This window comes from Paenarthrobacter sp. YIM B13468 (genome assembly GCF_042788025.1).
In the GTDB taxonomy this organism is placed as follows: Bacteria; Actinomycetota; Actinomycetes; order Actinomycetales; family Micrococcaceae; genus Arthrobacter; species Arthrobacter aromaticivorans.
Window position 1 is genome coordinate 1 of the sequence record NZ_JBHZPI010000008.1, and the last position, 57,671, is coordinate 57,671.

47 protein-coding genes and 1 pseudogene (1 of these 48 running past the window's edge) are annotated in these 57,671 nt (G+C 62.5%); 19 read left to right on the forward strand and 29 right to left on the reverse strand.

The window, feature by feature from the left end; all coding sequences use genetic code 11:
• Window positions 1-678: 678 nt before the first annotated feature.
• The 5 genes from ACFX4T_RS09335 to ACFX4T_RS09355 form a co-directional block, all read right to left on the reverse strand.
• The gene (locus ACFX4T_RS09335; RefSeq protein ID WP_377651562.1) at window positions 679-2,508 is read right to left on the reverse strand and encodes an ABC-F family ATP-binding cassette domain-containing protein; all 1,830 of its coding nucleotides are present in this window, start codon (window positions 2,506-2,508) and stop codon (window positions 679-681) included.
• A gap of 36 nt (window positions 2,509-2,544) precedes the next feature.
• Complete coding sequence (locus ACFX4T_RS09340) at window positions 2,545-3,537, reverse strand: 4-(cytidine 5'-diphospho)-2-C-methyl-D-erythritol kinase (RefSeq protein ID WP_377651563.1); 993 nt, start codon at window positions 3,535-3,537, stop codon at window positions 2,545-2,547.
• A complete protein-coding gene (rsmA, locus tag ACFX4T_RS09345; RefSeq protein ID WP_377651565.1) occupies window positions 3,534-4,415 on the reverse strand; it encodes a 16S rRNA (adenine(1518)-N(6)/adenine(1519)-N(6))-dimethyltransferase RsmA in 882 nt (293 codons plus the stop codon). The genes ACFX4T_RS09340 and rsmA overlap by 4 nt, the downstream gene beginning before the upstream one ends.
• A 26-nt stretch (window positions 4,416-4,441) precedes the next feature.
• Complete coding sequence (locus ACFX4T_RS09350) at window positions 4,442-5,584, reverse strand: transglycosylase family protein (RefSeq protein WP_377651566.1); 1,143 nt, start codon at window positions 5,582-5,584, stop codon at window positions 4,442-4,444.
• Window positions 5,585-5,877: 293 nt separating this feature from the next.
• Window positions 5,878-6,774, reverse strand: a complete 897-nt coding sequence (locus tag ACFX4T_RS09355; RefSeq protein WP_223948409.1) for a TatD family hydrolase — start codon at window positions 6,772-6,774, stop codon at window positions 5,878-5,880.
• 158 nt (window positions 6,775-6,932) lie between these two features.
• On the opposite strand from ACFX4T_RS09355, the gene ACFX4T_RS09360 reads away from it, so the two are divergent.
• Genes ACFX4T_RS09360 through ACFX4T_RS09370 form a run of 3 tightly spaced genes read left to right on the forward strand, consistent with a single transcriptional unit; the run spans window position 6,933 to window position 12,067 of the window.
• Entirely contained in the window at window positions 6,933-8,021 is a 1,089-nt protein-coding gene (locus tag ACFX4T_RS09360) for a MoxR family ATPase (protein ID WP_223948408.1), read from the forward strand.
• A gap of 12 nt (window positions 8,022-8,033) precedes the next feature.
• Window positions 8,034-9,572: a DUF58 domain-containing protein gene (locus tag ACFX4T_RS09365; protein ID WP_377651568.1), complete on the forward strand. Its 1,539-nt coding sequence runs from the start codon at window positions 8,034-8,036 to the stop codon at window positions 9,570-9,572.
• The gene (locus tag ACFX4T_RS09370) at window positions 9,569-12,067 is read left to right on the forward strand and encodes a DUF3488 and DUF4129 domain-containing transglutaminase family protein (RefSeq protein ID WP_377651570.1); all 2,499 of its coding nucleotides are present in this window, start codon (window positions 9,569-9,571) and stop codon (window positions 12,065-12,067) included. The genes ACFX4T_RS09365 and ACFX4T_RS09370 overlap by 4 nt, the downstream gene beginning before the upstream one ends.
• Before the next feature lie 136 nt (window positions 12,068-12,203).
• Here ACFX4T_RS09370 and ACFX4T_RS09375 read toward each other — a convergent pair whose 3' ends face one another.
• Complete coding sequence (locus ACFX4T_RS09375) at window positions 12,204-13,685, reverse strand: NAD-dependent succinate-semialdehyde dehydrogenase (RefSeq protein WP_223936356.1); 1,482 nt, start codon at window positions 13,683-13,685, stop codon at window positions 12,204-12,206.
• A 160-nt stretch (window positions 13,686-13,845) separates the two neighbouring features.
• Window positions 13,846-14,676, reverse strand: a complete 831-nt coding sequence (rsmI, locus tag ACFX4T_RS09380; RefSeq protein WP_377651693.1) for a 16S rRNA (cytidine(1402)-2'-O)-methyltransferase — start codon at window positions 14,674-14,676, stop codon at window positions 13,846-13,848.
• A 361-nt stretch (window positions 14,677-15,037) separates the two neighbouring features.
• Between rsmI and ACFX4T_RS09385 the strand changes: the two genes are divergently transcribed.
• Together ACFX4T_RS09385 and ACFX4T_RS09390 are read left to right on the forward strand one after the other, a co-directional pair.
• A complete protein-coding gene (locus ACFX4T_RS09385) occupies window positions 15,038-16,681 on the forward strand; it encodes a dolichyl-phosphate-mannose--protein mannosyltransferase (protein WP_377651695.1) in 1,644 nt (547 codons plus the stop codon).
• Window positions 16,682-16,691: 10 nt separating this feature from the next.
• A complete protein-coding gene (locus ACFX4T_RS09390) occupies window positions 16,692-18,524 on the forward strand; it encodes an AMP-dependent synthetase/ligase (RefSeq protein WP_377651572.1) in 1,833 nt (610 codons plus the stop codon).
• An 11-nt stretch (window positions 18,525-18,535) separates the two neighbouring features.
• Here the strand turns inward: ACFX4T_RS09390 and ACFX4T_RS09395 are convergent, their stop codons facing one another.
• Together ACFX4T_RS09395 and ACFX4T_RS09400 are read right to left on the reverse strand one after the other, a co-directional pair.
• Entirely contained in the window at window positions 18,536-19,639 is a 1,104-nt protein-coding gene (locus tag ACFX4T_RS09395) for a TIGR01906 family membrane protein (protein ID WP_377651573.1), read from the reverse strand.
• Window positions 19,640-19,793: 154 nt separating this feature from the next.
• Entirely contained in the window at window positions 19,794-20,789 is a 996-nt protein-coding gene (locus ACFX4T_RS09400; RefSeq protein ID WP_377651574.1) for a stage II sporulation protein M, read from the reverse strand.
• Between the two features lie 128 nt (window positions 20,790-20,917).
• On the opposite strand from ACFX4T_RS09400, the gene ACFX4T_RS09405 reads away from it, so the two are divergent.
• The gene (locus ACFX4T_RS09405) at window positions 20,918-21,721 is read left to right on the forward strand and encodes an RDD family protein (RefSeq protein WP_377651575.1); all 804 of its coding nucleotides are present in this window, start codon (window positions 20,918-20,920) and stop codon (window positions 21,719-21,721) included.
• 62 nt (window positions 21,722-21,783) lie between these two features.
• Here ACFX4T_RS09405 and ACFX4T_RS09410 read toward each other — a convergent pair whose 3' ends face one another.
• From ACFX4T_RS09410 to ACFX4T_RS09430, 5 genes are all read right to left on the reverse strand, one after another.
• Window positions 21,784-22,608, reverse strand: coding sequence for a pentapeptide repeat-containing protein (locus ACFX4T_RS09410; RefSeq protein WP_377651577.1), 825 nt, complete (start codon window positions 22,606-22,608; stop codon window positions 21,784-21,786).
• A gap of 209 nt (window positions 22,609-22,817) precedes the next feature.
• Window positions 22,818-24,038, reverse strand: a complete 1,221-nt coding sequence (locus ACFX4T_RS09415) for an Ig-like domain-containing protein (protein ID WP_377651578.1) — start codon at window positions 24,036-24,038, stop codon at window positions 22,818-22,820.
• A 161-nt stretch (window positions 24,039-24,199) separates the two neighbouring features.
• Window positions 24,200-25,678 carry an adenosylhomocysteinase gene (gene ahcY / locus ACFX4T_RS09420; protein ID WP_377651579.1) on the reverse strand — a complete coding sequence of 493 codons (1,479 nt, stop codon included), beginning with the start codon at window positions 25,676-25,678 and terminating at the stop codon, window positions 24,200-24,202.
• A 46-nt stretch (window positions 25,679-25,724) separates the two neighbouring features.
• Window positions 25,725-25,943: a Trm112 family protein gene (locus ACFX4T_RS09425; protein ID WP_216924947.1), complete on the reverse strand. Its 219-nt coding sequence runs from the start codon at window positions 25,941-25,943 to the stop codon at window positions 25,725-25,727.
• Between the two features lie 141 nt (window positions 25,944-26,084).
• Window positions 26,085-26,462, reverse strand: coding sequence for a DUF3499 domain-containing protein (locus tag ACFX4T_RS09430; RefSeq protein WP_216924946.1), 378 nt, complete (start codon window positions 26,460-26,462; stop codon window positions 26,085-26,087).
• Window positions 26,463-26,603: 141 nt separating this feature from the next.
• Between ACFX4T_RS09430 and ACFX4T_RS09435 the strand changes: the two genes are divergently transcribed.
• Window positions 26,604-27,122: a metallopeptidase family protein gene (locus ACFX4T_RS09435; RefSeq protein ID WP_377651580.1), complete on the forward strand. Its 519-nt coding sequence runs from the start codon at window positions 26,604-26,606 to the stop codon at window positions 27,120-27,122.
• 34 nt (window positions 27,123-27,156) lie between these two features.
• Here ACFX4T_RS09435 and ACFX4T_RS09440 read toward each other — a convergent pair whose 3' ends face one another.
• Genes ACFX4T_RS09440 through ACFX4T_RS09450 form a run of 3 tightly spaced genes read right to left on the reverse strand, consistent with a single transcriptional unit; the run spans window position 27,157 to window position 32,790 of the window.
• On the reverse strand, window positions 27,157-28,833 hold the full coding sequence (locus ACFX4T_RS09440) for a DUF5719 family protein (protein WP_223948396.1): 1,677 nt from the start codon (window positions 28,831-28,833) through the stop codon (window positions 27,157-27,159).
• Window positions 28,826-32,215 carry a glycosyltransferase gene (locus tag ACFX4T_RS09445; RefSeq protein ID WP_377651581.1) on the reverse strand — a complete coding sequence of 1,130 codons (3,390 nt, stop codon included), beginning with the start codon at window positions 32,213-32,215 and terminating at the stop codon, window positions 28,826-28,828. The genes ACFX4T_RS09440 and ACFX4T_RS09445 overlap by 8 nt, the downstream gene beginning before the upstream one ends.
• Window positions 32,216-32,244: 29 nt before the next feature.
• A complete protein-coding gene (locus tag ACFX4T_RS09450) occupies window positions 32,245-32,790 on the reverse strand; it encodes a WhiB family transcriptional regulator (protein ID WP_377651582.1) in 546 nt (181 codons plus the stop codon).
• 366 nt (window positions 32,791-33,156) lie between these two features.
• Here ACFX4T_RS09450 and ACFX4T_RS09455 point away from each other — a divergent pair, with 366 nt between their 5' ends.
• Window positions 33,157-33,852 (forward strand): TIGR03089 family protein, encoded by a 696-nt coding sequence (locus tag ACFX4T_RS09455; RefSeq protein ID WP_377651583.1) that lies wholly within the window; start codon window positions 33,157-33,159, stop codon window positions 33,850-33,852.
• Window positions 33,853-33,854: 2 nt separating this feature from the next.
• Here ACFX4T_RS09455 and ACFX4T_RS09460 read toward each other — a convergent pair whose 3' ends face one another.
• A complete protein-coding gene (locus tag ACFX4T_RS09460; RefSeq protein ID WP_223948393.1) occupies window positions 33,855-34,421 on the reverse strand; it encodes a GtrA family protein in 567 nt (188 codons plus the stop codon).
• 224 nt (window positions 34,422-34,645) lie between these two features.
• On the opposite strand from ACFX4T_RS09460, the gene ACFX4T_RS09465 reads away from it, so the two are divergent.
• Genes ACFX4T_RS09465 through ACFX4T_RS09485 form a run of 5 tightly spaced genes read left to right on the forward strand, consistent with a single transcriptional unit; the run spans window position 34,646 to window position 40,304 of the window.
• A complete protein-coding gene (locus ACFX4T_RS09465; protein WP_223948392.1) occupies window positions 34,646-35,833 on the forward strand; it encodes a 5-(carboxyamino)imidazole ribonucleotide synthase in 1,188 nt (395 codons plus the stop codon).
• Complete coding sequence (purE, locus tag ACFX4T_RS09470; protein WP_223948391.1) at window positions 35,830-36,393, forward strand: 5-(carboxyamino)imidazole ribonucleotide mutase; 564 nt, start codon at window positions 35,830-35,832, stop codon at window positions 36,391-36,393. Before ACFX4T_RS09465 ends, purE begins: the two co-directional genes overlap by 4 nt.
• Window positions 36,394-36,404: 11 nt before the next feature.
• Window positions 36,405-38,063 carry an LCP family protein gene (locus tag ACFX4T_RS09475; RefSeq protein WP_377651584.1) on the forward strand — a complete coding sequence of 553 codons (1,659 nt, stop codon included), beginning with the start codon at window positions 36,405-36,407 and terminating at the stop codon, window positions 38,061-38,063.
• Between the two features lie 52 nt (window positions 38,064-38,115).
• On the forward strand, window positions 38,116-39,366 hold the full coding sequence (gene manA, locus ACFX4T_RS09480; RefSeq protein ID WP_377651585.1) for a mannose-6-phosphate isomerase, class I: 1,251 nt from the start codon (window positions 38,116-38,118) through the stop codon (window positions 39,364-39,366).
• Window positions 39,367-39,368: 2 nt separating this feature from the next.
• Window positions 39,369-40,304, forward strand: coding sequence for a lipid II:glycine glycyltransferase FemX (locus tag ACFX4T_RS09485; protein ID WP_377651586.1), 936 nt, complete (start codon window positions 39,369-39,371; stop codon window positions 40,302-40,304).
• Between the two features lie 161 nt (window positions 40,305-40,465).
• Here ACFX4T_RS09485 and glpX read toward each other — a convergent pair whose 3' ends face one another.
• On the reverse strand, window positions 40,466-41,488 hold the full coding sequence (glpX, locus tag ACFX4T_RS09490) for a class II fructose-bisphosphatase (protein WP_216924934.1): 1,023 nt from the start codon (window positions 41,486-41,488) through the stop codon (window positions 40,466-40,468).
• 200 nt (window positions 41,489-41,688) lie between these two features.
• On the opposite strand from glpX, the gene ACFX4T_RS09495 reads away from it, so the two are divergent.
• The 3 genes from ACFX4T_RS09495 (at window position 41,689) to ACFX4T_RS09505 (ending at window position 44,575) form a co-directional block, all read left to right on the forward strand.
• Window positions 41,689-42,372 carry a DUF4245 domain-containing protein gene (locus ACFX4T_RS09495; protein WP_308169339.1) on the forward strand — a complete coding sequence of 228 codons (684 nt, stop codon included), beginning with the start codon at window positions 41,689-41,691 and terminating at the stop codon, window positions 42,370-42,372.
• A 73-nt stretch (window positions 42,373-42,445) separates the two neighbouring features.
• Window positions 42,446-43,060: a carbonic anhydrase gene (locus tag ACFX4T_RS09500; RefSeq protein WP_216924933.1), complete on the forward strand. Its 615-nt coding sequence runs from the start codon at window positions 42,446-42,448 to the stop codon at window positions 43,058-43,060.
• 87 nt (window positions 43,061-43,147) lie between these two features.
• Window positions 43,148-44,575 (forward strand): class II fumarate hydratase, encoded by a 1,428-nt coding sequence (locus tag ACFX4T_RS09505; protein WP_377651587.1) that lies wholly within the window; start codon window positions 43,148-43,150, stop codon window positions 44,573-44,575.
• Between the two features lie 191 nt (window positions 44,576-44,766).
• On the opposite strand, the pseudogene ACFX4T_RS09510 reads toward ACFX4T_RS09505, so the two are convergent.
• From ACFX4T_RS09510 to ACFX4T_RS09520, 3 genes and pseudogenes are all read right to left on the reverse strand, one after another.
• Window positions 44,767-45,243, reverse strand: a pseudogene (locus ACFX4T_RS09510) (NUDIX domain-containing protein).
• Window positions 45,244-45,248: 5 nt separating this feature from the next.
• Window positions 45,249-45,401: a hypothetical protein gene (locus ACFX4T_RS09515; RefSeq protein ID WP_377651588.1), complete on the reverse strand. Its 153-nt coding sequence runs from the start codon at window positions 45,399-45,401 to the stop codon at window positions 45,249-45,251.
• A gap of 133 nt (window positions 45,402-45,534) precedes the next feature.
• A complete protein-coding gene (locus ACFX4T_RS09520) occupies window positions 45,535-46,080 on the reverse strand; it encodes an A24 family peptidase (protein WP_223948381.1) in 546 nt (181 codons plus the stop codon).
• Between the two features lie 62 nt (window positions 46,081-46,142).
• Between ACFX4T_RS09520 and ACFX4T_RS09525 the strand changes: the two genes are divergently transcribed.
• Together ACFX4T_RS09525 and ACFX4T_RS09530 are read left to right on the forward strand one after the other, a co-directional pair.
• Entirely contained in the window at window positions 46,143-46,961 is an 819-nt protein-coding gene (locus tag ACFX4T_RS09525; RefSeq protein WP_377651589.1) for a hypothetical protein, read from the forward strand.
• Between the two features lie 137 nt (window positions 46,962-47,098).
• The gene (locus ACFX4T_RS09530) at window positions 47,099-47,743 is read left to right on the forward strand and encodes a GNAT family N-acetyltransferase (protein ID WP_377651591.1); all 645 of its coding nucleotides are present in this window, start codon (window positions 47,099-47,101) and stop codon (window positions 47,741-47,743) included.
• A gap of 180 nt (window positions 47,744-47,923) precedes the next feature.
• Here ACFX4T_RS09530 and ACFX4T_RS09535 read toward each other — a convergent pair whose 3' ends face one another.
• Entirely contained in the window at window positions 47,924-49,285 is a 1,362-nt protein-coding gene (locus ACFX4T_RS09535; protein ID WP_254186370.1) for a PhoH family protein, read from the reverse strand.
• Between the two features lie 264 nt (window positions 49,286-49,549).
• Complete coding sequence (locus ACFX4T_RS09540) at window positions 49,550-50,356, reverse strand: isoprenyl transferase (RefSeq protein WP_223948379.1); 807 nt, start codon at window positions 50,354-50,356, stop codon at window positions 49,550-49,552.
• Window positions 50,357-50,464: 108 nt separating this feature from the next.
• Here ACFX4T_RS09540 and ACFX4T_RS09545 point away from each other — a divergent pair, with 108 nt between their 5' ends.
• A complete protein-coding gene (locus tag ACFX4T_RS09545; RefSeq protein WP_223948378.1) occupies window positions 50,465-51,106 on the forward strand; it encodes a hemolysin III family protein in 642 nt (213 codons plus the stop codon).
• Here ACFX4T_RS09545 and ACFX4T_RS09550 read toward each other — a convergent pair.
• The 5 genes from ACFX4T_RS09550 to ACFX4T_RS09570 all read right to left on the reverse strand — a co-directional run.
• Entirely contained in the window at window positions 51,099-53,216 is a 2,118-nt protein-coding gene (locus tag ACFX4T_RS09550) for a thioredoxin domain-containing protein (protein WP_377651696.1), read from the reverse strand. The genes ACFX4T_RS09545 and ACFX4T_RS09550 overlap by 8 nt on opposite strands.
• Before the next feature lie 74 nt (window positions 53,217-53,290).
• Window positions 53,291-54,544: an amidohydrolase family protein gene (locus tag ACFX4T_RS09555; RefSeq protein ID WP_223948376.1), complete on the reverse strand. Its 1,254-nt coding sequence runs from the start codon at window positions 54,542-54,544 to the stop codon at window positions 53,291-53,293.
• Between the two features lie 66 nt (window positions 54,545-54,610).
• Window positions 54,611-55,066, reverse strand: coding sequence for a GAF domain-containing protein (locus ACFX4T_RS09560; protein ID WP_216924923.1), 456 nt, complete (start codon window positions 55,064-55,066; stop codon window positions 54,611-54,613).
• 46 nt (window positions 55,067-55,112) lie between these two features.
• The gene (locus ACFX4T_RS09565; RefSeq protein WP_216924922.1) at window positions 55,113-56,786 is read right to left on the reverse strand and encodes a hydantoinase B/oxoprolinase family protein; all 1,674 of its coding nucleotides are present in this window, start codon (window positions 56,784-56,786) and stop codon (window positions 55,113-55,115) included.
• Between the two features lie 10 nt (window positions 56,787-56,796).
• On the reverse strand, window positions 56,797-57,671 hold the end of the coding sequence (locus ACFX4T_RS09570; protein WP_216924921.1) for a hydantoinase/oxoprolinase family protein. Its footprint extends 1,177 nt past the window's final position; only the last 875 of its 2,052 coding nucleotides appear in the window; its start codon lies beyond the right edge, outside the window; it ends in the stop codon at window positions 56,797-56,799.

Here is a 57,671-nt window from a genome sequence, read left to right on the forward strand (position 1 = left end):
CCTCTCGGGCCAACAGTCATGGCTACTCCTGCTCTCGTCACACACCACCTGACTCACAACCAGCCTGACGCAGAGGGGCTTTCGGGCGTTCCTCTCTCACATCCGAACGCCTCCCCCAACCGTTGCGGTCGGACACTGCTCGCTGACCAGTGGGGTACACCACGGAATCGCATTGCGACTCCAGGGTCTTGGCAGAAGCAAGCCGCCGCGAGCGGGAAATGAAAGAGCATCCGCCAAAAATTGGCAGGATGTGAGAGAACATCCGGGTCCTTGAATCAGCCCCCGACCGAAACTTCTGCTGAAGCGCTGAAATGCACGCTGCCGGATGCCCGCCACAACGTTGCTTTCACATCCCGAGTGACCAAGCGACCCGGGCCGCTTTCGACATCGAAGCAACAAATCCACGCCAAATCAGGCTCCACCGCCAAGGGGATACTCGCCCGAACGACGGCCAAAACCCTGTGGGACGTGAGAGAACGTTCCGCAAATACCCGTTGGACCTGAGAGAACGTCCGGAAAAAACCCGCGGGATGTGAGAGAGGGTTTGCAGCAGCGGCTGGCATCCGGAAGCGTGCGTCAAAGGCGAGGAACGAGCAGCACGCGGAGGATGCGCGCCGCTGCGCCGCCGGCTGCCACTCGCCAGCTGTTACTCGCGACGGCAACACCGCTGGCCGCGCCCTACTCGCCGAGGATTTCGGCGGCCGCCAGCCACTCGAGTTCCAGGCCCTCTTTCTCATCGAGCAACTCCTGCAGCTTCGCGTTGAGCTCACCCAGGGCATCGAAGTCGCCGGATTCGGACTTCGCGGCCATTTGGGTGTGGAGCTTTTCTTCCTGCTGGGCTATCTTGCCGAGCTGGCGGTCGATCCTGTTGAGGTCCTTGCGGGCTTCACGCTTTTCGGCCTCGCTGGCGCCGGAAGCAGCACCAGACGCGGATGAACCGCTGGCGGCAGTCGGCGCACCGGATCCGCCGCCAACAGCACCGGAGGCAAGTGCCGCTTCACGCAGTTCAAGGTATTGGTCCACTCCGCCAGGCAGGCCACGGAGTTTGCCATCGCCCAGAAGTGCCATCTGGTTGTCCGTAACACGCTCCAGCAGGTACCTGTCGTGGCTCACCACAACCAGCGTCCCGGGCCAACCGTCCAGGACATCTTCGACGGCGGCCAAGGTGTCGGTATCGAGGTCGTTGGTGGGCTCGTCGAGCATCAGTACATTGGGCTCCCCTACCAGCAGGCGCAGGAGTTGGAGCCGCCGGCGCTCACCACCGGAGAGGTCCGAAACGGGTGTCCACTGCTTTTCCTTGGTGAACCCGAGTTGTTCCACGAGTTGGCCGGCGGTGAATTCCTTGCCGCCCACGCTGAAGGAGCGCTTTTCGCGTTCGATGACCTCAATGACGCGAAGGTCCGAGACGTCGTCAAGCTCCTTCACGTCCTGCGTGAGCACGGCGGTGACTACGGTTTTTCCGCGCTTCACCTTGCCGGAACTCGGCTGGATTTCGCCGTTGAGGAGCTTGAGCAGCGTGGACTTGCCGGCCCCGTTGACGCCCACCAAACCAAGTCGTTCGCCAGGTGCGAGCCGCAGGGTGATGTTGTCGAAGAGTTTCTGCCCATCGGCCCCGTCGAGGAAGTCCAGGCTCACGTTCTCAAGGTCCAGCACGTCTTTGCCCAGGCGGGCGGTGGCCATCTTGCTGAGGGCCACGGAGTCCCGGGGATCGGGCACGTCAGCAATGAGGTCGTTGGCTGCTTCGATCCGGAACTTCGGTTTTGCGGTTCTGGCGGGGGCACCGCGGCGAAGCCACGCCAGTTCCTTTTTGACGAGCTGCTGGCGCTTGTTTTCGACGACCGCAGCCATCCGGTCCCGCTCGGCGCGCGCCAAAACGTAGGCGGCGTATCCGCCGTCGAACATGTCCACCATGGCGTCGTGGACTTCCCAGGTGTAGTTACAGACTTCATCAAGGAACCAGCGATCGTGCGTGACCACCAGGAAAGCGCCTTGGTTGGCGCGCCAGCGCGTCTTGAGGTGCTTTGCCAGCCAGGCCACGCCTTCGACGTCGAGGTGGTTGGTAGGTTCGTCCAGCATGATGACGTCGTGGTCTTCGATGAGGAGCTTGGCCAGCGCGACACGGCGCTTTTGCCCGCCGGAGAGTGCGTGCACGTTGGCGTGCCAGTCGACGTCCCCAACCAGCCCGCCCATGACTTCGCGGATCTTGGGATTAGCAGCCCATTCGTGGTCAGCGCGGTCGCCAACGATCGCAGCGCCCACTGTCAGGTCGCCGTCGAGCACATCGCCTTGGTCGAGGTAGCCGACATTGACGTCCCCGCGTTTGGTGACGCGGCCGGAGTCGGGCGTCGAGCGCAAGGCGAGCAAACGCATGAGGGTTGATTTTCCGTCACCGTTGCGGCCGACCATGCCGATGCGGTCGCCATCCTCCAAACCGAGGGTGACGCCGTCGAGGACAGTGCGGGTCGCGAACGAAACGGTGAGGTTTTCGCCGCCAAGCAGGTGGGCCAATGGGTACTACTTTCTACTGCTGGAATGCGGGAGCTACTAAAGGAGGGTATCGGAGATGATCCGGGCGCCGGGCACAGGTCCGTGGACGGCAACTGCAGTGTGGCCTCGATGGGTCAGCTCTTCAGCAAGGACGCTGGCGGACACCGAGTCCCTGGCAAGCAGCGCGATGGTGGGCCCGGAGCCGGACACCATCCCTGCCAACGCGCCCCGGGCTTCACCCAAGCCGATGGTGTCCCTTAGCTGTGGGGCAAGCGCGATGGAAGCCCGCTGGAGATCATTGATCAGCACCCGGCTGAGGGCCTCGGGATCGCCGTGGCGCAGGGCTTGGAGGATGGTGGGGTCAACGTCAACGGGCTCCGGGATTTCTACTCCTTCGGAGTCGCGGAGGCCGTCCAGTGTGTGGAAGACGTCAGGTGTGGAGAGTCCGTAGTCGGCGAATACCAGCACCCAGTCCATTTGTGCCTTCGCCAGTGCGGGCGACAATTTGTCGCCAACACCGAGTCCGACGGCGGTCCCGCCCAGGAGCGAGAAAGGAACGTCTGCGCCCAGTTCGGCTGCCAGGTGAGCGAGTTCTTCGCGGGAAAGCCCGCTGTTCCACAGGGCATCGCACGCAAGCAAGGTAGCGGCGGCGTCGGCGGAGCCCCCACCCATCCCTCCGGCAACCGGCACGCGCTTGGTGATTTCAAGGTGGACGCCGGTTGGTTTCTCGGAGAGCTCAGCCATGATGGCTGCCGCCTTGTAGGCCAGGTTGCTTTCGTCCAGGGGAATTTCGACGCCGTCCAGGTCCAGCGTGCTGTTGGGGCTGATGCTGACGGTAATTCCTTCAGCCCCGGTGCTGGTGGCCGCCACTTCCTCGTACAAGGAAACGGCCAGGTAGACGCTCGCCACGGAGTGGTAACCATCGGGGCGCAAAGGACCGACGCTCAGGGAAACGTTGATCTTCCCGGGCGCTTTGACCCGGACAGTCCGGGCATGGAAGCGATCGCCCACGTATGGCAGGCCGCTGGGTTTGCGGGTGTTCGGACTCATGCGTCCGCTGGGTGGCGGGCTTCGGCAATCCGGACGTAGGCAGAAATGTCCAGGACCTCGCCCCGGGCTGTGGGATCAACACCTGCGGCAACAAGGCATCGTTCGGCCTCTGCCGCGCTGCCTGCCCATCCAGCCAACGCTGCACGGAGGGTCTTTCGACGCTGGGCAAAAGCGGCGTCAATGACAGCAAACACCTGCTCCCGGGTGGCGTGCGTGGCGGGTGGGTCATGGCGCGTAAAGGCAACGAGTCCTGAGTGGATCTTCGGAGCAGGCCAAAACACGTTCATGCCGATCACGCCGGCCTTGCGCATGTGCCCGTACCAGGCGGCCTTGACCGAGGGAACGCCGTAGATCTTGCTGCCGGGAGTTGCTGCCAGGCGGTCTGCGACTTCGTCCTGCACCATGACCAGCCCGTGCTGCAGGCTCGGGAAGTGTTGCAGCAGGTGAAGCACCACGGGGACGGCCACGTTATACGGGAGGTTGGCCACGAGTGCTGTCGGCTGAACTGGCAGTTCCGTGACCCTCATGGCGTCCGAAAGGACCAGGTGGAAGTTCTCTTCTGCCTCTGGCCTCCATGCACGAACGGTTTCGGGGAGCTTCCTGGCGAGCACGGGATCAATTTCAACGGCCACAACAGTCTTGGCCGCATCAAGCAGCCCAAGAGTCAGGGAGCCAAGGCCCGGGCCCACCTCCAGCACGGTTTCCCCGGCGTCGATGTTGGCGGCCGAGACAATCCTGCGGATCGTATTACCGTCAATGACAAAGTTCTGGCCCAACGTCTTGGTGGGGCGGACACCGATTTCCTCGGCTAACCGTCGGATGTCTGTGGCGCCCATCAAAGGCACGACGGCGGAGGGTTCGGAATTCGGTTCAGTCACCTAGGTATCGTATCGCCTGTGCGGGGTCACGCTGCGTACGCGCAGCCCCAGTCGCTGAGGCCGTTCCTGGCGTAGAGGCGGTTGGCGATATCGATCTGCTGTGCTTTGGTGGCAAGGTTGGCGGTGGGGGCGTAGGCGCCGCCGCCATTGGCCAACCAGGTGGGGCTGGAGAACTGCAGACCGCCGTAGTAACCGTTGCCGGAGTTGATGGACCAGTTTCCACCGGACTCACACTGGGCGATCCTGTCCCACATAGCTTCGTTCGGTGCGCCGGTGGGACCACTGGAAGTGGCAGCCTTGGCAGCGACGGGGCGTGCCTTCGTTCCGACCGCAATCTTTTCGGTAACGGGCTGGGTGGTGACATTGCTGGATACAAGGGTGCGGGAAGCTTCACGGCCATCCACCAGGACCAGCTTGAAGGTCTTCACAACGGAACCTGCGACACCCTTTTGGGTCACTTTCTCGTCGCCCTTGAAGAGTTCGGCACTTTCGGTGCTGACGCTGTCGAACGGCACTTCCTCAGTGGCTTCGGCGGTCTTGCTGGTGTCCACGCGGGAGACCTTGATCACCATGTCCTGGATGACCGGTGCGTTTCCGGGCTGGGAGACGCGATCGCTGGCGCCCAGGGTGACTCCGGCATCCTTCAGGACGCTGGCGACGTCCGTCGCCGTCGTGGTGGTGCTGGTGTCCTTGCCGTCAGCTACCAAGCTGATCGTCTTGGGTGTGGAGATGGAAACGAAGGAGCCCGTGACAGCCAGCGAAGCGTCCTTCGGCTGGGAGATTTCGGAGGAGCTCGCAACTCCCAGTTCACTCACCAGGCCGGCAACATCCGGTGCGTTGGTGTTGACGGTCTTGCGGGCGCCGTCCAATTCTATGGAGACGGCCTTGGCGAGATTGATGTTGACTACCGAACCGTTTTCCACCTGGGTACCAAGATCCGGTGAAACACGGTCTGCGTCCTTCAGCTCGACCTTGGCTGCTTTGACCACTTGGTCAACCGTGCCGCCGAAGGTCTGGATGGAACTCACCTTGCCATCAACGTTCAGGGTGATTGTCTTGTTGTTGCCGACGAAGGCGACAACACCGACCACCAGCGCTGCAACAACCAGCAACTGGGCACCGACTCTGAGAAAGCTGAACTTGCCATCCGTTGTGAAGAACTTGATCACGATTGCCCATAACTCTCAGACCATCCGGGCACGGGGAAAAGCGCAAAAAATAATGCCAGCCGCAAAACTGAGGGGCCAGGCAAAAAAGCCTGGTCCCACCTCTGCTGCCGGCACCTGCGCCGCCAAATACATTCAACTAAAGAGCCCGGACGGATCCGGACCAGTTTTCCGAAGGCCTTCCCCGACCCCGGCTACTTGTTGTACACAGTAACCGATCTGTTATAAACGGACCAAGAATTCTGCATACCGGGTATTCAAACGAGTTCACATCCGAAGGGCTCCAAGGCTGACGATCAGCCCCAGGATCCGTAGGCATTTACCGTATTTTCAGCCAGCCTGGCGCAAAGTTCCGAAAGGTCATTTTCTGTCACTTCCGCCATCGAGCGAACTGTGTACGGCACCATGTAGCTCGCATTTGGCCGGCCACGGTACGGGTGTGGCGTGAGGAATGGCGAATCTGTTTCCACCAGGATCCGGCTGGGCTCCGCAATAGACAACGCTGCCCTAAGGTTGCCGGCATTCTTGAATGTCATTGTCCCCGCAAAGGACATGTACCAGCCATTGTCATTGCAGGTGCGGGCGAGTTCCTCGCCACCGGAGAAGCAGTGGAAAACTACCCGCTCGGGGGCGCCTTCCTCGTTCAGCACCTGCACTACGTCATCGTGGGCGTCGCGGTCGTGGATCTGCAGCGTGAGGCCAAGCCGCTTGGCGATGTCGATGTGCCTTCGGAAGGAATATCGCTGATGTGCCAGGCCCTCGCCGTGGGTTCGGAAGAAGTCCAATCCTGTCTCGCCGATGGCACGGATCCGCGGATGGGCGGCCAGTTCTTCGATCTCTGCCAGCGCCGATTCCAGTTCCCCCCGCCCGGCGTAGATAGGTGCGTCGTTGGGGTGGATGGCAACGGCTCCCAGCAACCGGTCATCGGCCTGTACAGCTTGCACCGTGAAGCGCGACGATTCCAGGTCGCAACCAACTTGGATCGCCCCTTGGACACCAACCGCTTCGGCGGCATCCATGGCGTCCGCAGCGCCGACTTCGATCAAACCGTGCCGGAAGTCCAAGTGGGTGTGGTTGTCCATTACCGGGACGGGAAGCGGTTCCGGGGCTGGCGGGTACTCTTTGCGGGAATCCGATGCTTCTGTTGCACCGGAGGACGCGCGGTAGGGAGCGGGGGCGAGGGAATTGCACATGTTCCCACCTTAATCGGACCGCGGTCCCCTGCGCTTCGAGACAAATTCCAGTTGGCACATAAATTCGCGGAGCACTATGTCAGGGACGGCCAAAGTCTGGGTAGTCTGGAACGGACAGACGGCCGACACCGGCGTTGGCCACGGCTGAAGGGCAATCCATGGAGTCCAAGCGACAAGTCACCGTTGAACCTTCCCCACTTCAGGGCGAGGCGTACAGTGCGCTGCCCCGGGATGCCGCCTTGCTCAATGGACACAAGCCGCAGGTCATGGACGCCGAACGATTCCACGATGCCAGCGAGCGCATCCTGGCATCCATTGGCAAGGTCATCGACGGCAAGGCGGACGCTGCAAAGCTGGCCTTGACAGTCCTCCTGGCCCAGGGCCATCTCCTGCTGGAGGATGTGCCCGGTGTTGGCAAGACCCTGTTGGCGAAGACACTGGCCCGGACCGTGGACTGCACGGTGTCCCGTATCCAGTTCACCCCGGATTTGTTGCCATCGGATGTGACGGGCGTGTCCATCTACAACCAGTCTTCGCGGCAGTTCGAGTTCCGGCCTGGTGCCGTGTTCGCGAACATCGTGATAGGCGACGAAATCAACCGGGCCTCGGCCAAGACCCAATCCGCGCTCCTGGAGTGCATGGAAGAGCACCAGGTGACGGTTGACGGCCATTCGTACCAGCTGGGATTGCCGTTCATGGTGGTGGCAACGCAGAATCCCATCGAAATGGAGGGCACTTATCCGCTGCCCGAAGCCCAGCGCGACCGCTTCATGGCCAGGATTTCCATGGGCTATCCGGACACCGATGCCGAGATCGAGATGTTGGAAACGCATCAGGCAGCCTCTCCCCTCATCAACGTAACCCCAGTGGTCACAGCGGCCGACGTGGCAGCGATGATTGCAGCCGTCCAGCAGGTCTACGTGTCCACGGCCATCAAGGAATACACGGTGGCGATTGGCCGGGCCACGCGTGAAAGTGCCCGCCTTCGACTCGGCGCAAGCCCGCGGTCCTTGCTGCAGTTGCTGCGCGCCGCGAAGGCCACGGCAGCTTTGGATGGACGCGATTTTGTCCTTCCCGACGACGTCGTGGACGTCGCCGAATCGGTGCTGGCCCACCGCATCATCCTGGACCGCAAGGCCGCGAGTTCCGGCGATACGCCCCAAACCGTCCTGCGGGGCATCCTCGCTTCCCTCCCGGTTGCCCAGGAACCGCCTGGCGCGTGGCGCAGGGACAAGCAAAGCGCATAGGAGACAGCGGGCATGGCACTCGTGGATCGGCTCCCCAAGCATTTGTTCACCAGCCGCGGATGGGGATTGCTCGCCGCCGGTGTGGTCTCGCTGGTCTGCGCTTACATTATGGGCAGACGTGATCTCCTGACTCTGGCCGTCTTCTTGTTCATCCTGCCACTGGTTGCCCTGGCCGGTGTGCGGGTGTTGAAACCCAAGTTCCAGGTGTACCGGGAATTCAATCCCTCCACCGTGGAAACGTCCACGGCCACCACTGTTCGCCTGGCGGTTGCCCGCTCCACGTTCTCCACCGGTCACGTGATCATGGAGGAACAACTTCCTCCACGGTTCGGTGATCCGCCCGCTTTCCGCTTCCCGGCCCGGTCTGCAACCGGCGGCACCAGCCGCTACGAATACCATCTGCGATCCGGCAAGCGGGGACAGTTCCGGATAGGTCCAGTCACTGCAGAGTTCAGCGACCCCTTCGGCTTGTCACTGCGGCGCCATGCGATCGACGACGGCGACCTCCTCACCGTGACGCCGGCCGCCGTCGAACTTCCCGTAACGGGACTCGCCGGGGCGCGTGGGAACGATGGCGTCACAGCTACCCGTATCAGGGCGAACCCCAGCGACGACGACATCATGACCCGCGAATACCGGCATGGGGATCCGATGCGCCGTGTCCACTGGCCCGCCACGGCGCGGCACGGACAGCTCATGGTGCGTCAGGAGGAATCGGTCACCACTCCGGAAGCCACCATCATCCTTGACCAACGATTCGCGGCCTTTGCATCCGGCAGTGGCTCGGTTTTCAGCTCTCACGACGACGACTCCGACCTCGTGACCAGCCCGAATTTTGAGTGGGTTGTGACAGCCGCAATGTCCATCAGCGCGCACTTGGCCGAACGGAACTATTCGCTGCGCGTCCTGGACGCCTTCGGCAGCCCGGCCTTCATCCGCTCGCCGTCGGCACCGGACCCGGGCGTGGAAGAGTTCAGTGGCGTCGCTGGCCTTCATGCCATTGCCGAAGGTTTGGCCGCCATTGAGTTGAGCGGACCAAAGCACCACTGGGTTGACCACCACAGGGCGGGTGAAAACAGTCCGGAACATTCCCGGCGCACCCCTGAACCCAGCGGTTCCATGCCTAACCGCTTTAGCGGGGCATCGGAGGTATACGGCCAGGAAAACGTTGATTCCGTCTTCGACGACCGCCTCATGGACAAGCTCGCTGCACATCGTTTGCGCGGCCCGCTCCTTGCCTTGCTTGGCAATCTGACCCTGGCCGAGGCCAAGGCGCTTGCTCCGGCGGCCGGCTATGGCGCCAACGCCTTCGCAATAGTAGTAACGGATCCTCAAAGCAGCACCGAGTCCCGCAACCATGACTTCCGCAACCCGGACTCCCGAAATAAGGACGATGTCCTGGAAACCTTGAGGCAAGGCGGCTGGAAGGCTGTCTCCGTCACGTCCAAGACACCACTGACAGCGGCCTGGTCAGCCTTCGACGAAGGCGGCCTGCTGGTTGCTGCGAGTGCGGCAATGGACGTACGGCGCGGAGCGGCGGTGCCGCGATGACCGCCACGTCCCATCGTGGGTCCCCCACGACGTACCGGGGAGGCCCGTCCCAGCAGGTTCCAAGCGGAGAAGCGCCCGGCCCCACTCCACCTCCACGCCCGCAGGCTCCCGGCCTCTACCCCTGGATCATGGCTGGTTCCGTGGCCGTCGCCGTTCTCGGTGCGGCCCTCTCCCTGAACGGAGTCTTCAGGGGCTGGGCCTGGTTCATGCCCCTGATCACCACCGTTGTAGCGGTGGCCCTGACGCTTGCCATCCTGCGGACCCTCCGGATCCAGCCCTTGGTTACCACGCTGGGTGCCTTGGCAGCGTTGGCCGGGATACTCAGTTTCACGTTCTGCCGGCAGGACAGCTTCCTTGGCTTTATTCCCACCACCGGGACCTTTGCCGCGGTAGGCCGGCTCATCAAGCGGGCCGCCGAGACGGTTGTGTCAGAGAGCGCTCCGGTAGCCCCAAACGCGGGGATTGTCTTCATCACTTGTGCCTGCCTGGGTCTACTGGTGATCCTGATCGATGCTTTGGCCGTCCCGCTATCGATGCCGGCAGCCAGTGGAGTCGGGCTCATTGCGGTCATGGTGGTTCCTGCAACCATCAAGCCGCAAAGCGTAGGTGTCGCAGGATTCGTTGGGGCCACAGTGGGATATCTGCTCATTCTTGGTTGCAGCCATTGGTTCGCCCCTGACGCCAGGCTGCAGTCCGGAGCACCACGAAGTTCCGGCCAGATCAGGCGCTCCCTGGCGACGGGGGCACTGGCCCTGGGTTTGGCATTGGTTGTTCCGCTGGCCATTCCGGGGTTTGAAACCGGCACCTTCCCGCAGGGTTCACGGCTGAGCCCATGGGGTACCTCGAACGGCCTCAATCCGATGATCACATTGGGTAACAGCCTCCGGAGTCCCACGGGGGCAGGACGCATCACGTACTCCACCAGTTCCAGTGCAGCCACCTACCTGAGGTCCGTCACTGTTGACCACTTCGACGGCGAAACCTGGGCACCGGATGACCGCTCCGCCACACGGCGGGCCGGGGTGGACCGGATAGAGCCGGGTTACTCCATCCAAGGTGAAGTCGTGAACGCGGTGACGTCCATCAACGCGGGCTTGTTCACCAGCCCGTACTTACCGGCACCGTTTGCCCCGGTGTCAGTAAATGGGCTGAACGGCCGTTGGACCTGGGATCCGGCCACCCTCAGCATCATGAGCACGGAATCGAGCACACTGGCCCAACGGTATGTGGTGTTCTCGGCCGCACCCAAGATCACTGCACAGGCCCTGTCCCAAGCCACGGGTAAGCCAAAGTCCATTTCGGACGACTTCCTCCGCGTTCCAGGGAACCTGCCAAGCATTGTGCGCCAGACTGCGGAGCAAGTCACGTCTTCGGCAGGCAACAACTACGCCAAGGCACTGGCCATCCAGAAATACTTGCGCTCCAGTGAATTCACGTATTCCCTTCAGGCTCCGGTGCAAAACGGGTATGACGGTAACGGGTTGTCCGTGCTGGCGGACTTCCTGGCGGTCAAGAGCGGCTATTGCGTCCATTTCTCCTCCGCCATGGCGGTGATGGCCCGCGTGGAGGGCATCCCCAGCCGCATCGCGGTGGGGTACGCACCCGGCCGGCTGACGGGCGAGACCGTGGCTTTGGTTGGCCAGGGATCGTTCCCTGAGTACGAGGTAGACGCCCGTGATGCCCACGCGTGGCCCGAGCTCTACTTCGAAGGACTGGGATGGGTGCCCTTTGAGCCGACTCCGTCGCGTGGCGTTGTTCCGGAATATGCCACCGAGTCCTCGGTCCCGGGCAGCCTGAGCACCAATGCTGACGAGAAGGACGTTCCAGGCACCGCAGTGACGCCTCCCCCGAGCACCGTTCCGCTGCCGGGAGGTGACGCGCAAACTGCTGGCTCTGCGCCAAGCGACCCTCTGCCAACGGTTGTTGGCACGATTGCGGCAGTGCTGTTGCTGGCTGCTTTCCTTGGCTCGCCGAGGTTGAGCAGGGTAGTCCTGCGACGGCGCCGGCTAAACCCCAAGGAACCAGCGGATCGTGGATCACCGGGGCACCAAGACTCCGCAGCTCTCGCATGGGCAGAGTTGCAGGACCTCGCCACGGACTATGGCGTACCGTCCACGCCCAGTGAAACGCCAAGGCACTTTTCTTCCCGGCTGCGTTCAAGTTCAATCCTGGGTGAGGCCGGGGGTCTCGACGACGCCGCCCATGCCGCCGTCGCTTCACTCACCGCGGACTTCGAACGGCAACGTTATGGTCGCCCCATGGAGGCTGCCTCCCCGGCGGCGGCCAGGATCGGCGTCGTTCGTGAATCGTTGCGGAACAATACCAGCTGGCTGGTCCGCTTCCGCGCCACCTGGTTGCCGCCGTCGCTCATGCGCCGCTGGTTCCACGCACTCGGTGCCCCCTTCCGTGCTGTGGGGTCCCTGTTCCGGCGGACCGGGCAAGGGATTGCCAGATCGTGGCGCGCGCTCAGGGGACTTCTTCCGCAACGCCGCTAAGGCCGCAATCCCATCGTGGGAACAGCAAAGGGCCCGACTCCGGAACTTATGTCTCCGGAGCCGGGCCCTTTGCTCGTCTCTACCGTTCTTGTTGCGAGAGCGATGGACGGGACAGGACCTGGTTTTTGTACAGGACCTAGTCGGCGTAAGGGTCGGCGATACCTACGTACTGGGTGTAGAGGTACTCTTCGATGCCTTCGGAGCCGCCTTCGCGGCCCAGGCCGGACTGCTTGACGCCACCGAACGGCGCAGCGGCGTTGGAGATAACGCCGGCGTTGAGGCCGAGCATGCCGGTCTCAAGCTTCTCGCTGACCCGGAGGCCACGGTTGAGGTCCTTGGTGAAGACGTAGGCAACCAGGCCGTATTCGGTGTTGTTGGCCAGGCGGATGGCATCGTCTTCAGTGGAGAACGTGACGATCGGGGCCACAGGTCCGAAGATTTCTTCCTGGAGGATGCGGGAGTCTGCGGCGACGTTCTTCAGAACGGTGGGCTGGTAGAAGTAACCCGGACCGTCGACGGCGGCACCACCCGTGACTGCCGTGGCACCTCCTGCTACGGCTTCGGTGACGAGGGCGTGAACGCCATCGCGGGCCTTGCCGTCGATCAGCGGACCAACCTTGGACTCCGGCTCAGTACCGCGTGCCGTGGTGAGGGAGCCGATCTTCGCAGCGAACTTCTCGGCAAAGGAGTCAGCGATGGACTCGTGCACGATGAAGCGGTTTGCTGCGGTGCAGGCCTCGCCCATGTTGCGCATCTTCGCGGCGATGGCGCCTTCAACGGCCTTGTCCAGGTCGGCATCCTCGAAGACGACGAACGGTGCATTGCCCCCGAGCTCCATGGAGGTACGCAGGACCTTGTCCGCGGCTTCGCGGATCAGGGCCTGGCCTACCGGGGTGGAGCCGGTAAATGAGATCTTGCGCAGTCGGTCATCCTTGATCAGCGGTCCGGTGACAGCACCGGCGGTGGAGGTCTGGATGACGTTCAGGACACCTGCCGGAAGGCCGGCTTCCTGCATCACCTGCGCGAAGAGCAGGCTGGTCAGCGGCGTCAGGTTCGCGGGCTTGAGCACCATGGTGCAGCCAGCGGCTACAGCCGGGGCTACCTTGCGGGTGGCCATGGCCAGCGGAAAGTTCCACGGGGTGATGAGCAGGCAGGGTCCAACCGGCTTCTTCTGCACTAGCAGGCGGTTCTTGCCATCCGGTGCTGCGGAGTAGCGGCCGGACACGCGCACGGCTTCCTCGGAGAACCACCGCAGGAACTCAGCCCCGTAGGTTACCTCGCCGCGGGCTTCTGCCAGCGGCTTGCCCATTTCCAAGGTCATGAGCAGGGCGAAGTCCTCGGCGCGCTCAGTCACGAGCTCGAAGGCACGGCGCAGGATCTCGCCGCGTTCGCGCGGAGCGGTGCGGGCCCAGTCAGCCTGGGCGGCAGCGGCGGCGTCCAGGGCGGCGGCACCGTCTTCAGCACCGGCGTCGGAGATGCTGAGCAGGACCTTGCCCGTAGCCGGGTCCTCAACATCAAAAGTCTTTCCGGATCCCGCCGGACGCCACTGACCGTTGATCAGCAGGCCGGTGGGGACGGAAGCCAGCAGTTCGCTTTCGCGTTCAACCGTGACAGTCATGGCGACTCCTTCGTCTTGGGTGCATTGGAGGGTTGCACCACTAGGGTTCCTTGCCAGAATTGGCTTGAATTACTGCCACGGTACTGCCATGCAAGAAGCAGTGTCTACGCCTTCACGCACTGCCATACGCCCGCCAAATTGTGCAGCTGCACAGGGACGATCAGCGCGCCGCCAGCACCGCCGAATACAGCTCCCGCTTGCTGACGCGGGCATCATCCGCCACGGCGGCAACGGCTTCCTTCAGCCGAATTCCTTGGGAGATGAGCTCATTCACGGCAGCTACATGGTCTTCCGGTTTGCCGGGAGCCTGCTCGGGAGCGCCACCCACAACCACGGCAATTTCACCGCGGACTTCATTGTTTTCTGCCCACTCCAGGAGCTCGCGCAGAGTTCCGCGGATGACCTCTTCGTAGGTCTTGGTCAGTTCACGGCAAACAGCCACCCGGCGTTCCGGGCCAAAACGCTCGTGCAGTGCCCGAAGCATCACTTCAAGCCGGTGCGGAGCCTCGAAGAACACCATGGTACGGCGCTCGTCAGCCAAGTCCGCCAAGCGGGAATTCCGCTCGCCCGACTTCCGTGGCAGGAAGCCCTCGAAGCAAAATCGGTCTGTCGGGAGTCCGGAAAGCGCCAGGGCCGTCAGCACAGCGGAAGGTCCCGGTACGGCAGTCACAGTCAGGCCAGCGGCGACAGCTCCCTCCACGAGACGGAAGCCAGGGTCCGAAACTGCCGGCATTCCGGCGTCGCTGACCATGAGGATGGTTTTGCCGGCCCGCACATGCTCCAGCAGTTCACCTGTCTTGGCTACCTCGTTGTGTTCGTGATAGCTGATGACGCGCCCGGACACCTCCACGCCCAAGGCCTGGACCAGCCGATGCAGGCGGCGCGTGTCCTCCGCTGCAACGATGTCCGAGGTCGCCAGGAGTTCGATCAAGCGGGAGGAAGCATCGCCCACGTTGCCGATGGGAGTGGCAGCAAGCACAATCCTGCCGATTGCTGTGATTGCGCTCGCGTTGGTACCGGCGTCCAGTTCCTGGGCCGCGTCCGGTTCATCAACCGCCGATGCATCATCAAAGGGGGCTTCGTCCGGGGTGCTGTGTTGTTCTTCCACCTGCCAAGCCTAATGCCGCGCGCACTTCAACGCCGCAGTAAGGATGGAACGGTAGCATGGGCGGGTGAGCCAGTCCCCCGTTCCCACCACCGATTCCGGAACTCCCGCAGTGTCGGCACTACCTTCCGGAGCCACGGACGTGGCGGCAAGCAACGGCTCCGGAGAGCCAACCCAGACAACAGCTGTCCGGGCAACTACTTCGTGGCGGCCTCCCTCCGGACAGGGCGATTCAGACGGCAGCAGACTGAGTGCCGGACGCGGGCTGGCGGGCCACCGCTGGATCGCCAGTCCCGCTGCGGCCTTCACGGTGGGCGCCCTGACATCTCGTTTGATCGGCGGGATCCAAAGCTGGCGGGATTACCCGCCCTCGCTGCGTTTATGGTTCTGGTTGATTCCCACCATTACGGCCGTCATCGGCGGAATCCTGCGCTTCTTCCGTCTTGAGGTCCCACACAGCCTGGTGTTCGACGAAACGTATTACGTCAAGGACGCGTATTCGTACCTCGTCAGCGGATACGAACGCAGCTGGCCGGCCAACGCGAACGATTCGTTCAATGCCGGCCATCCTGACATCCTGCTCAACACCCCGGAGTACGTGGTTCATCCTCCGGTCGGGAAATGGATGATCGCCTTCGGCATGTGGTTATTTGGGGCTGACAATCCGTTCGGCTGGCGTTTCGGTGCCGCCCTGACCGGGACGCTCACCGTCTTCCTGCTCTCGCTCATCGCGCTGAAGCTCTTCCGTTCCCACACCCTTGGCGCGGTGGCCGGGTTGCTGCTCGCCATTGACGGCCACCATATCGTGTTGTCGCGAACGTCCCTGCTGGACATCTTCCTTGCGTTCTGGCTCCTTGCCGCCTTTGGCGCGTTGCTGTTGGACCGCGACGACGGCCGGCGCCGCCTCGCTTCAAGGCTTGCCGCCCGTGCGGCTGCTTCATCCGACGGCCGGCCCTCGGCCACGCAACTGTTGACCGGCCCCTGGCTGGGGATGCGTTGGTGGCGCCTGGTTGCTGGGATTTGCCTCGGCCTGGCCGTGGGCACCAAATGGTCTGCGCTGGTTTTCGTGGCGGCGTTCGGCTTGTTGACTGTCTTCTGGGACATGAGTGCCCGCCGCACCGCCGGGATCCGCAGCTGGCCGAGTGCAGCGGTCATCAAGGATGGCCTTCCGGCTTTCCTGACCATTGTCCCGATCGCCGCAGCCACCTATGTTGCCACCTGGACCGGCTGGTTCCTCTCCAAGGATGCCTACTACCGTCAATGGGCGGCCACCAACCCGGCACCCGGGTGGGATTGGCTGCCCAATTCCGTGCGTTCCCTGGCGCATTACCACCTCGAGGCGTACAAGTTCCATCAGGGCCTCAGCGCTGACCATCCCTACGAATCCAGCCCCTGGACCTGGCTGGTCATGGGCAGGCCCACCTCGTTCTATTACCAATCGCCCAAGCAGGGAACTGCTGGCTGCATTGCCGAGACCTGTTCCTCGGCCATCCTGCCCGTAGGCAACCCCATTGTGTGGTGGGGCGGCACCATAGCCTTGGTGATCCTGCTCTTCTGGTGGGCAGGCCGGCGGGATTGGCGCGCCGGGGCCATCCTCGTTGGAGTCGCGGCTGGATACCTGCCGTGGTTCATGTACCCCGAACGCACGATGTTCATCTTCTACGCAGTCTCCTTTGAACCGTTCCTGGTGCTGGCCCTGACGTATGTTCTGGGGTTGGTGCTGGGCCGCAGCAGCGATCCTCCCTGGCGTCGGAGATCCGGACTCTACATAGTGGGGTTGGTTGTGGTGCTGGCCGTACTGGCCACAGCGTTCTTCTATCCTGTGCTGACCGCCGAAGTCATCAGCTATCAGGAATGGCGGATGAGAATGTGGATGCCATCGTGGATCTAGGAGGAGGATCGTGAGGGAGGCAAGCACGGAGCTTCTGGTCGAGGCCGACGAGAATTCCAACGTGACGGACCTCCTTCTGGAACGATGCGCCAAGGACCCGTTCGGCAACCTTTATGCCCATAAGACAGCCAATGGGTGGCTCAACGTGCCTGCCGCGCGCTTCCTCGCGGACGTGCAGGCACTGGCGAAGGGCCTCATCGCTGGAGGCGTCAACCCTGGCGATCCCGTCGCTGTGCTCTCCCATTCAAGTTTCGAATGGACCTTGGTGGACTTCGCCATCTGGATGGCTGGCGGAGTTACCGTACCCATTTATGAAACGTCGTCGGCAAGCCAGATCGAGTGGATCCTTGCCGATTCCGGTGCCCGGCGCATCTTTGTGGAAGACACGTCCAAAGCAGACCTTCTTCACACCCTCGTTGAGAAGTCCAAGGCCTTGGGTGAGGACCCTGTGACGATCATCCGTATGGAGCACGACGGAGAGGCCCCCAACATGACCAGCCTCGCCGCCGTCGGAATTGGCATTATGGATTCCGAACTTGAGCGCCAGCGCAGCGCGGCCACCCTGTCCGATGTCGCCTCGATCGTCTACACCTCCGGCACAACCGGCAAACCCAAGGGCTGCGAAATCACCCACGGCAACTTCGTGCTTGTTGCCCGGAACGTCATCCCGTTCCTCCCCGAACTTTTGATGCAGCACGGCGCGCGAACATTGATGTTCCTACCGTTGGCACATGTCCTGGCGAGGGCAGTCCAGGTGGTCTGCCTCACCGCAGGCGTCACGTTGGGGCACAGCCCAGGTGCCAACGGCCTCATGGCGGACCTCGGTGCCTTCAAACCCACATTCCTGCTCGCAGTTCCCCGTATCTTCGAAAAGGTCTATGCCGGGGCCGGACACAAAGCGGCCATGTCAGGCAAGTCCGGACTGTTCGCCGCCGCGTCCGCCACCGCCGTCGAATATTCGACGGCGGTAGACCTCGCCGCCCGCGGGCAGGGGCCCGGACCGGGCTGGTTCCTTGGCCTCAAGCACTCGGCGTTCAACAAGCTCCTCTACCCCAAAGTGCGGGAGGTCTTCGGCGGCGCGATCGGCTACGCTGTGTCCGGTGCCAGCCCCCTTAGCCTCCGGGAGAACCACTTCTTCCACGGCGCGGGGATCCCCGTCCTTGAGGGCTATGGCCTGACCGAAACCACTGCGCCCTGCACCGTCAACACGCCAAGCATGTCCCGCATAGGAACCGTTGGCATTCCGCTGCCCGGAACCACCATCCGCGTGGCACAGGATGGCGAGGTGCTGGTCAAGGGAATCGGCGTGTTCAAGGGCTACCACCGGAATGATGCCGCCACCGCTGAGGCCTTCGTGGACGGCTTCTTCCGCACAGGAGATCTGGGCGAGCTCGACCCGGACGGGTTCCTGACCATCACAGGCAGGAAGAAAGACCTGTTGGTCACCGCGGGCGGCAAGAACGTCGCTCCCGGTCCCCTTGAAGAAAAACTACGGGAGCACCAACTGGTAGGACAGGCAGTGGTGGTGGGCGACGGCAGGCCGTTCGTCGCAGCGCTGGTGGCCCTGGATCCTGAAGGGCTTGAAGACTGGTGCGCCGAGAACAAGCGAGACGCCATGTCCCCCAGCGAAGCCGCAAGGGACGAGCGCGTCCGTGCAGCCGTTCAGTCTGCCGTGGACGAAGCCAACACTCTCGTATCCTCCGCTGAATCCATCCGTAAGTTTGGCTTTATCACCGCAGATCTCAGCGTCGAGTCCGGGCACCTGACGCCATCGCTAAAGTTGAAGCGGGCCGCGGTGGTGAAGGACTTCTCCTCATTGGTGGAGAAGCTTTACGAAAAGTAGCGGCGGCGTCGTTACGCGACGGTGTCCTTGCGGACACCAGAGGTATCGCTTTCGTCGTCGATTTCGGTGGAGGATGCTTCTTCTTCGGCCGCTGATTTGGAGTCCAAGCCACGGCGACGACGCGTTGGCCAGGTGAGGATGAAGGTAACCGTCGCGGCCAGGAACACGAGGGCTCCAATGACGATTCCCGCATCCACCCAGAACTGTCCGGGGAAGAGACGAATGAGCGTGTCGTCCAGGGAGAATGTCCAGGTGCCATTGGCGAAGAAGATCCGGTGGAACTCGGTGAAGAACTGCTGCCAGCTCAGGGCTGCCAACACTGCAAGGCCAATGATGATGACCAACGTGACGATGGAGCCGGCGAAGAGCCCACGCCTGACACCGCCTTCACTGCGCTTACGCAAGTAGGCAATGGCAATGATGCTCAGAAGAATGAGCAGCAGGCCCGCACTAAACGAGGTCAGAATAACCATCTTCACGTCCGCCATATGCGCGACTTCGCTGTCTTTGAAAAGCTTGGCGCCGTCTTGGTTTACCAAGCCACCCAAATACCTGGGCCCTGACCAGTTGCTCAAGTAGTCCACAGCATAGGAGCCGTAGGTCATGCGATCATCCGTGCTGAACCCGTAGCCGTCTCCCGGGAAACCCGGCCGGTTGTATTCAACCCAGAGGAACAGGGGGCTGGTCACCGCCCTGACAGCCAACACCAGGAGGATCACGGGGAAGAAGACCGCGAGCAGTACCTGGAAAATCCGGGGGCCGATTGGCTTGACCTTCGCTGCCTGTTCACGCTCTGCATTACGCCTGGCAACCTCGTCTTCCGGCGGACGAACCTGGAGGGCAGACGTCGGCAACGGTTCGGAATAGTGTGCGGGTTGGCGACTTGCGGGCGCATCTGCCACGGTCTCCGCGAAAAGCGGTGGCTCCGGCTCAACGTCCGCAGCCTCGGCAGCCTTCCGGTCAGCGCGGCTTTCCGGCTGAACCGGCACGGGACCTGAGGGAGCAGCAGAAGAACCACCGGATGCCTTGGGCTTCATCCAGTCAAAGGCCGGCTCGTCGGGGTCCTCGTGGACGTCCGTCGCCGGATCTTGTGGTTTTTGGCTCTTGTCACTCACAGCGGTTTCACTTCCGTAGGCATCCCACCGGCCTAAGCATGCTGCCGGCACTCTTGTCTGCATTCGAGCCTACAGTCCGGGTTTGGGCAGAGACGAGGAGCCACCCCGCGTATGGCAAGATCGAAACGCAACTGTAAGGTGCAGGCGTGTCCGCCTAGACAGCAATCCCCCGGTAACCGGCGTCATGGCTGTCAAGGTCGCCGGTAGCTCCCGAACGAAATGAACGTCCCCCCAGAACCAAGGTGTACGTCCAGTAGGCCGCCAGGACCAGTGCCCCGATCGCGATCTTCATCCAAACAGGCAAGGGGCTTGGTGTCACGAACGCTTCCACCACGCCCGAGATAAGAAGTACCAGGACCAGCCCAAGGGCAACCGTGATCAGCGAACGCCCTTCGTCGGCGACGGCCTGCAGCCGGGTCCTGGGTCCGGGCCGGACCATCGACCAAAAAATTTTCAGGCCGGCCGCACATGCGATGAACACTGCGGTGAGTTCCATGAGCCCGTGAGGAAGGATGTAACTGAAGAAGACATCCAACTTTCCCGCAGAAGCAAAGACGCCGGCAGCCGCCCCGACGCCTTGGGCGTTGAGGAAGAGAATCATGGGCACCCAAAACCCCGTAATTCCGAACGCAACGGCTTGGGCCGAAATCCAGGCGTTATTGGTCCAGACCGCTCCTGCAAACGACGCCGCCGGGTTCTCCGAGTAGTAGTCGATGAAATCGTCTTCGATGTACTGACGAACCCTGTCATCGCTGCCAAATGCGGCCCGCAGCGCCTCGGGCGACGTCCCGATCCACAGGGCGTACGCCCCACTCACCAGCACGAAGAAAACCCCACACCACACCGTCAGCCATCGGAGTCTGTAGAACGCCGCAGGCAGCGCGATGACGAAGAAGCGGGCGAGGTCTTCCATGAAGTTCGAACGTGCCCCGGTGAACCTGGTACGAGCCTGGGCAAGTGCGGCAGACAGGGATGAGGACAAGGCCGTCTCGGGAGCCACTGAGCGGATGAGGGACAAATGTGCGGAGACAGTCTGGTACAGGCGCAATAGTTCGTCGGCCTCGGACCCAGTGAGCCGACGCTTATGTGCCAAAAACGTAAGCCGCGACCATTTGTCCCCATGCACGGCCGAAAAGGCATCGATGTCCACGGCACCACCCTATCCCTGTCTGCCCTATCCATGGCTGCCCGTTCCTGGCTGCCGGGACGGGCGCGGCTAGACTCGTTGATGCGGGTACGTTGTGCGCCCGCCATGATTGCTACGCACCGGGGGCGGACTTGAGTTCAATCATCACAGGCGAGGCAGTGGTCCTGGAGTTGCGCCCGGCATCCTTCGCCGCCCGCGCGCTGGGGCTCATTCTGGACGTTATTGCCAACGTCCTGCTGTTGATCCTCCTCATCATCCTGATCCTCTCCGCCGCCCGGGATCTCGATGAAGCCGCGGTCCGGGCCATGGTCCTGGCCTGTGTCGTGTTCTCCTTCGTCATCGTTCCCGTCACAGTGGAGACGCTCACCCGCGGCCGCTCGCTGGGGAAACTGGCCGCGGGCCTTCGTGTGGTCCGGGACGACGGCGGCTCCATCAGATTTCGGCACGCGGTCATCCGTGGGCTGCTCGGGTTCCTCGAGATTTACATGACCTTCGGTGGCCTCGCTATCGCCGTGGCACTCTTCAACGACAAGTCCAAGCGCCTCGGCGACGTCGTAGCCGGCACTTACTCCCTGCGCCAGCGCGTGCCCTCCGAGCCGAGGATCTTTCCCGGCGCTCCGCCTTACCTCCAACCATGGGTAGCCATGGCGGACATAGGACGGATCCCCGACGCCACAGCCCGCCGGGCCGGAACCTTCGTTCAGCAGGCATACCTCATGGCACCATCCTCACGCGCCAGGATGGCCGCAGCGCTGGCCTCGGAGCTGGCAAACTACGTCGCGCCGCCACCGCCAGCGGGAACGATTCCCGAGGACTACATAGGGGCGGTCCTCGGCGAGCGACGCAACCGCGAATTTGCGCGCCTTCGCACGGCGGAACAGCGCAACGCCGCCATCGGCGAAAGGCTTCGCAAGCTGCCGTTCACCCAGGGCTGAGGCAACGCCGAGCACTTCCGGGGGGCTGCCGGACGTCAGCCACCAGCCCTTCGCTGGTGTTCTCAAATCCAATGCGCGGGCGTCGTGAGCCTTTCGGGTAGTCGCGTTTCGCGGTTCCCCTGCGCCGCGTTGATTTGCGGCTGCGTGAGGTAGAGGGACGCGGAGAGATTGGCGCCGTGGAGACGGGTATCGCGCAGATCGGCGCCGAGCAGGTCCACTGCGGTTAGGTCACTGCGCTCCAGGTTAGCCCCTATCAGGTAAGCACCGCGGAGGTCCGAGCCGGACAGTTGCTTCTTTGCCAAGTTGGCGCCCATGAGGTCGGCACCCGGGTGGATTCCGCCGTCGGGCATTTCACGGCCCTCGGCCCCATATGAAGCGCGGACCTCCTCGCTGACCTCCATGAGAAGGGCACGCACCTCAGCATGTAAACGCCCGACGTCGGCAGCCAGCACTGCGGACGCCTCGCCTTGGGATGTGGTTTCAATGTCCATGGTCAGCTGGCGGGCTGTTGCAGCCAGCTCCGGATCGAAGGCGCGTTGCTCAGCTTCGGACAAGTACCACAACATTTCGTGCAGTTGCTTGACCACCTTGAAGACAGCGAACATCGAGGACTTGGACTCCGGATCCTTGACCCAACTCGTGCCCCCAAACGTGCGTTGGGAAACCACTTGGCCTGCGCCGAAGCAGTCAAAGACGGTACATCCGCTGAATCCGCGGGGCCGCAAACGTTGATGGATGGTGCAGGAAAAGTCGCTGGCCATGTTCGGGCAGGCCGAGGCAGCGGGTTTATCGATAGCGAAATCAGCCGAGCGGGCAAAGCCAAGGGCCGTACAGCAGAGGGCGAAGCATTTGCTGCAGTCCGGGCGAAGGGTTGGCGAAAAAGTCATTAGTGCTCCAAGCGATGAAATGGAATCAGGTGGAAGGAGCTGGGAACCCGGCGTGGGTTCCCCTAAGGAAGACTCGTAATCACCACGAAGGGCAGCACAAATAGCAGGTCCGACCAGATGCCAGAACCGGAAAGGAGAATCAAAGACCGCAAGAAATAATCACTGCCTCGATCTTAACAGCAGTTTCTGTCCCGGGCTGGGAATGCCGGCTACCGCTGGGCGTAGCTGGCCCAGGGGATGTTCCAGTCGCCGAAGCCCTCCAAGGGTTCCACCGCCGGCGCGCCGGTATTCAGGATCTGCACGACGTCCCCGGTTTTCATGTTGTTGAAGAACCAGGCGGCATCTTCGGGCAACAAGCCCACGCAGCCGTGGGAAACGTTCACACGTCCAATGGCGCCCCAAGCGGACTCCAGGGCCTGGTGGACATAGACGCCGGACCACGTGAGGCGGTTGGCATAATCCACCACCATCGGAGCGTAGTAGCCTTTGTCTCCGGGTTTGAGGCCAATGCTTCCAGCGTTGAAGTTGGATTTGCGTTCTTGCTCCAGGATCACCGCGTAGCCGGTGGGCGAAAGCCAGTCTTCGCCGCCCAGCGATACGGGTGCGGTGTGCATCAGTTGGCCATCGAAGTACACGTTCATGGTCTTGGTGTTGTCATCCACTACAGCCACGCGCTGCGGTCCCGTAGTGAAAGTCGAAACAACATCGCCGTTGCCAATCATCTTGTTGCCGAAATCGACGCCCAGGAGCTTCATGTCCACTGTGACCGTGGTTCCCGACGCCCAGAATGCCTCCGGACGAATACGGACCTTCTTGTCCGAGTACCAATGCCAGGCCACCGGCTGGCCCGATGAAACGGTGATGGCAACGCGCTTTTCCATCGCGGCCTTGTCAACCACAGGCTCACTGAAGTTGATTTCGATTGGCTGGCCGGAGCCGGCAACTGTGCCGTTACGAGGATAGATGGAAGCATCTGCTTCGAAAGCAGCCGAGACCGTGGTGAAGGTCTGCGTCTTCTTGGTTTCCTTACCTGCTGTATCCACGATCGTGAAGGAATAGCTGTACTGGGTCTTGAATTTCAGGACTTCCAGGGTTGTCCACGTGCTGCCATCCGCGCTGGTCTTCCCCTGCACAGGTGTACCGCCCTCGACCGGCGCCAACACAACGTCCTTGACCTTGCCGTTGACGGCTTTGATCTGGGGGCCAACCACTGGATTCCACTCCACGGCGCCGTCCAGCGGTGTGATACCCAGTTCAACGGGTTTCGCCTCTGGCGTCGGAGTGGATTGGGTTGTTGCCACGCCATTCGGGGTGGAACCGGCCAGCAATCCAGGAACGGTGGCAACGCCAATACCGCCCGCGACGAGCGCGGCGCAGACCCCTGCAATGGCTAGGATCTTGCCCGTTTTCCGTTTGGCGACTTCCGTCATGGTTCCTGTCTTCCTGTCCCCCGGCAAGCAATACTGAACACCCAATTCTAGCCGAAAGGCCGGCCACGCTGGTCACGTGTCCGGCCTTTCATCGCGGCTTGAAGCTACCGCTTTGAGGTTGCTGCCACCGCAAAACTGAAGTTGGTGTTTAGTGGCGGTGCTTAGTAACGGTAGTGCTCGGGCTTGTAAGGGCCCGCAACGTCCAGGTCCAGGTAGTCCGCCTGATCCTTGCTCAGTTCCGTCAACTCCACGCCAAGCGCATCCAGGTGCAGGCGTGCCACCTTTTCGTCCAGGATCTTGGGCAGGACATAAACCTGCTTCTGGTATTCGCGTTCCCGGGCCGGCTGGTCCTTCTTGGTCCAGAGTTCAATCTGCGCGATCGTCTGATTTGTGAACGAGTTGCTCATCACGAAGGACGGGTGGCCCGTTGCGTTGCCCAGGTTCAGGAGCCTGCCCTCAGACAGAACGATGATTGACCGCTCGGAGTCGGAGCCGGCGTCGAAGACCCACTCGTGAACCTGCGGTTTGATTTCCACCTTCTTGACGCCGGGAACCTTGGCAAGCCCTGCGATGTCGATCTCGTTATCGAAGTGGCCGATGTTGCCCACGATCGCCTTATTCTTCATGCCCAGCATGTGCTCGGCCATGATGACGTCTTTGTTGCCGGTGGTGGTGATGAAGATGTCACCCTGGGCAAGGACAGATTCCAGCTTGGCCACTTGGTAGCCGTCCATGGCGGCTTGCAGGGCACAAATGGGGTCGATCTCGGTAACTACAACGCGCGAACCCTGGCCCCGCAGCGCTTCTGCCGCACCCTTGCCGACGTCGCCATAGCCACAAACGACGGCAACCTTGCCGCCCATGAGGACATCCGTTGCACGGTTGATGCCGTCCGGGAGGGAGTGGCGGATGCCGTATTTGTTGTCAAACTTGCTCTTGGTCACGGAGTCGTTGACGTTGATGGCCGGGAAGAGGAGCTTGCCCTGCTCGGCGAGCTGGTACAGGCGGTGGACACCCGTGGTGGTCTCTTCGGTGACACCCTGGATCCGGGCCGCCACGCGGGTCCACTTCTGCGGGTCCGTCGCCAGGGTCCGGCGAAGGAGGTCCAGAATGAGGACATACTCTTCAGGATCTTCCTCGGTGGCTGCGGGAACGGCACCTGCGGCCTCGAAATCGACGCCCTTGTGCAGCAGCAGCGTGGCATCGCCGCCGTCGTCCAGAATCATGTTGGGACCCAGCTCCGGGTTGGCGTCCGCTCCGGGCCAGGTAAGAATCTGCTCTGCGGTCCACCAGTATTCCTCGAGGGTCTCGCCCTTCCAGGCGAAGACGGGAACGCCTTGCGGATCTTCCGGGGTGCCTTTACCGACGACGACTGCGGCTGCGGCCTCGTCCTGGGTGGAGAAAATGTTGCACGAGGCCCAACGAACCTCGGCGCCCAAGGCTGTGAGGGTTTCAATGAGGACGGCTGTCTGAACCGTCATGTGCAGCGAGCCGGCGATGCGGGCGCCCTTAAGCGGTTGCGAGGGGCCAAACTCGGCACGAAGTGACATGAGGCCCGGCATTTCGTGCTCAGCGAGACGGATCTGGTGGCGGCCTGCCTCGGCAAGGGAAATGTCAGCCACTTTGTAGTCGAAAGTCATGGAAGTCCTTTAGGTGTACCGTGCGGATTGCAGTTCTGGAAGTACGTCAGGCTTTGGGGTGGTGCTGGCCCGAGCTTGCGGCGCTGGAGGCAGCAAGCAGTTCCGGGGGCAGAAGCAGGGGAATGCCGTCCTCGATCGCGTAACGGACCTTTTCACCGTTCTCGGCGGCAGCCGTTGAAACAAGCTCCTCACCCTCCTGGACCAGCGGTGAGCCCGTCACGGGGCAGCGCAGGATGGACAACAGTTCAGGACTGACCTTTGGCATGAATGATGCTCCCTGGATGGCGCGGGTTTGGCGCCGCTGGCGGATTTATCTGCAGATTCCAGCCTACAGCGCAGGAGCATCCCGCAAGGAGCCGCGGACGATTTGAGTCCCGGGGGCCGCACGTCGCAGGGCCAGGACGGACTAGGACGGTTCGCGCAGAATCCGCAGGTGGCCGCGGCGCGTACCTTCAACCACTACCGGCGGCTCCACATGCGGCCGACTGGTACGGGGTGGGGTGTCCGTTGCCGCTGAAGCAGCTTCCCGCACCGCGTTGGCAAGTGCCAGCAGGTCATCCGGGCCAGGCTCCGGAGGTGTTGTTGGCATAGCCAGCCGCAGGACTTCCCAGCCCCGCGGAACCGTGAGGGATTCTGCATGCTGGGCGCAAAGATCGTACGCATGGGGTTCGGCGTACGTGGCCAGCGGTCCGAGCACCGCCGTGGACTCGGCATACACGTACGTCAAAGTAGCCACCGCGGATTGGCGGCAGGCGGACCTTGAACACTGACGAATAGCACCCACAACATCCCAGATTAGCGCCCTTTGGCCCCTACCCTGCGCATTGGCTGGCCGTGCCTGCCTGAAAGCTGCAGTCTGCGCCGGTCACGGCGCGCTGTTCGCCATGATGTCGCGTTGGCGGTTCCTCGGGACTAAAGTCGATATATGCAGTCACAGCCACATGTTCCTGGCTTCACAATCCGGTGGACTGACGCCGAAGGCGATCAGGCAAAGGAACACACCGGCGCGGATGTCCGTGGTTTCCGGCGGCGCCGGAGAAACCGTCACGGCAGAGGACTGCGTGGGGAACTCATGCTTCCCAGTCTTCCTGGCTTCCGGACCCGTGCCGAGCGCTTCGACGACATGGTGCTGGACTCAGCTGAACGCCTCCAGGATATGTGGGGCAAGCAGTTGGATGGCGTGCTCTTCGCCGTCGACGAAATCCCGCCGAACCTGGAGCACTTGGTGGCCGAAGGTACCGCAGCCCCCATGGGCTCCTACACTCCGGGCAACCGCGGTGAAGCACCCATGATCGCTGTATACCGCCGTGTGGTCGAACAGACTGCCGGAACACGGGAAGAGCTCCAGGACTTGGTCCACGACGTCGTGGTGGAGTACACCGCAGAAATGCTCGGAGTACCACCGGAGACGCTGGATCCCGTGTACCGGCGTCGTTACCAGTAGACGCGCGGCCCAAAACCCTAGTAGCCCGTAGCGCCTAGTAGCCCACAGTCACGGGAACTTTTTCGAGCCCGGCAGCAGCATCCTGGATGCCCAGCACCGAGACGTCGGCGCGATCCTGCCTACCCAGGATAAGTGCCCCATACGCAGGGTCCCCTGATGCTGAAACCACGTATCCGGCGACCACTGCCTGCCCGGATTTAGCTGGAAGCTCGATCAGCGATGTTGTGCCGCCGGACATGTCCACATCCACGGACTTGCCCACCTTGCCATCGGCTGTCACCGGTGCGTAGCTAACAGTTGCGCGTCCTTCAGGAACACCGAAGCTGAAGAAACTCTGCCCGTCACGGGGCACTGCCACCACATGCTGGCTGCCCAGGCGGGCCGAGGACGGCGACCAAGCGAAATCCGTTGGCTCCTCCGCTTTAGCCCCCCGCGCGATCCGGGTTGAAGCCACGAACGCGACGTCAGAACTCGCGCTCACGGTGTAGCTGCCGGCCGGAACGCCGTCGAGGTCCAACGTAGCTACCGTGCCGCCCTTGACAGTTACTACTCCCCCGTTGGGGAGTTGGCGCTCACCGTTGGCGCCGTACAGCCGGACTTGAACCACGGCGTCCGTGGACCCAGGTACGGCTATTTGAAGCGCGGGAACGGCATCGGTAAAGCCGGCTTTACTGCCCAGCGCCTTGATCGCCGCTGCATCCTGGATGTCGACGCCGGCCATCACCTGGAGGTTGGAAGGCCCGGAACCTGAAGACAGGAACTCCACTCCACCCGGCACAAGTCCGCGCAGCACGCTCTGCTGGATGGTTCCGGCAACGGGTCCACCCGAGCTGCGTACGTGCACTGCCAGTTGGGATTCGCCGGGGGCAAGGCCGGCAAGATTTACCGAACGTGTTGTCCCTGGCGCCACCAGGAGGCCCCGTGCGCCTGGCGCCTGGATCTGTCCCTGGGCGCCGAAGAGGTCCAGGTTGACGGTAGCGGGCGTCTCCGATGCATTGCTGAGGTTCAGGACCGCGGTCCGGCCAAGCGCAGTGTCCGAACCCAGCAGCCAAGCGTCGTTTCCGGGTTTCTGGCACGGAGCCGCTGCCAGGCCACGGAGATCACCGTCCTTGGCTGAGTAGCTCAGATTCGCGGCCACGGATGCTTGTTCGTTTCCGATGGGGTCAGCGCCCACCACGGTAGGTGCGGTCACCGGGCTGATAGATGCAGCCGCTGCCGCCAGGACGGGTGGACCGGAACTGGGCGATGGTGTACTCGTGGGGGTCTTGGCAATTTCCGCAACTGTGTCCCCTGCCAGCGACGTCACCTTACTACCCGGAATGGTGCCTGCGGGATTGCTCAGGACCAGTGCGTTGAGCGCGCTGGTGGCCGTGGTGGAAACCGGGCTGAATTCAGCATCGGTGTCCACCTCTGTTCCCGTGACAAGGCGCGCTGGTTCCGGGCAGACGCCCAGGGAGCGCCCCGCCGGGACATCGGCTTGCCGGATATCCACGGCAGAGCCGCCAGACGGCGCTGGAACCATCGAGGTGGCCGCGACTGCTCCGCCTCCAGCGGCAAGGATCACCGCTGCGGACAAGACCCCTGTGATGATCCCCTTGTTGGAGCTGCGGGCGCTCTTGCTGGAACGAGCATCCTTGGCGGAGTTGCGTGCATCCTTCGCGGAACCGCGCTTCCCGTTATCGTCCACCTGCTTCTTTGGATCCTCAGACACTGCTGTACTCCTTACGGAGGGAGACTTCGTCCCTCGACATGCCGGTTCGCGAGCGGCGGGCGGGCATCGGAACGGCCAGAAGCACTGTCAGTCCGAACACCACGGCCTGGAGGATCCCAAACCAAAAACCCCAAGGGTTGGTGTACCGGATTTCGAGGTTGCCTCCATTGGCCGGAAGTTCGAAAGCCTGGGCCCATCCGGACGTGGTCGATTTCAGCTGGCGCCCATCCATCCAAGCACTCCAGCCGGGATCGGACCGTTCGGCCAGGACCACCCGGCGGCCCTCATCACCCGCCGGCACTGCTGCGTCCACGGACACCTCTTCTGAGGGCAGAGTGCCGATGGCCTCACCTTGGGCGTTGAGAATGCGAACCCTATGGGCCGTGTCTGCAGCAGTGGCGGCAGCGGAATTCCGCGGGGTTACGCGCCACAACCACCCGGCGTCGGTTTGTCCAACAGCAACGAGGCCTGGAACGGCGTCGATCCTGCTGGCGGTCAGCTGGGCTGCGTCATCAGCGGCCTTGAGCACCACAAAACCGGCACCGAGTTGTTCCAAATCGTTGCGAGGGTCTACCCCTGTGCTGGCCACAATGGTGGCCACTGCCCTGCGGAGGGATGCGGTAGCGGCGTCGTCGGTGGCAATCTCTTCCCTGCCGGGTGCGCCAATAATGGTCCTGGCCGACGCGATCGTGGACAAGCTGTCCAGCGTAGTCCCGTCACCACGCATCAGGGAGGACGTAAAGGCGCCCTGCTCGCCGCTGGTGATAACCAACGTTCGCGTACGTTCGGGTCCTTGGCCACGGTCGACGGCGGTTGCCGGCAAGGTGCCGTTGTCCACCGGCCGAACCTGGCGGGCAGAGCCCAAGGATGGCTTGTTACCCGTATCTGACGGAAGGGCGTTAGCGGTATCGGCAGCGACTGGGGCCTCCGACAGGGGCTGCAGGACGTTTTGTCCCGCCCACGCCGCCATCCCGGCCAAAGGTCCACCGACGAGGAGAGCAAGTGCCACGCCTGAAGCTATGCGCCGCAGGGGCGACTTCCAACGGACGGTATCAGGCGTCCTGGTGGGAACGGCGAAGATTTTATCGGCACCGAGCAACGCCGCAGCCAGCAGGAGGATGCCCGCCGCTGAAACGGCCGGTCCAGTGAAGGGACCAACAATCACATTGTTGTTGACACCGGTGGCCACATGGCCCATCAGCCAACTGCTGCCCAAGGTAGCCAGCGCGGCCAACCAAAAGACGCGGGCAAGGGCGGTGCGCTTACCGGGAAGGAACAGCGCCGCTACAGCCAGGAGAAGTACGGGGACGCTGACCAGCAGAGCAAGCACCAGAGCCCAAGGCACAGCGCCAGGCCCGAACATCCCAAGACCTGTGAGGCCGCCGTCGATGTCGAAGGCCAGGGGCTGGCCCAGGAACTGCTGCCACAGTGGTGCAGCGTCGAAACTGAGCGGCAGGCCGGGGTCGCCAAGCAACGAACGGGGGCGGTCAAGAACCGAAATGCCGTAGGGAATGAACAGCGCGGCGCTGGGCAAGAGGGACCACCACAGTGTCTTTCCGCGCGTTCCGAGCACCACGGCTACCAGAACCACGACCACCGTGATTGGTCCCAAGAGCGAGGGCGCCGAAGCAGTGATTGCAGCCATGGCCAAGCCAGCAGCCGCCGCGGCGGTCCAGGACGGCGTGCCGTTTATACCCGGTTTTCCGAGCACCGGTGCCGGGCGACGCGTGAAGGGTGCCCGTACGGAATGGGCCCGCCCTATCGCCGAACCCGACGCGCGTATCAGCGCCAGCATCAGCAATGGCATCAGGACGTGGGCCACCAAGGCTCCCGGCCTGCCCTGGTTTATGGCTACCAGCAGTGCGGGTGCCCCGGACCAGGCCAGAGCCGCAACAATCCGGAACCGGCGCCGGGTGGTCAAAGCCCCGGCAGCGAACCAGGCACCGATCGCAGAGAGTGGCATCGCCAGGATCAGCAACCACACGGTTGCCGAGTTGCCATCGCCGCCGCCAAACAAGGAAAGAAGCCACAATACGTAAGCGAATGGATCGGCGTGCCCCGGCAGTCCCGCTCCGAGGGAAATCCACCACGAGGAGGCGTTGGCCCAGATATCGGAAGGTGACTCGGACAGCGGGAGGAGCCCCCCTCCGGCCACAATTCCCGTGCGAAGGAGGCCGAAAAGCCCAACGAATGAAACGGCAAACGCGATAAGGGCAGCAACGACTGCACCGGTGCCAACCCACCCGCGTTCGTTGGTGGCCAGGGCGGCGAAATCGTCAGAGGCATCGCCGCTGGGTTCGGGGGCGAGAAGATCCGAGGCCACCGTAGTTTCCTCGCTGGGGCGGATCGCCTCCAGCAGGGAACGCCTGTTGGCACGGACCTCGCGCGACGTCGCTTGGAGGCCCCGGACCACCGAGCGGTGTACACGGCGGGTCCTCGCTGCAATCCGGCGGCCCCTTGCGATAGCGAGGGGCCGCACCAAGCCGGCAATAGTGGCCGTGAACTGGGAGAATCCGTAGCCCGGTTCCTTGACCAGAATGCTCAGCACCAGACGGACAACTGCGCCCAAGAGCGCCCCCACGGCCTGGAACGGCAGGTTCCACCACGGCGTGTGTTTGAGGCGCATGTGAATTTGTGCTTTGCGTGCCGCGGACGACGTACCCAGGCCATGCGGGCGGTGCTCCACGTGGAACATGCGCGCGCTGGGCACCACCACTACACGGTTTCCGGCAAGCCAGTTGCGCCAGCAGAAATCGACGTCGTCGCCGCTGCCGGGCAAGGCAGGGTCAAAACCCTGCAACTGGTCCCAGACGTCCCTGCGGATCAACATGCCGGCAGAGTTCACGGCAAAAGTGTCGGAGCGGGCATCGTATTGCCCTTGATCTACTTCATCGGCGTCGATCAGCGTGAGCCGTTCAGCCCAACGGCTGGTGGACAGGCCAACGTCCACCACGTGACGGTCGTCGTCCCACCCGAGCTGTTTGCAGCCGGCAACCGTTACCGAAGTGGTCCGTTCCACTGCGTGGAGAAGCTCGGCCAAGGCGTCGGGTGCTGGAGCGGCGTCGTCATGAAGAAGCCAGATCCATTGGACTGCACCGGCTTGGACAGCACCGGCCGCTTCTGCGTTTTGGGCCACGTCCTCATGCTGGGCAGCATCTGCGGAAGCAAGCTCGTCCAAGCCCGCCTGGACAGCGGCACCAAAACCAGACTTGGGCTGGACGAATTTGGTGACATTTGCTTGCCCCAAGGCCGCACGGAGCAAGTCGAGGGAGTTGTCCGTGGATCCTGTATCAATGCCAATGGCGGCATCTGCCGAACGAGTCTGGTCCGACAGTGCCGCCAAGGTCCTGGGGAGATAGCTCCCGCCGTCGTGGGCAACCACGACGGCGGTAACGTGTACTTCCTTAAGAATTAGACTGCCCGCTTCCTTAGCCGGCGACGTTCGCGCTCAGAGAGCCCGCCCCAGATGCCGAATCGTTCGTCGTTTGCGAGGGCGTACTCAAGGCACTGCGAACGCACATTGCACGCTCCGCAGACCTTCTTCGCATCCCTCGTTGATCCGCCCTTCTCCGGAAAGAATGCTTCCGGATCCGTCTGGGCGCACAGGGCGTCAGTCTGCCAACCGAGTTCGCCCTCGTCATCGAAGTCACCTTGGCTCGGCAGTCCGATCCACACCGGCTGTCCTGGGACTTCCTGAGGACGACGCAACTCCATGGGAGGGTCGTCCAGGTCTTCGTCCGGCCCGGCAGGCAGGTCCCCGATCAACGCTTCGTGCGCAGCGAGGAGGGCAGTTGCTTGATCCTCCAACGACTGCTGCACGTTCTGGTTGTATCGGTCTGCCGCTTCCGGATCCGCTGGGTCCACGTACCAGTCCCCTGGCACTTCCCGCGAACGGTATTTCACCGACGCATGTTCTGCGACGACTGCATCTTCCTGGATACGCAACGCTTGCCCCATGGCGTCCCTCCTGATTTTGCAGCTGCTGCTTGGATGTATTTCCGATTCCCGGCGATGTTCCGGAAATCTGTGCAGCGGCGTTGATTACTAATTACACGCGTGTAACTACCCAGCAGTCAAGCCGCGCCGGGATAATAATCAAGAATCTGTAGAAACGTGGGATGCGCCACGCCCAACGTTTTCCGCCGTGGCGCAGCTGGCTAGGGCCAAAAACGAAAGCCCCTCATCACTTTGCATGAACAAATCCTGACATTCCGCGGAATTCCAATGACCGCCCCCGGATATCCATCGACTGGACTTAACGGAGGTGTGTTGCATTTCACATTCCCCTGCGGCCCGACGCCCCCACCGTGGCAGGATTGATCCATGAGCATCCCGGCAGCGAACCTGATGACCACCCTGCGATCCGGCCATTCCACGTCCCCGAGACTGACCTGGTACGGCCCTGATTCCGAGCGCGTGGAGCTCTCCGGGCGGGTATTGGACAACTGGGTCGCCAAAACCAGCAACCTGCTGCAGGACGAACTGGACGCCGAGCCGGGCAAGGCTATCCGGCTGGACCTCCCGGCACACTGGAAATCCTTTGTGTGGGCACTGGCCTCCTGGCAGTTGGGCATGGAGGTGGTCCTCGATGGCACCGCCGCGGACCTGCTGGTAACAGATACTCCCGACGACGGCGCCGGAGCCGGCTTTGAGGCGGTCGTCGCCGTGCCGCTCGCGGCACTTGCGATGCGCTGGCCCGGCGACTTGCCACCCGGCGTCGTGGATTATGCTGCGGAAGTCCGGTCCCACGGCGACGTCTTCATGGCCCACAACGAACCGGAAGCCGGCCTTCCGGCCGTCCGCGGCAGCGCGGGCCACACCCATGACAGCCTTCTGGACGGATTCGCTGCACCCCAGGAACCCGGCGTCCGGCTATTGGTTCGGGCGGCCGACGGCTTGGAGCCGGGCCTGGCAGCGGCATTGGGCGCGTGGAAAGAAGATGGCTCAGTAGTGCTGGTGCATCCGGACCTGGAAGTGACCGGGCACCTGCTTGAGAATGAGCGCGTCAGCCGATCCTGAGATCAGTTCTTGATGGAGGGCAATTCGCCGGTTGCGGGTCCCGCGCTGGCCGCCTCCGCAGCTGACTTCTCCTTGTGATGGAGCTCCAGGATCTCGTGGTCGTGGGAGTAAGCCGGCTCGGCATCCAACTCTTCGTTGAAGACCCAAAAGCGGTATGCGAAGAACCGGAAAATGGTGCCCAGGACGAGTCCGACGACGCTTCCTGCGATAAACAGCGACGGCTTGTCATTCAAGTCCAGCACGTACTTGGCGAACCACACACAACCGGAGGCAATCAGCAGCCCGACGAAGTTCATGACGGCGAACAGAACGGCTTCACGGACCACGTTCGCCTGTTTGCGGTGGCGGAAGGTCCAGAAGCGGTTGGCTACCCAGGAGAACACGCTTGCAACGATCGTCGCAATGGCCTTCGCCCAGACTTCGCTTCCGTGCATCGGACCCGAAAACAGCCAGATGTAAACTGCCGAGTCAATGACAAAAGCAACACCGCCTACGGCGCCGAACTTTGCTACCTCGCGCCAAAAAAGCGAGGCAAGTCCGCGGATGCGATCTGCAAGTGTGGTGATCATGACCCTCCATGGCCGTTGAAAAGTGGGCCGATGGGCCACGTCCATTTTAGCGCCCATTTCCAACCGTTCCCTTTGAGTCCCCTGTGAGAAGGCCGATACAAGGGCCTGCGCCCCTGCGAAACCGGAACAACCCATGGCTGAACCAACGGAAGAACAACATCTACTTGGTGACGTTACAGCGGCTGAATCAGTGTTCCGGCCGCTGGTTCGGTAGGCTGAACCTTGTGACTTTTCCAGTAATTGGTGTTGTTGGCGGCGGCCAGCTCGCACGCATGATGGCCCCGCCTGCTACCGCTTTAGGCTTCGAACTACGCGTTTTGGCTGAGGGCGAGGACGTTTCGGCTGTCCCCGCCGTGGCCAACGCCCCCGTTGGCGACTACAAGGACCTGGACGCTCTCCTTGAGTTCTCCAAGGGCGTGGACGTCCTGACATTCGATCACGAACACGTTCCCACGGAACATCTGCGTGCCCTGATCGACGCCGGCGTGAATGTGCAGCCCGGGCCCGATGCCCTGGTGAATGCGCAGGACAAGCTCGTGATGCGCGCGGCTATTGATCGCCTTGGGCTGCCCAACCCGGAGTGGGCCGCCGTTGACTCGGTAGAAGAGCTGGTGGCATTCGGCGACAAAATCGGCTGGCCCGTAGTGCTGAAGACGCCGCGTGGCGGCTACGACGGCAAGGGCGTCCGCATTGTTGACTCCGCCGATGATGCCGCTGGTACTGCGGATTGGTTCCACGCCATGAGTCCCCTGCTTGCAGAAGCAAAGGTGGACTTCAGCCGCGAACTCTCGGCCCTTGTAGCCCGAACGCCCAGTGGCGAATCGCGTGCATGGCCCGTAGTTCACACCATTCAGGTTGACGGCGTGTGCGATGAAGTTATCGCCCCCGCCCAGAACATTCCACTCGAAGTTGCCGCGGCTGCCGAGGGGGCTGCACTACGGATCGCCAACGAACTCGGCGTTACCGGCGTCATGGCTGCTGAGCTCTTTGAGACCCCGGGCGTTGGCGCCGGCTTCCTCATCAACGAACTCGCAATGCGCCCCCACAACACGGGGCATTGGACGCAGGATGGATCGATCACCAGCCAGTTCGAACAGCATCTGCGTGCGGTGCTGGACTTGCCGCTGGGCGCCACGGATGCTGTAGCGCCGGTATTTGTCATGAAGAATTTCTTGGGTGGAGACAACCAAAACCTCTTCGAAGCGTTCCCCATGGCGTTGGCTTATGAACCGGCGGCGAAGGTGCACTGCTACGGCAAGTCCGTGCGTCCCGGGCGGAAGATCGGGCATGTCAACCTGGCTGGCACGTCTACCTCGGAGGTAGATTCCGTCCGCCAACGCGCCACGGCAGTAGCCAACATCATCCGTGACGGCCGGATGCCCGCACAGACCACCCCCGAGGAGACCGAATGACAGCAGCATCAACAGCCCCGATTGTAGGTCTCGTCATGGGCTCCGACTCGGACTGGCCCGTCATGGAGGCCGCCGCGGACGCCCTGGCTGAGTTCGGCATCCCCTTTGAGGCGGACGTCGTCTCGGCCCACCGCATGCCCACCGAGATGATCCGCTATGGCCAGACTGCGCACGAGCGCGGCCTGCGCGTCATCATCGCCGGCGCAGGGGGCGCGGCACACCTTCCTGGAATGTTGGCTTCGGTCACTCCCCTGCCCGTGATCGGCGTCCCCGTTCCATTGAAGACATTGGACGGTATGGACTCGCTGTTGTCCATCGTTCAAATGCCTGCCGGAGTTCCGGTTGCTACTGTCTCCATCGCAGGGGCCCGCAACGCAGGACTTCTGGCTGTACGGATGCTCGCCTCCGGCACAGACGATCTCGCCAACCGCCTTCGCGAAGACCTGCTCAAATTCGCCCAGGAGTTGAACGACGTCGCCACCAAGAAGGGCGAAAACCTGCGCCACAAGGTGGAAGAGGTATTTTCCCCTGCCAATGCTTCCGCCCGGAGCAGCCGCTAGGAAGGCAGCGGATGACCACCATGCACAAGAATCCGAATCAGTCCGGCGCCGCCCTGACTGATCCAGTCCGCTATCCAGCCGGGGCCAGCGCTCCGGTGCGGACCAAACGCGCCTTCGTGCTGGTCCTCCTCACGCTCTTCATCCCCGGCAGCGCCCAGATCGTGGCAGGTGACCGCAAGCTGGGCCGCGTTGCCCTGCGAATCACCCTGACTGTGTGGGCGCTGGCCTTGCTGACGCTGTTGATTGCGTTGGTGAACCGGAGCATGCTGCTCAGCATCGTCACCCATCCGGTGGGATCGCTGTTCATTATCGTTGTCCTCGTTGCTCTGGCTTTGGGCTGGGCCTACCTCTTCCTGAACACCCTGCGGATCATCCGGCCCAACCTGCTGGCACCCGGGATGCGGCCTATCATTGCCGTGGTCCTTGCCGTGACCACAGTCCTGGCCAGCGGATCCTTGGGCTACCTTGCGTATGTTCTGAACGTCAGCCGCAACGCGATCGGCAGCATCTTCAACGCCGGCCCTGCCATCGATCCCGTGGATGGTCGCTATAACTTCCTGATGATGGGAGGCGACGCCGGTGATGACCGGACGGGCAGGCGTCCGGACAGCCTTTCGGTCATCAGTGTCGACGCCAAAACCGGTGAAAGTGCCATCATCTCCGTGCCCAGGAACCTGCAGAACGCCCAGTTCAGCGAGGGCTCCCCCATGCGGAAGATCTACCCCGACGGTTATAACTGCGGCGATGAATGCCTCATCAACGCCGTCAACACCGAGGTCACCAACAACCACAAGGACCTGTACCCGGGGGTTGCCGATCCTGGCGCGCAGGCCACCCTTGAAGCAGTGTCCGGGACCTTGGGCATCACGGTGCAGGCGTATGTACTGGTGGATATGGACGGGTTCGCCAAGCTCATCGACGCCATGGGCGGCATCCGCATAAAGGCTGGCGGCTGGGTACCCATCAGTGGTCCCGTCACAGACGAGGCCCACGGGATCCACGGCATGCCCGATGGCTGGATCCCCGCTGGCGACCAGCACTTGGATGGCTTCCACGCCCTTTGGTATGGCCGTTCCCGTGAATTCGTTGACGACTACGCCCGTATTGCACGCCAGCAATGCGTACAGCAAGCCATGCTCAAGCAGTTGGACCCCGGCACGCTGCTGACGAAGTTCGAGGACATTGCCAACGCAGGCACCAAGGTGGTGGAATCCAACATCTCCTCCGCGCAGCTCGGAAGCTTTGTGGACCTTGCCTTGAAGTCCAAGAGCCAACCGGTCAAGCGCCTCACTATCGGTCCACCCGATTTCGATGCCTCGTTCTCCACGGTGCCGGACTTCGATCTGATTCACTCCAAGGTCAAGGAACTGTTGACGTCCCAGGACAGCCCCAAGGCGCAGGACAGCCCCAAGGCCGATGACTCCATGGTGTCCAACGACGCCAACGCGGGCTCTCATGTCGTTGCCGCGGGCCCTGTCCAGGGCAGCTTCCCGGCGGGGATACCAGCGGGGCAGCAGCCGTCGCCGTCGTCCTCTGATTTCACGCCGGTGACCACCACGCCGGACGGTACGCCCATTACGGAAGAACTGCTCAACGGCCTCAAGGCCCAGGGAGATGAGCAAGGCATCCGGGATCTCGTGGCAACCAATGGGCAATGCGCCCCGCTGTAACCCCAGCAGCACCACCACCTCACGTTCAGCGCGACGATAAGGACTTTCCTTCGTGTATCAGATTGAGAATGTTTTGCGACCCTACGCGTGGGGTTCGACGACGGCGATTGCCGGCTTGCTGGGGCGGCCGGCGTCAGGTGGTCCGGAGGCAGAGATGTGGATCGGCGCCCACCCTGATTCCCCGTCCACAGCCATTCATCCGAATGGGGTCACACAACCCCTCGATGCCCTGATCGCCTCGAATCCTACCCACTTTTTGGGAGCCGAAAGCCTGGCCGAATTCGGGCCCCGGCTTCCGTTCCTCACCAAGATTCTGGCCGCGGAGCAGCCACTTTCCTTGCAAGTTCACCCGAGCTTGGAGCAAGCTCGCGAAGGCTTCACCCGAGAGAATGCCGCAGGGATCTCCGCTGATTCCCCCGAACGCAACTACCGGGACGATAACCACAAACCGGAGATGATTTTTGCAGTCACTCCGTTCCGGGCGTTGTGTGGGTTCCGCTCCCCCGCAGCAGCCAAAAGTGTTTTTGAGCACCTTGCCTCAGTGTTGGATTCCGCTGCAGTGGAGGTCCCCGCAATTATCGGCGGCGTAATTTCCGACCTCAGCGTTCCCAACGAATCCGAAGCCCTCAAAGCCGCCTTTACCCGCCTGATTGAGGGCGGCAGCGACGTCTCGGATGCCATTCACGAGGTAGAAGCTGTCCTGCGTGCAGGCGCACCGCAAGAGCCCCACGAAGATGCGCTGGCCGCAATGGTGGGAATCAATGAGGCATTCCCCGGCGATCCTGGTGTGCTCATTTCCTTGCTCCTCAACCACCTTTCCTTGCAGCCAGGCGAGGCAGTGTACCTGCCGGCAGGCAACGTCCATGCCTACCTTCACGGCTTAGGCGTGGAAGTCATGGCTTCCTCGGACAATGTGCTGCGCGGCGGACTCACCCCCAAGCATGTGGATGTCCCCGAACTCGTCAAGACCATCCGTTTTGAATCAATAGGCGTGCCCCGCGTTGAAGCCACCGGCACGGAGTTCGGCCAGGAACTGTACCGCCCGCCTTTCAAGGAGTTCCAACTCCAGCGGATCGAACTCGGCCCGGGTGCCGAACCGGTGCCGCTGGCACAGTCCGGTCCCGCCGTCGTCGTGGTTGTTGCCGGTTCCGTGGTGCTCGACTCGCCCAAGAGCGACCTCCCGCTGCAGCGCGGCGGCGCTGCGTTCATCCCTGAGGTGGAGAACCCGGTAAATGTTCATCCCGTGCAAGGCGCCACCGATACGAGTATTGCCTTCGCAGTGACCACAGGGCTGGGTAAGTGAGCGTGGACTTCTTTCTGCAGTCGCCCGCTTGGGCTGCCGTCCAGCGCTCGCTCGGCCGCAGGGTCCATGAGCAGTCAGGTCCCGGATGGAGCTTCCTCGCGATAGAGGAAAAGAACCCGGCGGGCAAAGTCATCTACGCCCCCTATGGCCCCGTGGCAAAGTCCGTGGACGCCTTCGACGCCGCGACGGCGGCCCTGGTGGAATTGGCGAAGAAGGAACGTGCTGTCTTCGTGCGCATGGAACCTGTATCAGCAGGCTTCACAGCGTCCGAGGCCGATGCACTCCTCCGTGCCCGTGGCCTCCAGCCAGCGCCCGTGAACCTGCAGCCGGAGTTGAGTTGGGTCGTGGACCTTGAGGGCGATTTCAAGGACGTTCTTGGCGGAATGAAGCCGACCAACCGGAACCTGTACCGCAACATCCACAAGAAGGGCGTGACCTTCCGGGCATCCCAGGATCCCGCGGACATCAAAATTCTCCTGCATTTCCTGCACCTGACGGCAGCACGCAACGGCTTCAAGCCACAAAGCGACGACTACCTCACCCAGGTGGCTGAATGTTTGCTACCGTCCGGCGCCGGAACGCTGTTCATAGCTGAGCTCGAGGGCGAGCCGATCGCCGCCGCTTTCACCTACGATTCCTCGGACACTCGCACTTATGCCCACGCCGCACTGGATGACACGCACCGCAAGCTCAGCGCTGGTATTCCGCTCCTGGTCAACCTCATGGCAGATGCCAAGGAGAAGGGCCTGAAGCACGTGGACCTCTGGGGCGTGGCCCCTGAAGACCAACCGGACCACAAATGGGCAGGCTTCACATCCTTCAAGAAGTCCTTCGGAGGCCGCGAAGTAGCCTACCCGGGAACATGGGACCTCCCAGTCAACAAACTCCGCTACGGCGCCTACCAACTGGCCAGAAAGCTCCGCGACAAGCTCCGCTGATCTTCACCAAGAGCGCGCAAGCGGAACCGCGGCACAAACGCATCGGGACAGCGAAAAGCGCCCTATCGCGTCAGCGGCATCAAATCGACGAGGTACGAGGAGATAGCCGCAGAGCGATGGGGCGCTTTTCGCGTCAAAAGGCGCGTTACGCCTAGGAAGTGTTACGGCTTGCGCGCGTAGGTCTCCCACTTGGATGCGTGGTGCTCAGCATCAACGAAGCGCACCGTTCCGGACTTCGAGCGCATGACGATGGACTGCGTCAGCACGCGGTCCTTCTGGTAGCGAACGCCGCGGAGGAGGTCGCCGTCGGTGATGCCGGTGGCTGCGAAGTAGCAGTTGTCCGAGGTGACGAGGTCGTTCGTGGAGAGAACGCGGTCGAGGTCGTGTCCGGCGTCGATTGCTTTCTGCTTCTCATCGTCCGACGTAGGCCACAGGCGGCCTTGGATAACACCGCCGAGGGACTTGATGGCGCAGGCGGCAACGATACCTTCTGGGGTTCCGCCGATGCCCATCAGTGCGTCCACGCCGGTTCCGGAGCGGGCTGCGGCGATGGCACCTGCGACGTCGCCGTCCATGATGAACTTGGTGCGTGCACCGGCTTCGCGGATTTCTTCCACCAGGGGGCGGTGCCGGTCGCGGTCCAGGATCATGACGTTGAGCTGGTTGACCTTGACGCCCTTGGCCTTGGCGATCAGGTGCAGGTTCTGCTTCACGGGGAGGCGCAGGTCCACCATGTCGGCAGCTTCGGGGCCTGTGACCAGCTTTTCCATGTAGAAGACCGCGGACGGATCGAACATGGAGCCGCGTTCTGCCACAGCCAGGACGGCAAGGGCGTTGTTGATGCCGAGGGCGGTCAGGCGGGTTCCGTCGATGGGGTCCACGGCGACGTCGCACTCGGGACCGGTGCCGTCACCAACCTGCTCGCCATTGAACAACATGGGGGCTTCGTCTTTTTCGCCTTCACCGATGACCACGACGCCATTGAAGTGGACGGTGTGAAGGAACGAACGCATGGCGTCGACGGCGGCGCCGTCTGCCTTGTTCTTGTCGCCGAAACCTACCCAGTGGCCACCGGCAATTGCCGCGGCCTCGGTGACACGGACGAGTTCCAGCGCCAGGTTGCGGTCGGGTTCGTCGGTGCCGACGGCGAGCGACGGCGAAATCGTGGAATACTGCTGGGTCATTGGTGCAGGAGACACTTGAACCTCTTCTTCGAGTGACGATTCACGGGACCGGACACGGTTGCACGAGGCAACCTGGGCTCCCTCTATGAACGATCATAGTCGCCGCATGCGTTTGGAGTCGCTGGATGACCACGGCCGGCAATTCCCGCGGTGAGGTTCCCGGTTGTGTGTTCACAGCCGGGATGAGGGACTATGGAGGTGTGAGTGAAACGCAGGACAAGCCCGCTGCCGGCAACCAGCCCAAGGCTGCAGAGGCAAACCCCAACGGCGCCCCGGACGCCATGGATGCCCCTTATAAACCCGTCATTCCGGCAAAAGCGGCCAAGCGCGCCAATGCCTCGGTCATTGGCATGATCATTGCCCTGGTGCTGTGTGTCCTCGCATTCCTTCCCATTGTCTTGATGAACCCTGCACCGAAGGGCGAGGGCTTTCGGCCCCCCGTTGACGTTGCTTCCATAGCCCGCAACGCTGCCGATGTGGCGGGATTCACACCCGTCACGCCGGAAACCGGCGACACATTCAAGCCGAACTACGCCCGTTGGGAATCGGGCACCGGCACGGGCGTGCCCACCTGGGAGGTTGGCTACCTGACTCCCAAGGAAGCCTTCATCGGCCTTACCCAGACCACCAAAGCGAATCCCACGTGGGTGCTGCAGCAGACTGGCAACATGCCAGTAACCGGCACCCGCAACGCCGGTGGCCAGGATTGGGAGCTCCACGATTCCGGCAAGGACAAGCGCAGCATGGTGCTCAACTACCGCGGAACCACCATCATCCTGAACGGCACGGCGAACCTTGAAGAGTTCGCCACGCTCGCCGCCGCCGTGGTGAAGTCCGCGGACCAAGCCGCTGCGGCTTCCGAATCTGCAGCGCCGTCCTCATAAGCACACCAGCGCAATAGGCACACGCAGCGCAACAGTTTTACGGCCCGCTACCTCCGGGCCGTAAAGTAATCAGGTGCCTACATATCTGACTCCCGCCCTTGCCTGGCGCCGCCTCCAAGAGGGCAACGAACGTTTTGTTGCCGGTGAATCCCTGCACCCGAACCAGGACGCGTCCCGACGCTCATCACTCATCGAGAACCAGAACCCCTTCGCTGTCATCTTTGGCTGCTCCGACTCCCGCCTCGCGGCCGAGATTATCTTCGATCTCGGGTTGGGCGACGCCTTTGTGGTGCGCACCGCAGGCCAGGTGATCGACGACGCCGTCCTCGGTTCCCTTGAATACAGCATTGCTGAGCTCCGCGTTCCACTGATCGTCATCCTTGGCCACGACAGCTGCGGAGCCGTGACGGCTACCAAGGCCGCCGTGCAAACCGGAGAGATGCCTGCGGGGTTCATCCGCGACCTCGTGGAACGCATCACCCCGTCCGTACTGACTTCCCTGCGCAACGAACAGGAAGACGTCAACGACATGGTGGTGGAGCACGTCAAGCAAACCTCAGCGAGGCTGGCCGACAGCTCACGTGTGATTTCGGACGCCATCGACGACGGCCGCGTGGCTGTGGTGGGCTTGTCCTACAAGCTCGATGAAGGCCGTGCGGCCCTCGTTTCCGGGATCGGCAAGCTTTAGTGGACCGTGCTCCGGCCTCCGCGCCGGAGCACGTAGCACTCCCTCCCGGGTTTTCGATGCGACCCCCAATCGCCCTAAGCTAGCCCCATGACTTCCACCACTGAGTTCCGTATTGAACATGACACGATGGGCGAAGTTCGCGTCCCCGTGAACGCCCTGTACCGCGCCCAGACGCAGCGTGCTGTGGAGAACTTCCCTATCTCCGGCAAGACGCTTGAGCGCACTCACATCGAAGCCCTTGCACGCGTCAAGAAGGCCGCTGCACTGGCGAACGCCGAACTGGGGGTGCTCGATGGTGAGCTCGCCGAGGCAATCGCCGCAGCTGCCGATGAGGTAGCGACCGGCAAGTACGACGGCGACTTCCCGATTGACGTCTTCCAGACCGGCTCTGGCACTTCCTCCAACATGAACACCAACGAGGTCATCGCAGAGCTCGCTTCGCGTGCCCTCGCAGCTGCGGGCAGCGACAAGGTGGTCCACCCCAACGACCACGTGAACGCTTCGCAGTCCTCCAACGATGTGTTCCCGACTTCCGTTCACGTCGCCGCCACCTCTGCCCTGATCAATGACCTGATCCCGGCCCTGGAATACCTGACAGCATCCTTGGACCGTAAGGCCGCGGAGTTCAAGGACGTCGTCAAGTCCGGCCGCACCCACCTCATGGACGCCACGCCGGTAATGCTCGGCCAGGAGTTCGGTGGCTACGCCGCCCAGGTCCGTTACGGCATCGAGCGCATCAACGCAGCACTCCCCCGCGTCGCCGAGGTCCCCCTTGGTGGCACCGCTGTTGGCACCGGCATTAACACCCCTGCCGGCTTCCCGGAGCGCGTCATCGAACTGCTCGCAGCCGACACCGGCCTGCCGCTGACAGAAGCCCGCGACCACTTCGAAGCACAGGCAAACCGCGACGGCCTCATCGAGGGCTCCAGCCAGCTGCGCAACATCGCGATCTCCTTCATGAAGATCAACAACGACCTCCGCTGGATGGGTTCCGGCCCCAACACGGGCCTCGGCGAAATCGCCATCCCGGACCTCCAGCCGGGCTCCTCGATCATGCCGGGCAAGGTCAACCCCGTTATCTGCGAAGCCTCCATCATGGTGTGCGCCCAGGTCATCGGCAACGACACCGCTATCGCATGGTCCGGCACCAACGGCGCCTTCGAATTGAACGTCGGCATCCCCGTCATGGCCGCCAACCTGCTCGAGTCCATCCGCCTGCTGGCCAACACCAGCCGCGTGATGGCCGACAAGATGATCGACGGCATCACCGCCAACGTCGAGCGCGCCCGCTTCCTGGCTGAGGCTTCCCCGTCCATCGTGACCCCGCTGAACAAGTTCATCGGTTACGAGAACGCCGCAAAGATCGCCAAGATCGCCGTCAAGGAGGGCCTGACTATCCGCCAGGCTACCGAGAAGCTCGGCTTCGTCGGTGAGGGCGAGGGCAAGGTTTCCGAGGCAGACCTGGACAAGGCACTGGATGTCACCACCATGACCTCCCCTGCGCACAAGGCTTAACTTCTGGCTTAACACCCAAAGCACGACGACGGCCGGCACCTTTCACACGAAAGGCGCCGGCCGTCGTCGTACCCGGGTTGTACACCTCCGGCCGAAAAGCCCCAGCTGTACACAAACTCAACTCTCTTTTGCGCTTTCTCGGCTGACCACCCTCACGGCTGAAACTCCGGCCGACGCCGGCGCCAAATAGCTTAGTCCTCCACCTGGTACGCCACGGGGCCTTCGGGCTCCGTGGCGAGCCTGATGGCCTGAAGGTTTCCCTCGCTCATGTCAGGCAGTTCTTCCAGGCCGAACCAGCCAACAGCAATCGATTCGTCATCGTTTACCTGAGCATTGCCGGAGACATACCTGCAGCGGAAGGTGATGTCCAGGAAGTCGCAAACGTCGCCATTCGGAAAGGTCACCGGACCTACAACGCCGACGCCGATGATCCGCTCAGTTTCGGCCACAACCGCAGTCTCCTCGAAGATTTCCCTGACCAGTCCGGGAGCGGGATGCTCGCCCGGTTCAAGGATGCCGGTGATCACTGTTCAGTGGTGATTGTCCGCCCTTTGGCAGAGCAGCACCCGGCCATCGTCGTCGAAGACTACTCCCCTGACCGCCGGCAACCATAGCGGATCATTCCCGATCTTCTCCCGTAGCTTGAGGATAAATTCGGGTGCGCCCATTGTTGTCAGCTTTCCTTCAATTCGATCGTGGCGTGTGAGTTGCTCAACGTGAGCACGCCGTCGTCGACGTTCCATTGAACAGGCTGCTCAAAGAGCTTGACGGTCCAAGCCTCGGCCATGGCGACACCCGGCACAGGCCAAAAGCTACCCCTCTGCACAGCAGCCCCCTCCAGGTGTCTTAAGCGCGTCAAACCATCTGGGCTAAGCATGCCGCAGCCTGGTGAACCCGCAGAATACGGGAAGCGTTGCAGTTCGGCCGCAGTTGGTCCCGGGCGGGGCGACTTGGAAGAATCACGCAGGCAAAAGCACCATGCTCACCAAGGCTCCTGCCAGCATGAAGGGCCCGAACGGGATAGCCGAACCCAGCGTGCCGCGCCTGGCCACAAGGATCACCAGGCTCCACAACCCGCCGAGCAAGAAAGCAGCGAAGGTGCCCGCGAAGACATGGGCCCACCCGAGGTAGCCGAGGTATAACCCAAGGACTCCGGCCAGCTTCACGTCGCCGAACCCCATACCAGGTGGATAGACCAAACGAAGCAGGAAGTAGAACAGCCACAGCACGCCGCCACCGGCCAGCACTCCGAGCCCGGGGATACCGAACAGCGAGGCATCCAGCCCAGCATCGGGGCCGCCAACAAACACCAGAACCGCAGCGCCCAGCAGCAGGACCCCGCCCACCGCGTAGGAGGGAAAGACGATCCGGTTCGGCAGCAGATGGCTCCGGATATCAATAATGGTCAGGCGCACCGCCATCACCAGGAAATACGCGCACGCAAGAACCACCAGCCAGAAGCCCAGCGGGCTGGCGTCCCAGAGGTCGGCGAGTCGTCGGATCACCCTGCAGATGCTATCCCGAATTGGTCCAGAGGCCGGGTTGAACGCGTAGGTAAACTGTGGATATGGCGCGCTACAGTGCAGGTGGATCAGGTTTCGGACCGGACTTCGGATCTGGTTTTGCGCCAGCTAACGGGCATGGCGGCCAGGCACAGGACTTGTCCTCCACATTCCGCAATCTCTGCCGCTCTTCACCGTGGAAGTGGACGAGTCTCCGTTTCGAATACCTCGAACGCCCTGGGACTGGCGCCAATCTGGTCCGTGCATGGCTGAGGCGGCCCGGCGCGCTGCGGCTGGAGACTCCTGACGGAAAGCTGCTGCACAGCACCACGGGCATCAACGATTCCCGTGACGACCTCTACGTCAGTGCCACGCGACGCTCCTGGTTACTCCCCGCCCACTTGGTGACCCCGGTCTATGATGGCGCTGGCTTGGTCCGAAGGCGCCCCGAGGCGGCGTACGGTGAACCGTCCTTTGGCAACGGACGGCTGGCTGCAGCACTGGATCCGGTGGAACTTGCCGGCAGTGCGCCCGTCCCGCTGGAGTTCCCGGATTCCAATCCCGTGTCCCTGGAGGAGCCCCGGGAAATAGATCATGAGGGACGGTTGGCCCTGGAGACAGTGGTTACCCGTGGCCGAACCTACGTGCCCTTGGATCCGTCCCAACCGTTGGCCCATCCGGGGCGTACGCTGATCCGGGTGGATGTGGGGACGGGCGTCTGCGTCGCCAGTCAAAGCCTGGACGGCGATACGGCCGGCAAGGGTCATTGGCTGAAGATCCTGGCCGTTGACGAATACATGCTGGACGATCTTTTCCTTGCCGAGTCAATGAACCTGACCGACGTTCGGCGCCATATCTCCTGGGACATAGGCCCCGCCGCCTGACCTTCCAACGATCCACGAAACGTCGTGAACCCGCTATTCCTTGGTTGGCCAACAAAGTGATAGCGGGTTCACCACGCAATAGGCTGTCACCAGCTCTGTGACTCGCATGGCCTCGACAGCCGGGCTAAGCTACGGCGATGACATCGCTGGCAGACATCTGGCCCCCGTTCGGACTTACCCTCACCACCTCGAGGCTTACCATCCGGCCCGTCCTGGATGAGGACATCCCAGCCGCGGTAGCTGCCGCCCGTTCCGGTGTCCACGAGCCCGGCAAGAGCCCGTTCAGCACCCCGTGGGCAGAGCTCCCGGACGACGAGCTCGCCCCGAACATGGCTCAGTGGTACTGGCGCTGCAGGGCAAATTTCGCCAAAGACTCCTGGACCCTGCTCTTGGCAGTATGGCAGGACGACGAATTCCTTGGAGTCCAGGACCTCGGCGCCAAAAACTTCAAGACCCTGAAGACAGTGAGCACAGGATCCTGGCTCAAGCAGTCCGCGCAAGGCCGCGGCATCGGCAAAGAGATGCGTGCCGCCGTCGTAAGCTATGCGTTCGATTACCTGCAGGCGGAAGTGGCCGAATCCGAAGCCGCCTCCTGGAACAAGCAATCGTTGGGCGTCTCCCTGAGTCTCGGCTACGAACTCAACGGCCTCGTCCGCGACGGCTGGGGCGAGAAAGTCGAAGAAGTCCAAAGAGTCCGCCTTACCCCCAAAACCTTCAACCGCCCCAACTGGACCCTAAAAGTCCACGGCCACAAAGGGCTAGCCAGCTACCTCGGGCTCTGAACGGCGACTAAACCGCTGGCCGAGCTTCGGTCCTTCGCAGAGGAGCGCATCGCGACGCAACGGACCCGGCGAGGTCGCCCAGCGACCGAGAGGGTCCCTTTGCGCCGTGTCTAAGCGACGGCGAAGGGCCGTGGCCCGGCTAACCGGACCACGGCCCTTCACACTAATCGAACGTTAGATCTACGCCCCTTCGAGCAGCTCCGTCACCAAGGCCGCAATCGGCGACCTCTCGGACCTGGTGAGCGTGATGTGGCCAAACAGCGGATGCCCCTTGAGGGTTTCGACGACGGCGGCCACGCCGTCGTGCCGGCCGACTCGGAGGTTGTCGCGCTGGGCGACGTCATGGGTGAGAACGATCTTGGAGTTCTGGCCGATGCGGCTCATCACGGTCAAGAGGACGTTCTTCTCCAAGGATTGTGCCTCGTCCACGATGACGAAGGCATCGTGCAGTGAGCGTCCTCGGATGTGGGTGAGCGGCAGCACTTCGAGCATGCCGCGGTCCATGACTTCTTCCACGACTTCCTGGCTGACCAATGCACCGAGTGTGTCGAAGACAGCCTGTGCCCAAGGGTTCATCTTTTCCGATTCAGACCCTGGGAGGTATCCCAGTTCCTGGCCGCCTACGGCGTAGAGGGGTCGGAAGACGACCACCTTGCGGTGTTCCCGGCGCTCAAGGACGGCTTCGAGGCCCGCACAGAGTGCCAGCGCGGATTTGCCGGTGCCGGCTCGCCCACCGATGGAGACAATGCCCACTGCGGGATCCATGAGGAGGTCGATGGCGAGCCGTTGTTCCGCCGAACGGCCATGGAGCCCGAAGACGTCACGGTCACCCTTGACCAGGCGGACCTGTTTGTCGGCCCCCACGCGGCCGAGCGCCGAGCCGCGGTTGGACAGGAGGACAAGACCGGTGTTCACGGGAAGTTCAGCGGCGGCAGGGATGAAAACGGGTTCGTGGCCGTAAAGCGTGGCGATTTCCTCTTCGCCGGCTTCCACTTCGGCCATGCCGGTCCAGCCTGAATCCTTGACGAGTTCGTTGCGGTATTCGTCTGCGTGCAATCCCATGGCGGATGCTTTGACGCGCATGGGAAGGTCCTTGGACACCACGGTGACGTTGTGACCCTCGTTTGCCAGGTTCTTCGCTACGGCCAGGATGCGGCTGTCATTGTCCCCGCCCCGGAAGCCTGCGGGAAGGACTTCCGTGGAAATGTGGTTCATCTCTACCCGGAGCATGCCTCCGTCGGCGCCAATGGGTATTGCGTGGTCCAGTCCGCCATGTTCGATTCGGAGGTCATCCAGTAGCCGCAAGGCTTTGCGGGCAAAATACCCTAGTTCGGGATCGTGGCGTTTGCCTTCCAGTTCGCTGATGACCACGATTGGGACGATGACTTCGTGCTCGGCGAATCGCAGCAGTGCGTGCGGGTCTGAGAGCAAGACGGACGTATCGATCACATAGCTGCGGCCCACTGCAGACGATGCTGTCCGTTCCCCCGATGAAACCCGTTTGGCGCGAGAGGTAGCTGCACTTTCCCCGTCAGAAACCATTGTGGGCAGTTGCTCTGAAATAGCCACATCGACTCCAGCCCCGGGCGGTCGCCCGGCCTAATGGTGAAGCGGCTCGGCCGGGAGGCCGGGCGTGGCCTCCCATGTAACTGGTGCGATAGTTCGCTCCATCTACTGGCCTCCCCGATCAGCGGGCGGTTTTGCCTGCTGATGGGATTAACGTAATCCCGGACACATTCATTTCCGCAATCCTTCGTCGGCAAGTCGCATGTCCGGATCGTTAAATTTCGGTGAACCGGCCCGCTTCTAGGAGCCGAAGCGACGCTGCCGGCCAGCGTAGTCACGGAGGGCGCGCAGGAAATCAACCTTCCGGAATGCCGGCCAGAGGGCTTCGCAGAAGTAGAACTCGCTGTAGGCGCTCTGCCACATCAGGAATCCGGAGAGCCGCTGCTCACCGGAAGTGCGGATGACCAGGTCCGGATCCGGCTGGCCGCGCGTATAAAGGAACCTTGAGATGTCGTCCACCGAAAGTTCATCTGCGACGTCGGACATGGTCCGCCCCTTGGCGACGGCGTCGCGGAGGAGTTCCTTCACGGCATCGACGATTTCACGCCGCCCACCATAGCCGACTGCCACGTTCACATGGATTTTTTCATGGACAGGGGTCCGGGCGGTCAGCTTGTTCAGGCGATCGGCGAGGTAGTCCGGGAGGAGCTCTGGCGCGCCCATGGCATGCACGGAGACGTCCTCATTTTCATCCAGCCGGTCCATGGTGTTGGCGATGATGCCCATGAGCAGGTCAAGCTCTTCGCCGGAGCGGTTCATGTTGTCCGTGGAGAGCATGTACAGCGTCACTACTTTGACGCCAAGCTCCTGGCACCAGCCGAGGAACTCGTGGATTTTGTCGGCGCCGGCCTGGTGCCCCTGGCTGGTCGGCGCGTTGAACTGACGGGCCCACCTGCGGTTGCCATCCACCATGACACCGATGTGCCTGGGGATGCGGTCCTGCTTCAGGGAGCGAAGGAGTTGGCGCTCGTAGAAGCCATAGAGGAAACCGGGCAGCTCCACCGGACTTTCACCTGACTTCCTTGCTCTTACGACGACGGCGCACATCCAAGGCTACCTTCCCGAGGTGCCTCGCAGGTGCATGGCCGGGTCGCATTCACATCCAACCAGAGTTACTTTTCAGTAACTTACCGAAGCGTAGGTTACTCTTTAACGATGGCCGAGCTGCTCACTATCAAGCCCGCATGGCGTGGTTGGATCCACGCCGTTGCCGCCCCCTTCGCCCTCGCTGCCGGAATCGTCCTGGTGGCGCTTGCCCCCACAGCCGACCGAAAAATCACCTCCACGATCTATGCGGTAACAGGCGTCCTCCTCTTTGGTGTCAGCGCTGTTTACCATCGCGGAAACTGGTCCCCGAAGACCCGGCTGGTGCTCAAGCGCCTGGATCATACGAACATCATGTTGGTGATCGCCGGAAGCTATACGCCGCTGGCTTGGTCGCTTCTTGAACGCTCTCAAGCCGTCACGTTGTTGTGGATTATCTGGTCCGCGGCCATCGCCGGGGTGCTGTTCAGGGTGATTTGGACAGACGCTCCTCGTTGGTTATATGTCCCGATCTACATTGCCTTGGGCTGCGGGGCACTCTTTTACCTCCCCCAGTTCTTTGCGGCGAATGCGGCTTCTGCCATCCTCATCTGCGTGGGCGGCGCGCTATACATAGCCGGCGCGGTCTTCTATGCCATTAAGAAGCCAAATTTCAGCGTCCAACACTTTGGGTTCCACGAACTCTTCCATGCGTTCACTGTCCTGGCGTTCGCGGCCCACTTCATCGCCATCATGATGGCTGTGCTCAGCTAGCGCCTGGGGTCATTCGCGCCAGCATCGATTGCACCTCGGCAACGGTCCCCACAGGCCTTTCGCACACCATATCCCGGCACAAATACACTTGTGGCGAGCCGTTTGGCGCACCCGTGCGATGAATCAGCAGCGGAACCTCGCCCTCACCAGCCGGGGACGCGGCGTCGTCCTCTTGCAAGGCGACAACGAGCCCCGGGCTGGCGGACTTCAAAAGCGCGCCGTGCAGTTCCTGCCGCAGGGATGAGTCGGGACCAGCGACGGCGGCCTCCACCGGGCCGGCCAGCGCCGCTTGCGCCGTGGCCAGGAGCCAACCGGCAGCGCGGGGCGCGCGCGTGGCCAGTGGAGGAAGCAACCCCAGGATGTTCCCGGCCATGAGTCGGTGATCGTGTGAGCCTGAATATGCGGAATACGTCAGCAGCACTCCGGCAAATCCGGCAGCGCCGCTGGGGGCAGCATTGTCGAATGGATCAAGGGCGGCGCGTTGGCCTTGGGCGTTGAAGACCTGCGCAGACTCCCCGGCTGAATCGGCAAGGTGTCCGTTCTCTACAAAACGCGCTTCCGCGGCCCGAATGAGTTGTTCCGCCAAGCGGTACCAACGCCTTTTGCCCGTCGCGGCATACAGGGAGAACAGGCCCTCAGCGCAGAATGCGTAATCTTCCAGGAGTCCTCCGATCCCCCGGGCCTTGGAATCGTGCGAGACCCGGATCAGCAGCCCTTGCTCGGCATCCCAATGCACGTCCTCAAGGTACTCAGCGACGTCCTGTGCGGCAGCGACGAGGTCCGGTCTGTCCAGCACCGCTCCGGCCTCGGCAAGCCCCGCGATCGCGAGCCCGTTCCAACCTGCCACAACTTTCTCGTCCCGGGCAGGCTGGTTCCGGAGATCGCGGACGGCCAGGAGCGTGGGCCTGACGCGGCGCCACAACGTGGATTCGGAAGCCGAAAGGGGTCGTCCGGGATGCAACGGAGATCCCAATTCCGAAACCGTTCCCTGGTCACCGATGTTCATCATCCGGGCCACCGCCTCGGCGTCATCTGGCCCGAGGACTTCCAGCAAGGACCCGGGAGTCCAAAGGTAGGCCGCACCCTCATGGTGCACGCCGTCCACCACGGTGTCGGCGTCCAATGATGAAGCCAGTCCACCGCTAGGCAGCCCCAGTGAGGCCAGCATCCAGTCCGCGCACCTGGATGCTGTCTCCGCTGCCTCCTCAGCGGAGAACACCTCATTGCCTCCAAGCCGCACCCAGTGGGCGTAGACACGCAGGAGCTGGGCATTGTCGTAGAGCATTTTCTCGAAGTGCGGCACCGACCAATCCGCTGTGACCGAATAGCGGGCGAAACCGCCGTCGAGCTGGTCGCACAAAGCGGAACGTGCCATCCCGGCCAGCGCCCGTCCAGCCATGTCCCGCGCATCCTTCGCCGTCTCCGACGGTGCCGCTGCGTGGCGGATCAGGAACTCAAGAACCGCCGACGGCGGGAACTTCGGGGAGCTGCCAAACCCACCGGCGTCGGGGTCTTCAGAGCGAGCCAAAACCCTTACGGCATCCGAAAGCAGTTGGGCATCAAGTACCTCGGGCGGCCCATCAAGGCGAACGGCAGAGGACAGCTGAGCATTGGCCATGTTCGCGGCGAGCCCCCTGGCGTTCTGTTCAACAGCTTCACGGCGTTCCATCCACGCCTCGTGGACCGCCTCAAGTACGTTCCGGAAGGAGGGGCGACCAGGCAAAGGAACGGGCGGGAAATAGGTGCCTGCATGGAACGCGAGGCCCTCGGGAGTCAGGAAGACGGACATTGGCCAGCCACCTTCGCCGCTGATGGCCTGCGTGGCCGTCATGTAGACGGAATCGACGTCCGGGCGTTCCTCGCGGTCCACTTTGACGGGCACGAAGTGGGCATTCAGGTAATCGGCGGTTTCCTGGTCCTCGAAGGATTCGTGGGCCATGACGTGGCACCAGTGACAGGCCGCATATCCGATGGAGAGGAAGACCGGAACGTCACGGGCAGCAGCAAGCGCAAAAGCTTCATCCCCGAACGGAAACCAATCCACCGGATTGTCCTTGTGCTGCAGGAGATAGCTGCTGTAGGCGCTGGCAAGTCTGTTCACATTTTCCATCATCGCTCAGAGCCGCGTCAGCGGCCCAGTGAGCTGATGACGCGGCTTTGAGCCCCAACCCGTCTGTTGCTTTCTTAGGCAACCCGAACGTCCAACGGCAAGTCCGCCGCGCCCCGAAGGATCCCGGTGGAGATGATCTGCCCGTCCTTGATGACGGTTCGTGTCTTGCTTTCGTCCCAGAGAATCGAGGGTTCATGGAAGGGATTCCCGTCCAGCACCACCAAGTCCGCGCAGGACCCGCGGGTGATGCGTCCAAGGTCATCGCGCCGAAGCAGGGCGGCGTTGGTTGACGTTGCCGACCGGAGTGCGCCATACACGCCAAGGGCTTCGCACTGCAGACGGAGTCCGGCCAGTTGCTCATCCTCCAGGTCACCCATGAGGTCTGTTCCGAACCCGATCCGGACCCCGGCATCCCGCGCCAGTGCCACGGCATTCTTCCCCGCCTCCAGCACTTCCCGGTTCTTGGCCGCTCCCACTTCGGTAAGGCCGACATCCTTACCGCGGCGTTCCATGGCTTCGTAGGTCACCAAGGTGGGGACCAGATAAACGTCGTTGTCAGCCATTAGCTTCGCCGTTTCAGCGTCCAGCAGGTTGCCGTGCTCGATGCAGCGGACCCCGTTAAGTACTGAATGGCGAATGGCCTCCGGGGAATATGCGTGAGCCGTGGCGTAGCTGCCCCGGCGGGAAGCCTCTTCTGTTACGACGCGGATTTCCTCCGCGCTGTACTGCGGAACCCGAATCGGATCGACCGGTGAAACGACCCCTCCGGAGGTCATTAGCTTTATGGCGGAGGCGCCTGTGCGGAATCGGTGACGCACGGCCAGCAGCAGGTTATCGGCGCCGTCCACCACCTCGCACATGTGCCCGCCATGGAAGCATCCGCCATTGTTCGCGGCCCGGATATCGCCGTGGCCGCCTGTCTGGCTCAGCGCCGGGCCGGTGAAGAAGTAGCGTGGACCAGGGCACAGACCTTCCTCGATGGCGCTGGCAAGGCCAACGTCACCACCGGCTACGTCACGTACCGAAGTGAACCCGCGGAGCAGTGTCGCCGCGAGACGCCTTGCCCCGGCAAGTGCGGAATAGCTCAATGGCCCAGTCTCGTTCGTGGCGGAAGTCAGGCTGAGTGCGTATGCATGAAAATGCGCATCGATAAGTCCTGGAATCACGGTTCGGCCCCGGGCGTCATGGACAACACCGCTCGTTTCAACCTCCCGCCCTACGGCGGTGATCCGGCCATCCCGGATGCTGATGGAGCCCTCAATCAGGTCAGGTGATTCGCCGTCGAAGATTAGGGCGTTCCGTATTGTCAAGCTTTCCGGTGTTGTCACGTCTGTTTCCTTCCTGTTGTCCCCCGCGGGCGGGCCCCCCAATCGTGGTGCCCGCCCGCGAATGAACTAGCTGGCGGTGGTGAGGGCTTCTTCGAGCAGATGGACGGACCGCCGTGCGACGTCCACGGCTGAGTCGACCGAATTCTGGTCGTAGCTGCCCTCAGGGGCGAGGAAGTTCATGGAACCGATAGTCTGGCCGTTGCTCACCACCGGAACGTTGACGATGGCCCCGCAGCCCAATGACTCGATCATTGCCGAATCAAAGAAGAATGCACGGACCGCTTCCTTATCCACCCCCAAGAACGGCTGCTGTCCCTTGAGCACCTGCTCCAGCCACACCGCGTTCGTGTCCCCGGCGAGGGTCTTCTTCCCACCTACCGGATAAACATCGGGATGGGTGGTGTACACGCGTGCCATGCTGGTGCCATCGTCGGCGATGACTGAGACGGTAAAGAGAGTGACGCCGACTACTTTCCGGGCGTTCGCGTACACGTCGTCGAAGGATTCAAACTGGGAACTCATGGAGTCCTTTCTTTCCTGATCGGAACCTATTTGCTGCTGGTGGTGCTTAGTAGCCGTAGTGCGTCTTGGCGAAGTCCTCGGTGATGAAACCGTTGACGATGTCGTAGGTGATGTCCTCGCGGGAGCGCTTGGAGACGTCTCCGAAGCCGCCACCACCTCCTACGGCGAGGCGGACGACGTCGCCGGCCTTGACCTTGCGGGCGTTCGCTTTCAGCGTGCGAACCTCATCAGCGCGGCCGGGGTTGATCACAACTTCCGGGCCCTGGGCGTCCGATCCGCCGAAGAGCCCCCAGGCCGGGGTCTTTGACCGTTCGAACCAGAGCCCTACCACGCAGTCGGCCAGGAATTCGTATTCGCGTACCACGCCGTTGCCGCCGCGGTACTGGCCGGGGCCGCCGGAGTTGGGGCGGATGGAGTACTCGTTGATCCGGAACGGGTAGCGGGTCTCCAGCATCTCGATGGGCAGGTCCTTGAGTGAGCCGTTGACATTGTTGATCATGGCGGATTCACCATCGGTTCCCTGCCACGCACCCCAGCCTCCAAGTGTGGCTTCCATAGTGACGAAGTTCCGGCCGAAACGGGTGTCGAAACCGGCGGCGGTGATGATCATCGAGTCACCGTGGCTGGCGCTGGCGACACGTTCGGGCATGGCGGGGGCCATGGCCTTGGAAACGAGGTCGATCAGCAGCCCAAGGTGGGAGAAATACCACTGGCACGGGGCTGGAGTCACGGCGCCGAGCACTGAGCCGGACCGCACCTGGGTGGTCATTGGCCGGAAGGAACCACCGTTGGAGTTGGACTCCGGGCTGACGAGGAGCTTGTAGCCCACGCGCAGTGCCGAGACGGCCTGGGCGGCACCACAGTTCACCGGGCCCATGGTCTGGTCCGCCGATCCGGTGACGTCGAAGTCAATGGTGTCGCCGGCTACGGTGATCCGCAGCTTGATCTCAATTGGAGTGTCCAGATTGATACCGTCGTTGTCCAGGAAGCCCTCAGCTTCGTACACCCCGTCTTGAATGTTGCGTACGGTCATGCGCTCGATTTCTTCCGTTTGGCGGAAGATCTCATCCCGGGCGGCATCCAGCTGCTCCATGCCGTACCGGCCCACAAGCTCCTTCATCCGGGTGGTGCCCATCCGGAGGGCTGCGATCATGGCATGCATATCACCAATGGTCTGGTACGGGAATCGCACGTTGGTCCGAATCAGGTCCACAACAGAGGTCTCAACACCTGCCTCGACCAATTTGACCGGCCCCATCCTGAACCCCTCTTGGAAAATGTCGGTCGAGTCCATCGAGCCTCCGACATCTTTAGACCCCATGTCCATCCAGTGCGCACGGGTCGCCGCGAATCCGACAACCTCTCCATCGTCGAAGATCGGCGCAAAAATGGTCACATCGTTCAGGTGCGTGCCGCCCAGGTATGAGTCGTTGAGGATCCAGATGTCCCCTTCCTGCCAGACCGCGCGGCCGTACATTTCCTCCACAGCGATGGAACAAGTTTCCAGGTTGCCTAGGAAGAGCGGCAGGCCTGCGGACTGTCCGAGCACGCGGTGTTCGGTGTCCAGGAGAGCCACCACGCAGTCCCCGCCCTCGTAGAGGATGGGTGAGTAAGCGGAGCGGATCAGGGTGGCGTTCATGTCATCCGCGGCGCTGGTCAGCGCGTTGCGGATGATTTCCACGGTGACGGGATCCAGTGTTTTGACTGCTGCAATTGTCATTTTTGGTGCCTCAGTTTTCTTCGACGTCTTCAGAGCGGATGACCAGGGAGCCGAACTCGTCGACCGTGACGTTGAACCCGGGGGGAACGACGGTGGTGGCGGTCTGCTCCACAATGATGGCGGGACCTTCGAATGTGTGGCCGGCGCCGAGATCGTCACGGCGGACTACGGTGGTGCTGTGCTCAACGTGGTCAAAGACCACCTGGCGGATTTCGTGCTTGAACTCAGGGCCCTGTGCGGTGACGTAGCTCGGAGCTTCCAGCCGTCCCAGATCCCCGACAGCCTGCGTCCGCAGGGTGACGATTTCGATCGGGGCACCAAGGTTGGAGTGGCCGTAGCGCTCGTGGTACATCGCAGAGAAGCGGACAGCGAGGTTGGCAACGAAGTCAGGTGACTCCGGTTCGTCAGCTGATGTCAGCGGAACGTTCAAGGAGAACTCCTGCGACTGATAGCGGACGTCCACGGACGCCTTCGTGGCCCGGCTTTCCTCCGGGACCCCTTCCGAGACCAGTGAAGACAGGCCTTCGACTTCCATGGAGCGGAGGATGCCGGCCATGTCTGCCACATCAATGTCTTCGTCGAGGTAGAAGTAGGGTTCGGAAAAGTCCTTGCGGATGTTGGTTTGCAACATGCCCCAGGCGGAGAAAGCACCGGGGAAGCGGGGAACGACCGTTTCCGGGATGCCGAGTTCCCTGGCGAGGAAGACCGCGTGCATGGGTCCGGCTCCGCCAAAGGCCACGAGGGCGAAGTCCCTGGGTTCGATGCCGCGGGAAATGGTGATGGTCCGGATCGCTTGGGCCATCTGTGAGTTCGCGACGTCGCAGATGCCTTCGGCCATGGCGATGGGGTCCAGGCCGAGCTGGTCGCCTACTGTTTTCAGGGCTG

Coding starts and splice junctions, on each gene's coding strand:
- ACFX4T_RS09365 (WP_377651568.1), top strand. CDS start 8,034: ATGGCACTCGTGGATCGGCTCCCCAAGCATTTGTTCACCAGCCGCGGA.
- ACFX4T_RS09565 (WP_216924922.1), bottom strand. CDS start 56,786: ATGACAATTGCAGCAGTCAAAACACTGGATCCCGTCACCGTGGAAATC.
- ACFX4T_RS09340 (WP_377651563.1), bottom strand. CDS start 3,537: ATGAGTCCGAACACCCGCAAACCCAGCGGCCTGCCATACGTGGGCGAT.
- ACFX4T_RS09460 (WP_223948393.1), bottom strand. CDS start 34,421: ATGATCACCACACTTGCAGATCGCATCCGCGGACTTGCCTCGCTTTTT.
- ahcY (WP_377651579.1), bottom strand. CDS start 25,678: ATGACTTTCGACTACAAAGTGGCTGACATTTCCCTTGCCGAGGCAGGC.
- ACFX4T_RS09530 (WP_377651591.1), top strand. CDS start 47,099: ATGACATCGCTGGCAGACATCTGGCCCCCGTTCGGACTTACCCTCACC.
- ACFX4T_RS09525 (WP_377651589.1), top strand. CDS start 46,143: ATGGCGCGCTACAGTGCAGGTGGATCAGGTTTCGGACCGGACTTCGGA.
- ACFX4T_RS09545 (WP_223948378.1), top strand. CDS start 50,465: ATGGCCGAGCTGCTCACTATCAAGCCCGCATGGCGTGGTTGGATCCAC.
- ACFX4T_RS09425 (WP_216924947.1), bottom strand. CDS start 25,943: ATGCCAAAGGTCAGTCCTGAACTGTTGTCCATCCTGCGCTGCCCCGTG.
- ACFX4T_RS09375 (WP_223936356.1), bottom strand. CDS start 13,685: ATGACTGTCACGGTTGAACGCGAAAGCGAACTGCTGGCTTCCGTCCCC.
- ACFX4T_RS09535 (WP_254186370.1), bottom strand. CDS start 49,285: ATGGTTTCTGACGGGGAAAGTGCAGCTACCTCTCGCGCCAAACGGGTT.
- ACFX4T_RS09455 (WP_377651583.1), top strand. CDS start 33,157: ATGAGCATCCCGGCAGCGAACCTGATGACCACCCTGCGATCCGGCCAT.
- ACFX4T_RS09560 (WP_216924923.1), bottom strand. CDS start 55,066: ATGAGTTCCCAGTTTGAATCCTTCGACGACGTGTACGCGAACGCCCGG.
- ACFX4T_RS09355 (WP_223948409.1), bottom strand. CDS start 6,774: ATGTGCAATTCCCTCGCCCCCGCTCCCTACCGCGCGTCCTCCGGTGCA.
- ACFX4T_RS09415 (WP_377651578.1), bottom strand. CDS start 24,038: ATGACGGAAGTCGCCAAACGGAAAACGGGCAAGATCCTAGCCATTGCA.
- ACFX4T_RS09370 (WP_377651570.1), top strand. CDS start 9,569: ATGACCGCCACGTCCCATCGTGGGTCCCCCACGACGTACCGGGGAGGC.
- ACFX4T_RS09410 (WP_377651577.1), bottom strand. CDS start 22,608: ATGACTTTTTCGCCAACCCTTCGCCCGGACTGCAGCAAATGCTTCGCC.
- ACFX4T_RS09435 (WP_377651580.1), top strand. CDS start 26,604: ATGCAGTCACAGCCACATGTTCCTGGCTTCACAATCCGGTGGACTGAC.
- ACFX4T_RS09475 (WP_377651584.1), top strand. CDS start 36,405: ATGACCACCATGCACAAGAATCCGAATCAGTCCGGCGCCGCCCTGACT.
- ACFX4T_RS09540 (WP_223948379.1), bottom strand. CDS start 50,356: ATGTGCGCCGTCGTCGTAAGAGCAAGGAAGTCAGGTGAAAGTCCGGTG.
- ACFX4T_RS09505 (WP_377651587.1), top strand. CDS start 43,148: ATGACTTCCACCACTGAGTTCCGTATTGAACATGACACGATGGGCGAA.
- purE (WP_223948391.1), top strand. CDS start 35,830: ATGACAGCAGCATCAACAGCCCCGATTGTAGGTCTCGTCATGGGCTCC.
- ACFX4T_RS09550 (WP_377651696.1), bottom strand. CDS start 53,216: ATGGAAAATGTGAACAGACTTGCCAGCGCCTACAGCAGCTATCTCCTG.
- glpX (WP_216924934.1), bottom strand. CDS start 41,488: ATGACCCAGCAGTATTCCACGATTTCGCCGTCGCTCGCCGTCGGCACC.
- ACFX4T_RS09450 (WP_377651582.1), bottom strand. CDS start 32,790: ATGGGGCAAGCGTTGCGTATCCAGGAAGATGCAGTCGTCGCAGAACAT.
- ACFX4T_RS09360 (WP_223948408.1), top strand. CDS start 6,933: ATGGAGTCCAAGCGACAAGTCACCGTTGAACCTTCCCCACTTCAGGGC.